51 protein-coding genes and 1 tRNA gene (2 of these 52 only partly in view) are annotated in these 56789 nt (G+C 67.8%); 25 read left to right on the top strand and 27 right to left on the bottom strand.

Annotated elements, in window-relative coordinates; genetic code table 11:
- The 8 genes from dnaN to GBB76_RS18570 form a co-directional block, all read left to right on the top strand.
- Positions 1-442, top strand: partial view of a DNA polymerase III subunit beta gene (gene dnaN / locus GBB76_RS18605; protein ID WP_152304689.1) — the final stretch only. The gene continues 674 nt to the left of window position 1, outside the view; only the last 442 of its 1116 coding nucleotides appear in the window; its start codon lies off the left edge, out of view; it ends in the stop codon at positions 440-442.
- A complete protein-coding gene (gene recF / locus GBB76_RS18600; RefSeq protein ID WP_152304688.1) occupies positions 439-1617 on the top strand; it encodes a DNA replication/repair protein RecF in 1179 nt (392 codons plus the stop codon). Before dnaN ends, recF begins: the two co-directional genes overlap by 4 nt.
- 3 nt (positions 1618-1620) lie before the next feature.
- Positions 1621-2034, top strand: a complete 414-nt coding sequence (locus tag GBB76_RS18595; RefSeq protein WP_152304687.1) for a VOC family protein — start codon at positions 1621-1623, stop codon at positions 2032-2034.
- A 61-nt stretch (positions 2035-2095) separates the two neighbouring features.
- Positions 2096-2710 carry a LysE family translocator gene (locus GBB76_RS18590; RefSeq protein WP_152304686.1) on the top strand — a complete coding sequence of 205 codons (615 nt, stop codon included), beginning with the start codon at positions 2096-2098 and terminating at the stop codon, positions 2708-2710.
- Between the two features lie 56 nt (positions 2711-2766).
- Positions 2767-5208: a DNA topoisomerase (ATP-hydrolyzing) subunit B gene (gene gyrB / locus GBB76_RS18585; protein ID WP_152304685.1), complete on the top strand. Its 2442-nt coding sequence runs from the start codon at positions 2767-2769 to the stop codon at positions 5206-5208.
- Between the two features lie 214 nt (positions 5209-5422).
- Positions 5423-5815, top strand: coding sequence for a DUF6152 family protein (locus tag GBB76_RS18580; RefSeq protein ID WP_246668979.1), 393 nt, complete (start codon positions 5423-5425; stop codon positions 5813-5815).
- Between the two features lie 20 nt (positions 5816-5835).
- Positions 5836-6318 carry a DUF2214 domain-containing protein gene (locus GBB76_RS18575; protein ID WP_152304684.1) on the top strand — a complete coding sequence of 161 codons (483 nt, stop codon included), beginning with the start codon at positions 5836-5838 and terminating at the stop codon, positions 6316-6318.
- A gap of 83 nt (positions 6319-6401) precedes the next feature.
- A complete protein-coding gene (locus GBB76_RS18570; protein ID WP_152304683.1) occupies positions 6402-8093 on the top strand; it encodes a thiamine pyrophosphate-binding protein in 1692 nt (563 codons plus the stop codon).
- Positions 8094-8209: 116 nt separating this feature from the next.
- Here GBB76_RS18570 and GBB76_RS18565 read toward each other — a convergent pair whose 3' ends face one another.
- The 4 genes from GBB76_RS18565 to GBB76_RS18550 form a co-directional block, all read right to left on the bottom strand.
- Entirely contained in the window at positions 8210-8710 is a 501-nt protein-coding gene (locus tag GBB76_RS18565) for a cupin domain-containing protein (RefSeq protein ID WP_152304682.1), read from the bottom strand.
- A 66-nt stretch (positions 8711-8776) separates the two neighbouring features.
- A complete protein-coding gene (locus GBB76_RS18560; RefSeq protein WP_152304681.1) occupies positions 8777-9325 on the bottom strand; it encodes a hypothetical protein in 549 nt (182 codons plus the stop codon).
- 73 nt (positions 9326-9398) lie between these two features.
- Complete coding sequence (locus tag GBB76_RS18555) at positions 9399-11057, bottom strand: lysine--tRNA ligase (protein ID WP_152304680.1); 1659 nt, start codon at positions 11055-11057, stop codon at positions 9399-9401.
- Positions 11058-11163: 106 nt separating this feature from the next.
- Positions 11164-12075 carry a transporter substrate-binding domain-containing protein gene (locus tag GBB76_RS18550; RefSeq protein ID WP_246668978.1) on the bottom strand — a complete coding sequence of 304 codons (912 nt, stop codon included), beginning with the start codon at positions 12073-12075 and terminating at the stop codon, positions 11164-11166.
- Positions 12076-12240: 165 nt separating this feature from the next.
- On the opposite strand from GBB76_RS18550, the gene GBB76_RS18545 reads away from it, so the two are divergent.
- Positions 12241-14208, top strand: a complete 1968-nt coding sequence (locus tag GBB76_RS18545; RefSeq protein ID WP_152304679.1) for a glycosyltransferase — start codon at positions 12241-12243, stop codon at positions 14206-14208.
- Here the strand turns inward: GBB76_RS18545 and GBB76_RS18540 are convergent.
- Positions 14159-14749: an SCO family protein gene (locus tag GBB76_RS18540; protein ID WP_152304678.1), complete on the bottom strand. Its 591-nt coding sequence runs from the start codon at positions 14747-14749 to the stop codon at positions 14159-14161. The genes GBB76_RS18545 and GBB76_RS18540 overlap by 50 nt on opposite strands.
- A gap of 63 nt (positions 14750-14812) precedes the next feature.
- Entirely contained in the window at positions 14813-14968 is a 156-nt protein-coding gene (locus GBB76_RS18800; protein ID WP_202911131.1) for a hypothetical protein, read from the bottom strand.
- Between the two features lie 317 nt (positions 14969-15285).
- Here GBB76_RS18800 and GBB76_RS18535 point away from each other — a divergent pair, with 317 nt between their 5' ends.
- Positions 15286-17334 carry a bifunctional diguanylate cyclase/phosphodiesterase gene (locus GBB76_RS18535; RefSeq protein WP_162375671.1) on the top strand — a complete coding sequence of 683 codons (2049 nt, stop codon included), beginning with the start codon at positions 15286-15288 and terminating at the stop codon, positions 17332-17334.
- A gap of 98 nt (positions 17335-17432) precedes the next feature.
- On the opposite strand, the gene GBB76_RS18530 is transcribed toward GBB76_RS18535, so the two are convergent.
- The 6 genes from GBB76_RS18530 to GBB76_RS18505 all read right to left on the bottom strand — a co-directional run bounded on the left by GBB76_RS18530 (position 17433) and on the right by GBB76_RS18505 (position 24557).
- A tRNA-Gly gene (locus GBB76_RS18530) sits at positions 17433-17506 on the bottom strand.
- A 192-nt stretch (positions 17507-17698) separates the two neighbouring features.
- On the bottom strand, positions 17699-18652 hold the full coding sequence (locus GBB76_RS18525) for an amidohydrolase family protein (protein ID WP_152304676.1): 954 nt from the start codon (positions 18650-18652) through the stop codon (positions 17699-17701).
- A gap of 43 nt (positions 18653-18695) precedes the next feature.
- Positions 18696-19259, bottom strand: coding sequence for a hypothetical protein (locus GBB76_RS18520; RefSeq protein ID WP_152304675.1), 564 nt, complete (start codon positions 19257-19259; stop codon positions 18696-18698).
- A gap of 186 nt (positions 19260-19445) precedes the next feature.
- Positions 19446-22853: a TonB-dependent receptor domain-containing protein gene (locus tag GBB76_RS18515; protein WP_152304674.1), complete on the bottom strand. Its 3408-nt coding sequence runs from the start codon at positions 22851-22853 to the stop codon at positions 19446-19448.
- Between the two features lie 116 nt (positions 22854-22969).
- Complete coding sequence (locus GBB76_RS18510; RefSeq protein ID WP_152304673.1) at positions 22970-23953, bottom strand: FecR family protein; 984 nt, start codon at positions 23951-23953, stop codon at positions 22970-22972.
- Positions 23954-24035: 82 nt separating this feature from the next.
- The gene (locus GBB76_RS18505; RefSeq protein ID WP_246668977.1) at positions 24036-24557 is read right to left on the bottom strand and encodes a sigma-70 family RNA polymerase sigma factor; all 522 of its coding nucleotides are present in this window, start codon (positions 24555-24557) and stop codon (positions 24036-24038) included.
- A gap of 653 nt (positions 24558-25210) precedes the next feature.
- Here GBB76_RS18505 and GBB76_RS18500 point away from each other — a divergent pair.
- From GBB76_RS18500 to GBB76_RS18480, 5 genes are read left to right on the top strand one after another with little or no spacing between them, the layout of a single operon-like run.
- Positions 25211-26530 carry an NtaA/DmoA family FMN-dependent monooxygenase gene (locus GBB76_RS18500; RefSeq protein ID WP_152304671.1) on the top strand — a complete coding sequence of 440 codons (1320 nt, stop codon included), beginning with the start codon at positions 25211-25213 and terminating at the stop codon, positions 26528-26530.
- A gap of 37 nt (positions 26531-26567) precedes the next feature.
- Positions 26568-27410, top strand: coding sequence for a transporter substrate-binding domain-containing protein (locus GBB76_RS18495; protein WP_246668976.1), 843 nt, complete (start codon positions 26568-26570; stop codon positions 27408-27410).
- Between the two features lie 24 nt (positions 27411-27434).
- Positions 27435-28163, top strand: coding sequence for an ABC transporter permease subunit (locus GBB76_RS18490; protein WP_152304670.1), 729 nt, complete (start codon positions 27435-27437; stop codon positions 28161-28163).
- On the top strand, positions 28160-28936 hold the full coding sequence (locus GBB76_RS18485; RefSeq protein ID WP_152304669.1) for an ABC transporter permease: 777 nt from the start codon (positions 28160-28162) through the stop codon (positions 28934-28936). Before GBB76_RS18490 ends, GBB76_RS18485 begins: the two co-directional genes overlap by 4 nt.
- Entirely contained in the window at positions 28933-29715 is a 783-nt protein-coding gene (locus tag GBB76_RS18480) for an amino acid ABC transporter ATP-binding protein (protein WP_305765048.1), read from the top strand. The genes GBB76_RS18485 and GBB76_RS18480 overlap by 4 nt, the downstream gene beginning before the upstream one ends.
- Before the next feature lie 15 nt (positions 29716-29730).
- On the opposite strand, the gene GBB76_RS18475 is transcribed toward GBB76_RS18480, so the two are convergent.
- Genes GBB76_RS18475 through GBB76_RS18465 form a run of 3 tightly spaced genes read right to left on the bottom strand, consistent with a single transcriptional unit; the run spans position 29731 to position 32151 of the window.
- The gene (locus GBB76_RS18475; protein WP_152304668.1) at positions 29731-30246 is read right to left on the bottom strand and encodes a flavin reductase family protein; all 516 of its coding nucleotides are present in this window, start codon (positions 30244-30246) and stop codon (positions 29731-29733) included.
- 35 nt (positions 30247-30281) lie between these two features.
- The gene (locus tag GBB76_RS18470) at positions 30282-30797 is read right to left on the bottom strand and encodes a flavin reductase (protein ID WP_152304667.1); all 516 of its coding nucleotides are present in this window, start codon (positions 30795-30797) and stop codon (positions 30282-30284) included.
- A 40-nt stretch (positions 30798-30837) separates the two neighbouring features.
- Positions 30838-32151: an NtaA/DmoA family FMN-dependent monooxygenase gene (locus tag GBB76_RS18465; protein ID WP_152304666.1), complete on the bottom strand. Its 1314-nt coding sequence runs from the start codon at positions 32149-32151 to the stop codon at positions 30838-30840.
- 288 nt (positions 32152-32439) lie between these two features.
- On the opposite strand from GBB76_RS18465, the gene GBB76_RS18460 reads away from it, so the two are divergent.
- On the top strand, positions 32440-33504 hold the full coding sequence (locus GBB76_RS18460; protein WP_152304665.1) for a LysR family transcriptional regulator: 1065 nt from the start codon (positions 32440-32442) through the stop codon (positions 33502-33504).
- A gap of 110 nt (positions 33505-33614) precedes the next feature.
- On the opposite strand, the gene GBB76_RS18455 is transcribed toward GBB76_RS18460, so the two are convergent.
- From GBB76_RS18455 to GBB76_RS18445, 3 genes are read right to left on the bottom strand one after another with little or no spacing between them, the layout of a single operon-like run.
- Complete coding sequence (locus GBB76_RS18455) at positions 33615-35102, bottom strand: tripartite tricarboxylate transporter permease (protein ID WP_152304664.1); 1488 nt, start codon at positions 35100-35102, stop codon at positions 33615-33617.
- A gap of 34 nt (positions 35103-35136) precedes the next feature.
- A complete protein-coding gene (locus GBB76_RS18450) occupies positions 35137-35634 on the bottom strand; it encodes a tripartite tricarboxylate transporter TctB family protein (RefSeq protein ID WP_152304663.1) in 498 nt (165 codons plus the stop codon).
- A 24-nt stretch (positions 35635-35658) separates the two neighbouring features.
- The gene (locus GBB76_RS18445; RefSeq protein WP_202911130.1) at positions 35659-36732 is read right to left on the bottom strand and encodes an ornithine cyclodeaminase family protein; all 1074 of its coding nucleotides are present in this window, start codon (positions 36730-36732) and stop codon (positions 35659-35661) included.
- Between the two features lie 109 nt (positions 36733-36841).
- On the opposite strand from GBB76_RS18445, the gene GBB76_RS18440 reads away from it, so the two are divergent.
- The 6 genes from GBB76_RS18440 to GBB76_RS18415 all read left to right on the top strand — a co-directional run bounded on the left by GBB76_RS18440 (position 36842) and on the right by GBB76_RS18415 (position 43101).
- Positions 36842-37654: a phosphosulfolactate synthase gene (locus GBB76_RS18440; protein ID WP_152304662.1), complete on the top strand. Its 813-nt coding sequence runs from the start codon at positions 36842-36844 to the stop codon at positions 37652-37654.
- 1 nt (position 37655) lies between these two features.
- Positions 37656-39059: an MmgE/PrpD family protein gene (locus GBB76_RS18435; RefSeq protein WP_152304661.1), complete on the top strand. Its 1404-nt coding sequence runs from the start codon at positions 37656-37658 to the stop codon at positions 39057-39059.
- A 95-nt stretch (positions 39060-39154) separates the two neighbouring features.
- Positions 39155-39919 carry a GntR family transcriptional regulator gene (locus GBB76_RS18430; RefSeq protein WP_152304660.1) on the top strand — a complete coding sequence of 255 codons (765 nt, stop codon included), beginning with the start codon at positions 39155-39157 and terminating at the stop codon, positions 39917-39919.
- Positions 39920-40021: 102 nt separating this feature from the next.
- Positions 40022-40996, top strand: coding sequence for a tripartite tricarboxylate transporter substrate binding protein (locus tag GBB76_RS18425; protein WP_162375668.1), 975 nt, complete (start codon positions 40022-40024; stop codon positions 40994-40996).
- Between the two features lie 496 nt (positions 40997-41492).
- Positions 41493-42584 carry a type III polyketide synthase gene (locus GBB76_RS18420; protein ID WP_371717121.1) on the top strand — a complete coding sequence of 364 codons (1092 nt, stop codon included), beginning with the start codon at positions 41493-41495 and terminating at the stop codon, positions 42582-42584.
- Positions 42585-42597: 13 nt separating this feature from the next.
- On the top strand, positions 42598-43101 hold the full coding sequence (locus tag GBB76_RS18415) for an isoprenylcysteine carboxyl methyltransferase family protein (protein ID WP_152304658.1): 504 nt from the start codon (positions 42598-42600) through the stop codon (positions 43099-43101).
- A 19-nt stretch (positions 43102-43120) separates the two neighbouring features.
- Here the strand turns inward: GBB76_RS18415 and GBB76_RS18410 are convergent, their stop codons facing one another.
- The 8 genes from GBB76_RS18410 to GBB76_RS18375 form a co-directional block, all read right to left on the bottom strand.
- Positions 43121-44011 carry a LysR family transcriptional regulator gene (locus GBB76_RS18410; RefSeq protein ID WP_152304657.1) on the bottom strand — a complete coding sequence of 297 codons (891 nt, stop codon included), beginning with the start codon at positions 44009-44011 and terminating at the stop codon, positions 43121-43123.
- A gap of 44 nt (positions 44012-44055) precedes the next feature.
- On the bottom strand, positions 44056-45822 hold the full coding sequence (locus GBB76_RS18405) for a SulP family inorganic anion transporter (RefSeq protein ID WP_152304656.1): 1767 nt from the start codon (positions 45820-45822) through the stop codon (positions 44056-44058).
- The gene (locus GBB76_RS18400; protein WP_152304655.1) at positions 45819-46757 is read right to left on the bottom strand and encodes a DmsC/YnfH family molybdoenzyme membrane anchor subunit; all 939 of its coding nucleotides are present in this window, start codon (positions 46755-46757) and stop codon (positions 45819-45821) included. The genes GBB76_RS18405 and GBB76_RS18400 overlap by 4 nt, the downstream gene beginning before the upstream one ends.
- Positions 46758-46762: 5 nt before the next feature.
- A complete protein-coding gene (locus GBB76_RS18395; protein WP_152304654.1) occupies positions 46763-47497 on the bottom strand; it encodes a 4Fe-4S dicluster domain-containing protein in 735 nt (244 codons plus the stop codon).
- Complete coding sequence (locus tag GBB76_RS18390; RefSeq protein WP_152304653.1) at positions 47494-50421, bottom strand: molybdopterin oxidoreductase family protein; 2928 nt, start codon at positions 50419-50421, stop codon at positions 47494-47496. Before GBB76_RS18390 ends, GBB76_RS18395 begins: the two co-directional genes overlap by 4 nt.
- A gap of 134 nt (positions 50422-50555) precedes the next feature.
- Positions 50556-51320, bottom strand: a complete 765-nt coding sequence (locus GBB76_RS18385) for an SDR family NAD(P)-dependent oxidoreductase (protein ID WP_152304652.1) — start codon at positions 51318-51320, stop codon at positions 50556-50558.
- Positions 51317-52192: an alpha/beta fold hydrolase gene (locus GBB76_RS18380; RefSeq protein ID WP_162375666.1), complete on the bottom strand. Its 876-nt coding sequence runs from the start codon at positions 52190-52192 to the stop codon at positions 51317-51319. Before GBB76_RS18380 ends, GBB76_RS18385 begins: the two co-directional genes overlap by 4 nt.
- Positions 52189-53019: a MaoC family dehydratase N-terminal domain-containing protein gene (locus GBB76_RS18375; RefSeq protein WP_152304650.1), complete on the bottom strand. Its 831-nt coding sequence runs from the start codon at positions 53017-53019 to the stop codon at positions 52189-52191. The genes GBB76_RS18380 and GBB76_RS18375 overlap by 4 nt, the downstream gene beginning before the upstream one ends.
- Positions 53020-53114: 95 nt before the next feature.
- Here GBB76_RS18375 and GBB76_RS18370 point away from each other — a divergent pair, with 95 nt between their 5' ends.
- Genes GBB76_RS18370 through GBB76_RS18360 form a run of 3 tightly spaced genes read left to right on the top strand, consistent with a single transcriptional unit; the run spans position 53115 to position 55611 of the window.
- Positions 53115-53336: a biotin/lipoyl-binding carrier protein gene (locus tag GBB76_RS18370; RefSeq protein WP_152304649.1), complete on the top strand. Its 222-nt coding sequence runs from the start codon at positions 53115-53117 to the stop codon at positions 53334-53336.
- Positions 53337-53341: 5 nt separating this feature from the next.
- Positions 53342-54703, top strand: a complete 1362-nt coding sequence (locus GBB76_RS18365; RefSeq protein ID WP_152304648.1) for an acetyl/propionyl/methylcrotonyl-CoA carboxylase subunit alpha — start codon at positions 53342-53344, stop codon at positions 54701-54703.
- Between the two features lie 35 nt (positions 54704-54738).
- Positions 54739-55611, top strand: coding sequence for a TrmB family transcriptional regulator (locus GBB76_RS18360; protein ID WP_152304647.1), 873 nt, complete (start codon positions 54739-54741; stop codon positions 55609-55611).
- Positions 55612-55672: 61 nt separating this feature from the next.
- Here GBB76_RS18360 and GBB76_RS18355 read toward each other — a convergent pair whose 3' ends face one another.
- On the bottom strand, positions 55673-56789 hold the 3' portion of the coding sequence (locus GBB76_RS18355) for an acetate--CoA ligase family protein (protein ID WP_152304646.1). 1085 nt of this gene lie beyond the right edge of the window; 1117 of the gene's 2202 nt are visible here — the last part of the coding sequence; its start codon lies off the right edge, out of view — the gene reads right to left on this strand; it ends in the stop codon at positions 55673-55675.

The following is a 56789-nucleotide window of genomic DNA, read 5'->3' as shown; positions in this document are numbered from 1 at the left end:
CGCCAAGATCCGCGTCTCGCTGGACCGCGTGGTGCTGACCTCGAAGCTCATCGACGGCACCTTCCCCGACTATGGCCGCGTCATCCCGCTCGGCAACGACAAGACGCTGATCGTCGACAAGGCGGACTTCGCCGCCGCCGTCGACCGCGTCTCGACGGTGGCGAGCGAGCGCGGGCGGGCGGTTAAACTCTCCATCGCCGACGGCAAGCTCACCCTGTCCGTCACCAACCCGGATTCGGGCAGCGCGACCGAGGAGATCGAGGTCGAGTACGCCGCCGAGCCGATCGATATCGGCTTCAACAGCCGCTACCTGCTCGATATCACCTCGCAGATCGAAGGCGGCACCGCCGAACTGAAGCTCGCCGATCCCGGTTCGCCCACGCTGGTGCAGGACCCGGACAAGCGCGGCGCGCTCTATGTGCTGATGCCGATGCGCGTGTGACCCCGCGCACCGCTCCCGCCGCCCGCATCATCCGGCTCCGCCTCACGGAGTTCCGCAGCTACCACGCCGCCGAGATCCGGGCCGGCGAGGGTCCGGTCGTGCTGATGGGGCCGAATGGCGCCGGCAAGACCAATCTGCTCGAAGCCATCTCGCTGCTGGCCCCCGGGCGCGGCCTGCGCCGCGCCGGTCTCGACCAGTTCGCCGCGCGCCGTCCCGACGGCACGCAGGCCGCCGGCTGGGCCGTCTCCGCGCTCGTCGAGGGCGCCTATGGCGAGGTGTCGCTCGGCACCGGCATCGAGGCCGATGGCGGGGAGGCGCGCTCGCGGCGCTGCCGCATCGACGGCGAGCCGGTAGGCTCGGCCGCCGCCTTCGCCGACCATGTGCGCGTGGTCTGGCTGACCCCTGATATGGACGGGCTGTTCATCGGCCCGCCCTCGGAACGGCGGCGCTTTCTCGACCGCCTCGTACTGGCGGTCGATGCCGAGCACGGCGCGCGGGTCAACGCGCTGGAGCGGGCGCTGCGCTCCCGCAACCGGCTGCTGGAGGAGCCCGGCACCGATCCCCGCTATCTCGATGCCGTGGAACAGGAACTGGCTGCGCTGGCCATCGCGGTGGCGGCGGCGCGGCTGGAGTCCGTGCGCCGCCTCGCCGCCGGCATCGCCAAGGCCCGCGAGGCCGAGCGCGACGACGCCTCGCCCTTTCCCTGGGCAAGCGTGGCGTTGGAGGGTGAGATCGAGCGCGCGCTCGGCCGCGAGCCGGCGACCGTGGTCGAGGACCAGTACCGCCTCGCCCTGCGCACCGCGCGACCGCGCGACCGCGCCGCCGGCCGCACGCTGGAGGGCCCGCACCTCACCGACCTGACGGTCGGCCACGGCCCGAAGGCGATCCCCGCCGCGCAGGGCTCCACCGGCGAGCAGAAGGCGCTGCTGATCGGGCTGGCGCTCGCCCATGCCCGCCTCGTCGGCGAGATGGCCGGGCGCGCGCCGGTGATGCTGCTCGACGATGTGGTGGCCTATCTCGATCCGGTGCGCCGCGCCGCCCTGTTCGAGGCGCTCGACGCGCTGGGCGGGCAGGTCTGGATGACCGGAGCCGATCCTTCCGCCTTCGCCGCGCTCGGCGCGCGGGCGGAGCGTTTCGCCGTCACGCCGGGCCATGTCGTGCCGCTCAAGGAGTAGCCCATGCTCGATCACGTCTCGATCACCGTCTCCGACTTCGGCCGTGCCCTGCCCTTCTACGACGCGATCATGGCGGCGCTCGGCGTGCCCTGCGTGCGGCGCGGGGAGGATCGCGTCGGCTACGGCATCCGCAACCGGCCGGGGGATGACGGCCACAGCTACCTCACCGTGCTCGCCTCGCGTGGGGTCGTGGCGGCCGACAACCGGCACTGGTGCTTTCGCGCGCCCGACCGCGCCGCGGTCGCGGCCTTCCATGCCGCCGCCCTCGCCCATGGCGGGCAGGATGACGGCCCGCCCGGGTTGCGGCCGGACTACCACGCCTCGTACTACGCCGCCTTCGTGCGCGACCCGGACGGCAACCGCATCGAGGCGGTCTGCCACCGCGCCTATCCCGGCGACACGCCTGCTTTGCCTTGAAAGAGACGGCCGGAAGACGTATGTGCTGTGTCCCGCGCGCGTGCGCGCACGTGATGGCAGCATGGCTATCCTGGACCTCATCGTTTTCGCCGCCGCCCTCGCTCTGGCCGCCGCCTCGCCGGGGCCGAGCGTGATCGCGCTCGTCGCCCGCACGCTGGTGCGCGGCAGGGACGGCGCGGCGCCGCTGGTCGCCGGCATCGTGCTCGGCGACATGGTGTGGCTCGCCGCCGCCGCGCTGGGCCTTGCCGCCCTTGCCGCCGCGCTCGGCTCACTGTTCGTGATCGTGCGTCTCGCGGCCGCCGCCTATCTCGTCTACCTCGCCTGGAAGTTGTGGACCGCATCGGGCCGCATCGGCGAGGCGGTACAGATTCGCGAGACGGATTCACGCCTGGGCCTCTTCCTCACCGGGCTCGGCATGACGCTCGGCAACCCGAAGGCCATGGCCTTCTACCTCGCCCTGCTGCCGACCATCGTCGACCTCGACCACCTGTCGATGCTCGGCTTCGCGGAACTGTGCGGCATCATCGCCGCCGTCCTCACTCTGGTCATGGGCGGCTATGTGGTGCTGGCGCACCGCGCACGGCACCTTGTCGGCAGCGTCGCCGGGGTGCGCCTGATCAACCGCGCCTGCGGCACCGCCATGGCCGGCGCGGCGGTTCTGGTGGCCACGAAATAACCGCGTGATTGCGGTATAAACTCAAGTCAATTCAAACGATTCGAAGAGCTGTATCCATGGCCGAACCCGACAACGCCGCCGCCGCTGCCGCTGCCAACGGCGAGGACTATGGCGCGCAGTCGATCCAGGTGCTGCGCGGGCTGGACGCCGTGCGCAAGCGCCCGGGCATGTATATCGGTGACACCGACGACGGCTCCGGCCTGCACCACATGGTCTACGAGGTGGTCGACAACGCCATCGACGAGGCGCTCGCCGGCTATGCCGACGAGGTGACGGTGACGCTGAACGCCGACGGCTCGGTGACGGTGACGGATAACGGGCGCGGCATTCCGACCGACATCCACGCGGAGGAAGGCGTCTCGGCGGCGCAGGTCATCATGACCCAGCTTCACGCTGGCGGTAAGTTCAACCAGAACTCCTACAAGGTCTCCGGCGGCCTGCACGGCGTCGGCGTCTCGGTGGTGAACGCGCTTTCCACCTGGCTCGACCTGACGATCTGGCGCAGCGGCTACGAATACACGATGCGCTTCCGCCACGGCGACGCGGAGGCCGATCTCCGCAAGGTCGGCCCGGCGCCGGAAGGCCGTCGCGGCACCATGGTGACGTTCCTGCCGAGCACCGGCACCTTCACCAAGGTCGAATTCGACTACGCCACGCTGGAACATCGCCTGCGCGAACTCGCCTTCCTCAATTCCGGCGTGCGCATCGTGCTGACCGACGCGCGCCACGCCGAGGTGAAGCGCGAGGAGCTGATGTATGAGGGCGGCGTCGAGGCCTTCGTGCAGTATCTCGACCGCAACAAGCAGGCGCTGCTGCCCCGGCCCGTGGTGATCCGCGCCGAGCGCGACGGCATCACCGTCGAGTGCGCGCTGTCATGGAACGATGGCTACCACGAGAACGTGCTCTGCTTTACCAACAACATTCCCCAGCGCGACCGCGGCACCCACTTCACCGGCTTTGCCGCCGCGCTGACGCGCCAGGTGATCGGCTATTCCGAGCGCACCGGCATCGCCAAGAAGGAGAAGGTCGACCCCACCGGCGAGGATTGCCGCGAGGGCCTGACCGCCGTTCTCTCGGTGAAGGTGCCGGACCCGAAATTCTCCTCGCAGACCAAGGACAAGCTGGTCTCCTCCGAGGTGCGCCCGGTGGTCGAGGCGCTGGTCAACGACGCGCTCGGCACCTGGCTTGAGGAGCACCCGGCCGAAGGCAAGTCGCTCGTTACCAAGGTGGTCGAGGCCGCCGCCGCCCGCGAGGCGGCGCGCAAGGCGCGCGAGCTCACCCGCCGCAAGAACCCGCTGGACGTCGCCTCCCTGCCCGGCAAGCTCGCCGACTGCCAGGAGCGCGACCCGGCCAAGTCCGAGATCTTCATCGTCGAGGGCGACTCGGCCGGCGGCTCGGCCAAGATGGGGCGCAACCGCGCCTTCCAGGCGATCCTGCCGCTGCGCGGCAAGATCCTCAATGTCGAGCGCGCCCGCTTCGACAAGATGCTGTCCTCCGAGCAGATCGGCACGCTGATCACCGCGCTCGGCACCGGCATCGGTCGCGACGATTTCAACGCCGACAAGCTGCGCTACCACAAGATCATCATCATGACGGACGCGGATGTGGACGGCTCCCACATCCGCACCCTTCTGCTGACCTTCTTCTTCCGCCAGATGCCGGAATTGCTGGAGCGCGGGCATGTGTATATCGCCCAACCGCCGCTCTACAAGGTCACCCGCGGCAAGTCCGAGCAGTATCTGAAGGACGAGCGTTCGCTGGAGGACTACCTGATCCAGCAGGGGCTCGACGACGCCTCGCTGCACCTCGCCTCGGGCGAAGTGCGGGTCGCCGCCGACCTTCACCACGTGCTGGAAAGCGCGCGCTCCTTCCGCAACGTGATGAACGGCCTGCACCCGCGCTACAACCGCGCGGCGGTCGAGCAGGCGGCCATTGCCGGCGGCTTCACGCCGGGTCTGCTGATCGAGGAGGAGCGCGCCGCCGAGACCGCCGCCCTCATCGCCCGGCGGCTCGACCTGATCGCCGAGGACACCGAGCGCGGCTGGATCGGCGAAGCGGATTCCGCCGGCTTCCGCTTCACCCGCACCGTGCGCGGCGTGAAGGAAGTCGCCGTGCTCGACGCCACCTTCGTCGGCTCGGCCGAGGCGCGCCGCCTCGACGCCCTCGCCGCCGACCTGCAGGAAGTCCATGCCGACCCGTCCACGCTGCGCCGCAAGGGCGCCGAGACGCTCGTCTACGGCCCGATGGACCTGTTCGACGCCGTGACCGATGCCGGCCGCAAGGGCATTTCGCTCCAGCGCTACAAGGGCCTCGGCGAGATGAACGCCGAACAGCTCTGGGAGACCACGCTCGACGTCAACGCCCGCTCGCTGCTGCAGGTGAAGGTGAAGGAGGTCGCCGACGCCGACGACCTGTTCAGCCGCCTGATGGGCGACGTGGTGGAACCGCGCCGCGAGTTCATCCAAGACAACGCGCTGCGCGCCAGCGTCGACGTCTGAGACGCGTTCACGCATGAGTCATCCCGGACGGTCGCAGACCGATCCGGGATCGCGTGCCGGAAAGAAGACGATCCGGCCTCTCCGCTGTGCAGCGGCCGGGATGCCGGACAGGGTTGTGCCTCCCCGCTGGCGAAAATGTGAGGCGATGGCGGGTCGTTCTGCCATGAAGGCACGCCATAGTCTGAGGGATCTCCGCAATGTCAGGAGCTGCCCTATGGCCACCACCTTTCGAGCCTGCCGCCTTCTCGCCGCCAGCCTCGCCGTACCGCTCGCCTTCGCCGTGCCTGCTTTCGCCCATCACGGCTGGAGCTGGGCCGAGAGCGAACAGATGACGCTGGAAGGCACCATCAAGACCATCTCGATGGCCCCGCCCCATCCCTCGCTCGAAGTGACCGGGCGCGATGGCACGCTCTGGCAGATTGACCTCGGCAATCCGCGCCAGACCGCCAGTTCCGGCTTCACCGGCGAGAGCGCGAAGCCGGGCGACGCCATCACCGTTCTTGGCAACCGCAACAGCGACATCTCCAAGGCCCACATGAAAGCCGTGCGCATCACCATCGCCGGCCGGAACTACGACATGTATCCCGAGCGCATCGGCTCCAACTGACGCGACTGAGCGAGGCGGGCATGGACGATCCGTCGGGCCTCCTCGCCGCGCTCGCCGACTGGCCCGGCGCCCGTGCGCTGCGGCAATCCTGGATCGCCTATCTCTCGGTGAACGCCGCCCACATTCTCGGCGTGGGACTGCTGCTCGGCGCCATCCTCGTGCTGGATCTGCGCCTGCTCGGCGGCCTGCGCGCCGTGCCGCTCGCCGTGCTCGGCCCCTTGAATGCCCGCGTGGCGGCCGTCGGCGCCGGGCTGGCGATCGTCACCGGGCTCTGGTTGTTCAGCGTGCAGCCGGCCGAATACGCGCAGAACCCGGCCTTCCAGATCAAGCTCGGCCTTCTGGCGGCGGCACTGGCCAATGTCGTCGTCCAGCACGCCAACCCGGCTTATGCGCGCGCGATCGAGGGCAACCCGGCCAGCGGCGGCGTGCGCCTTTCGGCGGCGGCCTCCGCCCTCCTCTGGCTCGCCGTTCTGGTGGCCGGACGCTCGATCGGCTTCGTCTGATGGCGAGGGCAAGCCCACTCGCGTTCGCGCTGCGCCGGGACTAAAGTCCCGGCCTTTCCAGCTTCGAGTCCCGTGCCATCGCCATGACCAGCCCCGCCTCCCCTGCCGCCCGTACCGGCGCCCGCCTTCTCGTCGATGCCCTTCTCGCCAACGGCGTCACCCGTGCCTTCGGCGTTCCGGGCGAGAGCTATCTCGACGTGCTCGACGCGCTGGCCGACACCGATGTCGAGTTCGTCGTCTGCCGGCAGGAAAGCGGCGCGGCGATGATGGCGGAGGCCTCGGGCAAGCTCACCGGCAGGCCGGGCATCTGCTTTGTCACGCGCGGTCCCGGCTCGACCAATGCGAGCGCGGGCGTGCACATCGCCCAGCAGGATTCGACCCCGATGATCCTGTTCGTCGGCCAGATCGCGCGCTCAATGCGCGGGCGCGAGGCGTTTCAGGAGGTCGACTACCGCGCCGTGTTCGGCACGCTGGCCAAATGGGCGGTGGAGATCGACGAGGCGGCACGCATCCCGGAGATCGTGGCGCGCGCCTTCCGCGTCGCCACGCAGGGCCGGCCCGGCCCGGTGGTCATCGCCCTGCCCGAGGACGTGCTGAGCGAGATCGCGGGCGTGCCGGACGCGCCGGCGGTGGAGCCGGTCGAGACCTGGCCCGGCCTCACCGACATGATGCGCCTTCAGCGCCTTTTGTGGGCGGCGAAGCGTCCGGTGATGATCCTCGGCGGCGCGCGCTGGAACGAGAAGTCGGTCGCCTCCGTCGTGCGCTTCGCCGAACGCTTCGACCTGCCGGTGGCGGTGAGCTTCCGCCGCCAGATGCTGTTTCCCGCCGACCATGACAGCTTCGCCGGCGACATCGGCTTCTCGGTCAACCCGGCGCTGATCGCCCGGCTCAAGCAGGCCGATCTGGTGATCCTCGCCGGCGGGCGGCTCGGCGAGGTGCCCTCGCAGGGCTACAGCCTGTTCGGCATTCCCGATCCGGGCGTGCCCTTCGTGCATGTCCATGCCGACCCCGAGGAACTGGGCCGGGTCTACCAGCCGACGCTGGCCATCAACGCCTCGTCGAGCGCCTTCGCCGCGGCTCTGGAGGGCGTGCAGCCGCCTAACGCCATCGCGTGGGCCGACTGGCGCGCGGACGCGCGAGCCGACTACCTCGCCTGGACCGAAGAGCCGCCGGCCAATGCCGGACCGGTGCAGATGGCGACGCTGGTGCGCTATCTGCGCCATCTCCCGAAGGACGCCGTCATCTGCAACGGGGCCGGCAATTTCGCCATCTGGGTGCACCGATTCCACCGCTTCCGCGCCTATGGCACGCAGCTCGCCCCGACTTCCGGCTCCATGGGCTACGGCCTGCCGGCGGCCGTGGCGGCAAAACTCGCCCATCCGGGCCGCGCGGTGTTGGCGGTGTGCGGCGACGGCGACTTCCTGATGACCGGCCAGGAATTCGCCACCGCCCTGCAATATGACGCGCCCATCGTCGCGGTGGTGGTCGACAACGGCATGTACGGCACCATCCGCATGCATCAGGAGCGCGAATACCCCACCCGCGTCTTCGGCACGGCGCTGAGGAACCCGGACTTCGCCGCCTATGCCCGCGCCTTCGGCGGCTTCGGCGTGACGGTGGAGACCGACGACGCCTTCGCCCCCGCGCTCGATGCCGCCTTCGCCTCCGGGCTGCCGGCCATCGTGCATGTGAAGCTCGACCCGGAAGCGATCACGCCGACCACCTCGCTCAGCGCCCTGCGCGCGAAGTCGCTGGCGGCGCGCTCGGTGGGATGAAGCTTCGCCGTCCTCCCGGCCGCAGGCGATGCCGGAGAGCCGGGATCGTGTGACGAAAGACCGGAACGATCCCGGATCGGTCCTGCCGGACCGTCCGGGATGACGCCCTGGACAGGTTATTCCGGCGCCCGGTGGATCGGATCGACCCAGTAGACTTCCTCCGGCTTCTCGGCCGGCTCGACATCGGTGATGTTCACCACCACCGCCTCATTGTCGGAGCGCACCAGCACGCAGTCGAGCGGGTGATCGGGGTCGGCGTTGATCTCCTGATGCGGCACATAGGGCGGCACGAAGATGAAATCGCCCGCCTCCGCCTCGGCGACATATTCCAGCCGGTCGCCCCATCGCATGCGGGCGCGCCCACGCACCACGTAGATGACGCTTTCCAGCGCCCCGTGATGGTGCACGCCGGTCTTGGCGTTGGGCTGGATGGAGACGGTGCCGGCCCAGATCTTCTGCGCGCCGACGCGGGCGTGGTTGATCGCCGCCTGCCGGAACATGCCCGGCGTCTGCGCGGTGTTGGGGTCGAGCCGGTCGCCCTTGATGACGCGCACGCCATTGTGCTTCCAGTGGTCGTCCAGCGCCGGGTCGTGCCGGTGGCCGTGGTCCTTGCTCATTGGCGTCCTCCCATTTTCCGCCAGCCTAGGACGGCGCCGGGCGCGGCGAAAGCCGGGATGAGGACTTCAGGCCTTCTCGAAGGGTACGACGCTGACCGCCGCCTGCGCGAGGCGCCGGTAGAGCCGGCGCTCCTTCACCAGCGGCCACCAGTCGAACAGGAAGATCTCCATCGGCCGCCAGTTCGCCACCCAGCCGAAGATAATGAGGCCTTCCATCACCACCTCGGCCAGCCGGGAGTCGGGAAACAGCTTCACCAGCGTCTGGCCGACGACGAGGCAGAGCCCCAGCACGAGCAGGCCGACCACGAGCGCCTTGCGCCCGACGCTGAACAGGCGGGACAGCTCGACGCCGCGCCGCTCCGCCTGGCCGTGGAAATGCTGCTGGAAGATGCCCGGCAGGCCCTGCGCCAGCGGCCCGGCCGCCTGCACCTCCGGCAAATGAATGGAAATGGCGAGCGGCACCTCCGCAGGCACCCCTTCGGCATGCTCGACGATGTATTCGTCGACATCGCCGTCCAGCCCGCGCTCGCGGAACGGGAACGGATCGAGCATGTCGAGAAGCTGCTGAGGATCGTCGACCCTGAGGTCGATCTGTCCCTTGCGTCGCCGGGGCATCAAGGCGCCTCTGGATCGTTGGAGGGCCGTGCCGCCCCCCGGTGGAGCGGCACGGCCGATTATCCCGGGGGGCTCAGGCCGCCCCGCGCGCGAGATCGCCCGAGAGCGCCCGGGCGATGAGCGCGCGCGTCTCCGGTATGCCGTAGGCGGCGACGAAGGAGCCGAAGCGCGGCCCTTCCTTCTCGCCGAGCAGCAGCTCGTAGAGCGCGCTGAACCAGGCGAAGGTGACGCCCGGCCCGCCGGTGGGGCTCTTGCGCTTGTGGTCCTGATAGCGCGGCTCGGCGCGGCCGACGTCGAGCACGGCGTTCTGGATCGCGTCGCGGTCTTCGCCATCCACTTCGGCCAGCGCGGCGTCGAGACGGGCCAGCGCCTGCGCCTCCACCTCGTCCGGCAGGCGGAACACGCGGCGCGGCTTCACCCGGTCGACGAAGTAGCGCACGGCATAGCCGGCGAGCTGGTCGAGGGTCGGATGGGTCTGCGGCGAGGTGCCGGGCGCGTAGCGCTCGATGAAGCGCCACAGCACGCCCTTTTCCTCGGCGTTGGAGGCCGAGGCGAGCTTGAGCATCAGGCCGAAGCTGAGCGGCAGCTCCTCCACCGGCGGGTTGCCGGAATGGATGTGCCACACCGGGTTGCCGAGCCGGTTCTTCCAGTCCTGCGAGGGATAGCGCGCGAGGAAGCCGAAATACTCGTCCACCGCCTTCGGGATGACGTCGAAATGCAGCTTCTTGGCCGAGCGCGGCGACTGGAACATGTAGAGCGCCAGGCTCTCCGGGCTGGCATAGGTCAGCCACTCGTCGATGGTCAGGCCGTTGCCCTTGGACTTCGAAATCTTCTGGCCGTTTTCGTCGAGGAACAGCTCGTAGACGAAATGCTCGGGCGCGGTGCCGCCGATGATCTCGCAGATGCGGTCATAGATCGGCGCGTTGGTCTGGTGGTCCTTGCCGAACATCTCGAAATCGACGTCGAGCGCCGCCCAGCGGGCGCCGAAATCCGGCTTCCACTGGAGCTTCACATGACCGCCGGTGACGGGGACGGTCTTGTCCACCCCGTCCTCGTCGGTGAAGGTGACGGTGCCGGCCTTGGCGTCCACATTCTTGAGCGGGACATAGAGCACGCGGCCCGAGACCGGCGAGATCGGCAGGAACGGCGAATAGGTCGCCTGCCGCTCTTCGCCGAGCGTCGGCAGCATCACTTCCATGATGGCCTCGTATTTCTCCGCCGCCTTCAGCAGCACGGCGTCGAGCTTGCCGGAGAAATAATACTCGGTCGCGCTGGCGAACTCGTAGTCGAAGCCGAACGTGTCGAGGAAGCGGCGCAGCATCGCGTTATTATGGTCGCCGAAGCTCGGGAAGCCGCCGCCGAACGGGTTCGGCACCTTGGTCAGCGGCATCTGCAGATAGGGGCGCAGCGCGACCGGATCCGGCACGTTCTCCGGAATCTTGCGCATGCCGTCCATGTCGTCGGAGAAGCACAGAAGGCGCGTCGGGATCTTGCCCTCGGTCAGCACATGGAAGGCGTGGCGCACCATGGTCGTGCGCGCCACCTCGCCGAACGTGCCGATATGGGGCAGGCCCGAGGGGCCGTAGCCGGTCTCGAACAGGACTTCGGACTTCGGTTTCCGCTTCAGGCGCTCGACGATCTTGCGCGCTTCCTCGAACGGCCAGGCGCCGGCGTTCTCCGCGAGCTCCCGCAATTCGGCTGCAACATCCTCGACCTGAGCGGTCGCCGTCATGATAGGCCCTCCTGGGCTTTCGTCCGGGGAAACGATCGCGCGCGCCGCCGTCGTCCCCGACCGCCGCGCGCCTGCCGGCATGCTCTAGGTAGTGCGCGCCCGCGCGTCAATAAACGCTGATGGGAAACCAGCGCAGATAGAGGTCGGTATAGACCCCCTCCTCCCAGAGCTGGGCGAGGGCGTAATTGAGCGACTGGCGCAGCGCGTCGTTGCCGCGCTTCACCGCAATGCCCATGCCCTCGCCGAAATAGAGGCTCTCGGTGAAGGGGCCGCCGACGAAGGCGCAGCAATTCTCGGAGCTGGAGCCGTTGAGCCAGAGGGCGAGTTGCACGCCGTCGCCGAAGATCAGGTCGACCTCGCCCTTGCGCAGCGCCGCGCGGGCGGCGTCCGGATCGGGGAAGGCACGCACAGCGATCTCGCCGAAGAAATCGTGCAGATAGGCCTCGTGCGCCGTGCCGCCGATCACCCCGACGGTCTTGGAGGCGAGCGCATCCGGCGTCACCTTCAACTCTCCCTCTCCACGCCGGGCGACGAAGCGGGCGGGCGAGCGGAAATAGCGGTCGGAAAAGTCCAGCGTCTCGCGCGTCGCCGGGGTAATGGCGATGCCGGCGATGGCGGCGTCGGCCTTGCCGCTCGCCAGCGCCTCGGCCAACGCCTCGAAGGGCATGATCTCAAGCGTGCAGCGTATCGCCAGCTCGGTGCAGATCGCCCGCGCGATATCGACATTGAAGCCGGCGGGGCGGCCATCCTCGCCGCGGAAGCTGAACGGGGGGTAGTCCTCGGTGCTGACGAAGCGAATCTGCGTCGGCAGCCGCGTGACGTCCGGCCGGTCCGGACGGCGCTTGGGGTCCCAGAAGCCGGGTACCACGACCGAGGCGGTGGAGGCAGCGGGCGCGGGCGCAGGCGGCGGCGAAGGCGGCGCGGACACCGCCGGCGAGGAGGACGGGGCAGAGGCCGGCGGCGGCGCAGGCTGTGCCGAAGCGCCCGGCGGCAGGCCGGCCAGCATGGCCAGCAGCATGAGAGCCGAGCCCGTCCGTCGCAGGCCTGTCACCGGGGATTTACTATCCGGAAATAAATACCGCACACTGGTCTCGCGCATGGTTCGAGTCGGACCGCGCCGCAAGGGCTTCGCCCGTTCGACCTTCTACCGTCTCGATGCCGTCTAGGCGAGGGGTGACGCCGCATGAAAGCCGCGCCGCGGGAGACGGAATTCGTCCGGGCAGCCGCCCCTTCAAGGCCTTCCACCACTTCCTCCGCTCCGTCACCCGCCCACCTTCCCCTTGAGGCGGCCGGCGTCGCCGACCAGCTGAGCGCCGCCGACATCGTCTATGCCGGGCGCCAGGCGCGCCGCCACGGGGTCGGGATGGACGAGACGCTGATCGCGAACGGCATGGTTTCGCCGGACGACCTCGCGCGCGGGGCGGCGCGCACGCTCTCCATTCCCTTCGAGCCGCTCGACGACGGCACCGCCATCACTCTCTCGCGCCCGCATTTCAAGGACATCGCCGCCCTGCTGCGCACGGGCCTGATGCGTCGCTTCGACGGCGGGATCGTGACTGCGGCGCGCGGCCCGCAGCTGCGCCAGCTCGCCGCCGTCCTCGCCCAGCAACCGCGATTGCGCCGGCAGGTGAGCCTGACGACGCCGGAGCGGCTCAGCGCCTTCGTGCGCCGCCGCTTCGCCCAGCAGATCGGCTGGAACGCCGTCAACGCGCTCGGGCAGCGCGAGCCCGGCCTGTCCGCCGCCTCGCTGCACGCGTCGCGCTACGTCTTCGCGCTGCTCGCGGTCGCCTCCGCCGCCCTCCTCCTCACGCTCAACATCGTCTCGGTGCCCGGGACCCTTGCGCTGGTGTCCCTACTGGCTCTCCTGCTGCTCGGCGGCGCCGCGATCAAGCTCACCGCCTGCACGCTGCCGGCGGCATCCGCCCCGCCGCCCCTGCGTAAGGACGACGAACTGCCCTATTACAGCCTGATCGTGCCGCTCTACCGCGAGGCGTCGGTGGTGCCGCAGCTGATCCGCGCGATCGATGCCATCGACTACCCCCGCGAGAAACTCCAGATCCTGCTGGCGGTGGAGCCCGACGACCACGCCACCGTCGCCGCCCTCGCGACCCATGCCGTGCGGCCGGGCTTCGAGGTGATCGTCTCCCCCGCCATCGGCCCGCGCACCAAGCCCAAGGCGATGAACGCCGCCCTGCCCTTCGCGCGCGGCGCCATTGTCGGCATCTACGATGCGGAGGACGTGCCGGACCCGCTGCAGCTGCGGCGCGCCTGCGCGCTCTTCCTCGGCCCCAGGGGCGCGCGGATCGGCTGCGTGCAGGCGTGCCTCGCCATCGACAATCTGGCCGACAGCTGGATCACACGGCAATTCGCCGCCGAATATGCCGCCCATTTCGACGTCGTCCTGCCGATGCTCGGCGCCTACCGGCTGCCGTTGCCGCTGGGGGGAACCTCCAACCATTTCCGCCGCGCCGCGATCGAGGCCATCGGCGCGTGGGATCCCCACAACGTCACCGAGGACGCGGAGATCGGCGTGCGCCTCGCCGGGGCCGGCTGGCGCACGGCGGTCATCGCCTCGGCCACCGACGAGGAGGCCCCGCGCCGGATCGGCGGCTGGATGCGCCAGCGCACGCGCTGGTACAAGGGCTGGATGCAGACGCTTCTGGTGCATGGGAGGCGGCCGGCGCGGCTGGCCGGCGGTGCCGGGTGGACGGGTACGCTGGCGCTGCTGTTCATGCTTGGAAGCGGGCTGGCGGCTGCGCTGCTGCACCCTTTTCTCGTCCTGTCCGTGCTGATCGACCTGTTCGTGCAGCATGGCACCGACGCCTCTGCGGCCGTCGCGGCCCTCGACGCGGTCGGTCTGAGCGTGATGCTCATCGGCTATGGCAGCGCCGCGCTGACAACCGTGATCGGTATGCGGCGGCGCCGGGTTCCGGGCCTGTGGGGCGTTCTGGCGCTGATGCCCCTCTACTGGCTGATGATGTCGGCGGCGGCCTGGCGGGCGGTGCTGCACCTGGTCATCGCACCCCATCGCTGGGAAAAGACCGAGCACGGGCTGGCGCGAACCTCGCGTCGCCGGGCGCTCTTGCTGCGAAAGGCGGCGCCTAGAGGTAGCGGCGCAGCTCGGCGGCAGCCTCGTCCGGCGGACGCTTGAGGTTGAACGGCGCGATGAAGCCGCCATCCTTGCCCATCAGATAGATGATGGCGGTGTGGTCCATCGTGTAGTCGCCGCCCTGCGTCGGCACCTTCTTGGCATAGACGCGGTAGGCCTTGATGACGTCGGCGATCTGCTCCGGCGTGCCGGTCAGCCCCTGTATGCTGGGATGGAAGCTGCCGAGATAGGACTTCATCACCTCGGCGGTGTCGCGCTCGGGATCGACGGTGATGAACAGCCCGTTGATCTTGCGCGCGTCCGGCCCCAGCGCCTCGAAGGTCTGGGACATCTCGAACAGGGCGGTCGGGCAGATATCCGGGCAATGGGTGAAGCCGAAGAAGACCAGCGTCGGCTCCCCGCGGAAGCTGTCCTGCGTGACCTTCTGCCCATCCTGGTCGACCAGTTCGAACGGACCGCCGATGGCCGCCTGCGAGGAAACCGCTGTCGGGCCCTTCGGCAGCAGCGCCAGCGCGCTCGCGACGATGATGACGGCGCCGACCACGAAGGCGGCGAGCAGCAGCAGGATACGACGGGTGGGCATGAAGACCTTGGCTCTGTCTCGGGCTTTAACGCAACCGGGGGCGGGGCACCCCACGCGTCGGCGTCAGAAGCAATAGGCAATTCCGGCCGTCAGCATGTCGAAGAAAACGGCGGCACCGTGACGCGCCCACAGTCCAATCGCCGCAGCGAGAAGCAGCACGGCAGCGCCGGCGGCCATCCAACGCGCGGCGGCGCCGGGCCTTAACGAGCCAACCGCCATCGAAATCTCCCTCGCATTCCCCTCACCTGCCCGCGCCATCAAATGCACATTATACAGCACACCATCCAATTTCTGCCGTCACATTAAGCTGTTTGGCCGGGTTGCGCACCTCCCGAAATAGTATTGTAATAGGGGTTGGATCTCAATCTACCGTTGAGGTTTGGGGGCATTACGCAGGCTGTTCGCCACTAGGGCGTTCGGGATGCTATGGCCGGATGGACGGACCATTCGGGATGATGGGCGCAGAACATTCGAACGTATCGCACTCCGATTCACCTGCGGCGGATCGGGAGGGGCTCTTGGCAGGGGACCGGCGCATGGCCGGCTTCCTCGATTCCATGCTTGACGCTCTTGCCGTCTTCGATGCGCAGGATCGGCTGGTCTTTCACAACAGGCGCTTCGTCGAGCTGTTCCCGTTCCTGGAGCCGCTGGGCGACCTGCAGGGACTGACCTTCTATGCCCTCGCCTCCGTCCCCAGCGGCGAATGGCGCTGGGTCAACGACCCGGAGATATACCTCAAGGACCGGCTGCGCCGCCATGCCGAGGCGGATGGCGCGCCGTTCCTGATTCCGCTGGAAAACGGCGGCTGGGTGCAGGCCCGCGAGCACCGCACTCCTGATTCATGGATCGTCGCCACCTGGTCCGACGTCTCCCGGCTCAAGGAGACCGAAGCCCGCTTGCAGGATGCCATCGACAGCGTCGCCGCCGGCCTGATCCTGCTCGACAGCGAGGGGCGGATCACCCTGACGAACAGCGGCATGCGGCAGATTCTCGCCACGCCCGACGCCACGCTGGAGCCGGGGCGCCCGCTGTCCGACCTGCTGGACGAGGCCGTGGCGAACGGAATCTTTGCCGGCGGAGCGGCCTCCCAGCTTGCTGCCCTCGCCACGCCGGGTCCGGCCGGCGAGGTTCCGATGGAGATTCCGCTGCATGACGGGAGATGGATCCTCGCCAGCCACCGTCCCCTCGGCAATGGCGGGGTGGTCGGCATCTGGACCGACCTGACCGCCCAGAAGAAGCGCGAGGCCGAACTCGTCGCCATGCGCGAGCAGTTGCGCCTGCATACCGAGGCGCTGGCCGATTTCGCCCGCCTGATCGCGCAGCAGGCCCGCAACGACATGCTGACCGCGCTGCCCAACCGCTTCGCGCTGGAGGAGAGGCTCGACCATCTTCTGCGCGACGGCGAGACCACACTCATATGGGTGGGTGTGATCGATATCGACCATTTCAGCGGCATCAACGACGCCCTCGGCCACGCCACGGCCGATGAGTTGCTGCGCGAGACCGGCCGCTTCCTGCGCGGCCTGCTGCGCACCGACGACACGCTCGCGCGCGTCGGCGCCGACGAGTTCGCCATCGTGCTCACCGGCCTCGACGAGAGCGAGGTGACGAGCATCGCCAACCGCCTCAACAGCGCCGTCCAGTCACACGTGTTCCATGTGGGCGGTTCCCGTCTCTCGGTCACGGTCAGCGTCGGCCTGACCATGGCGCAGGACAAGCTGCGCACGCCCTCCAGCCTGCTCGCGGCGGCCGACACTGCCTGCCGCGTGGCCAAGGAGAGCGGACGCGACCGCGTGCAGCTCTACGATGTCGGCGACCCGAAGATGCGCACCTCGCACCAGAGGGTGAGCTGGGCCGAGCGCATCCGCCTCGGGCTGGAACTCGACCGCTTCCGCCTGCACCTTCAGGCGATCGTCGACCGGGACGGCAATGTCTGCGGCTACGAGGCGCTGATCCGCCTCAAGGACTCCGACAATGTCTGCCACAGCCCCGGGCAGTTCCTGCCGGCGGCGCGGCGGCTCGGTCTGATGTGCCGCATCGACAGCTGGGTCTGCCACCAGTGCGTGGACTTCGCGATGCGCCTGCTGGCGGCCGGCAACGACCAGTACGTCTCGATGAATCTCGGCGTCCAGACCCTGTCCAACACCACTTTCCAGCGCAAGCTGCTCGACCTGATCGCCGCCAATCCGGGGGTCGAGAAGACGCTGCGTATCGAGATCACCGAGACCGACGACATCCACGACGCCCATCAGGCCGCCTCCTTCATCGTCGAGCTGCGCGCCTGCGGCCTGCACGTCTATCTCGACGATTTCGGCAATGGCTATAATTCCTTCGAGGTGCTGAAGCAGTTGCCGGTCGATGGCATCAAGATCGACTGGACGGTCACGCGCGACCTGCTCAGCGACCCGATCGACGAAGCACAGATCAGGGCGGCGGTCTCCATCACCGACTCGCTGGGGCTGGAGCTTATCGTCGAGGGCGTCGAGGAAGAGCGCCAGCTGATTCGTCTGCGCGAACTCGGGGCCACACTGTTCCAGGGCTTCTATTTCCATCGCCCGGTGAATGCCGAGACGCTGCTCGGCTGAATGCGGCCGCGTCCGCTAGCCGCGCGCGGGGTCGACCCGCACATTCGCGCGAAACGCGCGGCGGGACGGAAACCATGGAAAGCGATGTCAGGAGGAACTGGAGCGGGCGAAGGGAATCGAACCCTCGTATGCAGCTTGGGAAGCTGCCGTTCTACCATTGAACTACGCCCGCTCGGGTGGGCGCACCATAAGGGCGGCAACGAGGCGCTTCAAGGGGGTGGCCGCCGGGTTTCACAGGGTCCGAGATCGAAGCCGGCGTCGCGAGATGATGCCGGAAACCGCCGGTGCGCTTCGCGACAGGGGCGCCGTCAAACAGTTCGAGGCCCTGCGGCGCGCGCATCTGCGGATCGCGCATTGGGCACGGCTACAGCCTCAGCAGACGCTCGGCGTTGCCGTGGCAGACCTTCGCGCGCGTTTCCTCGCTGATCGGGGCCGTCTCAATGAAACGGGAGGCTACCTCCGGGTCCTCATAGGGATAGTCGACCGAGAACATGACATTGTCGTCGCCGAGGGCCTGAAGCGCCGCCACGAGCGGCGCCGCGTCGCACACACCCGAGGTCGTGACGGCAATGTTGCGTCGGATGATCGCCGATGGACGGGCATCGGGCGCAAGCGTCTCTCCGAGATCGAACTCCCTTCTGCTGTCGAGGCGCCAGAGGAGGAAGGGAAGCGTCTCGCCCATATGGCCGAGAATGACCTTTGCTCCGGGAAAGCGCGTGAAGGTGCCGCCGAAGACAAGCCGCAACGCGTGTGCCGCGGTTTCCGCCGTCCAGGCCCAGATAGGGCCGCCAAGTTCCGGACGGTTGGCGAACATGGCGGGGCTGTCGGCCATGCTGCCGGGATGCAGATAGACCGGCACATCCAGTTCCTGCACGCGCTCCCAGAAGGGCGCGTACTGGTCTTCATCAAGGTAATGCCCGTTGGTCTGGCCATTGACGAGTGCGCCCCGGAACCCGAGTTCTCTCACGGCGCGCTCGAGTTCGGCGGCGGCGGCCCCGGCGTCCTGCATGGCCAGATGAGCGAAGCCGGCGTAGCGGCTCGGCCGCTTCTGCACCTCCCGCGCGAGGAAGTCGTTGGCGCTTCGCGCGAGCCGGATCGCCTCCGCCGTATCGCGCACGCCCTGAACCCCGGGCGTGGTGACCGAAAGCACCATCAGGTCGATCCCGGCCCGATCCATCATCTCGAGCCGCAACTCGTCGAAATCGGCCAGACGACGCTCGATATCCGCGAAGAGCGTGTCGCTCTGCGTCGGCCGAGCGACGTATTTTCCGGCAAGCTCAGGCGTCGTGAAGTGCTCTTCGAGTGCGATCTTACGCATGGTCACTTCCCGGTTCGTATGATGGCTTGTCGCGACAGGGCCTTTACTTGGGCACGGGGCAGGCCTCGGCCGGCGACTTCGCTATCTTGAGCTGCTCCATCATGAATTCGCCGTTGCTTCTGGAATCGGCCAGCAGAGCCCCCGACCAGTAGGCGTTCTTGCAGGTCGCCGTGTCGCAATTGCCGCCGGCCGTCTGCCACGCGCCCGTGCGCACCACATCGCAGGCGCAGATCGCCTTGTCGGGATTGGCGGGATCGACCGTGCAGATCTTGTTGAGGCATTGCGACCAGGGTGTTCCGCTTTCACACTTCAGCCCCTTCTTGCCGCCCTCGAACTGGGTAAGCGCGAACTGCGAGTAGACTGTGCGAACGCCGTTGGCGTCCGTGCTCGGCTTGACCGTGTCGCATTCCACGGTTGCGAGGTTCGGCCCCTCCTGAACGTCGCAAACGCAGATCGAGACGTCCGGATTGCCGGGCTGCGGGACGCAGGGCGCCGAGGTGCAGAGCGCGAATTGCTGGTTGCAGAGATAGTTCTTTGCCGTCGCCTCCTGCACGAAGCCGGGAGCGGCCGCCAGGCCCGAGAGGACCAGTGCAAAGCACAACATCATACAGCGCATCGGAAAACTGCCTCTCCATTGGACCTTGGATTGTCGGCAGGATGCAAAATTAAAAGCGGCCCGCCAAGTCGGCCGGCCAAGCCGCCCGCCAGAATATCGACGCGGCCTCCAGCGAGACCCCGGCCGCGCCGATATCCCCGGAGCCCTCGCCCCAACGAACCTCATGTGCCGCAGGTTTCAGAAACGGTAGTTGACGCCGATCTTGATGGCCTGGAACGAGGCCGAGTTCGAGGCCTCGCGACCGTCGGCGATGGTGGAGGTGCCGACATAGTTCTTTGTCTCGTAGACCGGCCTCTCCACGATCTCGCAGTACCTTCCGCCCCGTGTGGCGCAGAGGGTCTCGCTGCGGACACCCGAGACGGTGCCGGTCTGAGTCCGGGTCGAATAGGAGCGGGTGACGCCGGAACGGGCCTTGCCGAAATTGAAGCTCTCCGCCCCGAAACCGGCAAAGGCGTACTCGGCCTTGACCGACCACCGGTCGTTGATGGCGTATTCCGCGCCGCCTCCGACCGTGAAGCCGGTGCGGGTCCGCGCGGAGGTCTCCGAGAAGCTCAGCGCGGTCCGGTTTCCGCCCGGATTGGTCGCGTCGGCGAAATTCGAGACGTATTGCGTGCGCTCCTCGGTCTCGCGCAGGAAGGCGACGCCGGCGGTGCCGTAGACGAGCAACTGGTCGGTGACGGCGTAGCCCGCCTTCGCGCGGACGGTCGCCAGCCAGTCGAAGGAATAGTCCGTCTGCGCCTCCGTCATGCGGTTGGTGATCAGGGTCGCGCTCTCGGTGGCGCCGAGAACGGCGGAGCTGCCCATGCCGGCATGCAGCAGGTCCGCCTCGACGCCGACCACGACGCCATTGGAAAACTGGTAATTATAGCCGGCCTGACCGCCCCAGACGCCGCCCTGGAATGTCTCGTTGGCCGACTCGCTGAAGGCCCGCGGCGCGTAGCTGCCATCCGCCAGCGTCGTGGTGCCGTCGATAGAGCCGAAGCCGTAGCCGATGGAGCCGCCGGCATAGAGGCCGGTCCAGCGCTCGCCATTGGCGCGCAGCCCGATGGGCAGCGGCGTGATCGGCTCGTCGCTGCCGAAGGTGCCGGTGAGCGTCGCCATGAAGGTGCGGCCGGGAGCGGGCATGTCCGTGTTGTTGAGCGCGTCGACATAATAGGTGTCGAGCAGGTTCTGCACGCTGATGTCGAGGGTGAGATGGCTGTTCAGCTTCCACTGCGCGAAAGCGTCGACCACCGTGTAGGGCTCCCACACCTTGGTCACCCAGGCGAAGAAGCCGCTATCGGCCTCCACCTCCGCCAGCCGCTCGCTCATATAGGTGACGCGCCCGCCCAGCGTCAGCCGCTCGTCGAAGAAGCGCGCGCCCGCCGTGACCGAGGCGGTGAAGCGCGGCGGAATCTGGTTGGTGAGAAAGTCGGCGGACAGCGTGTAGTCGGTGCAGTTGCCGTCCATCTCGCAGGATTCGAAATCGGTGTAGTAGTTGATCCCGAAATCGGTGAAGAACCGGCCGGCGTCGTAGCGGCCGGAGAATTCGACACCCCTGAAGCGAACGAAGTCGTAGTTGAACAGGCCCATAGAGCCGGTGAATTCGCGGCCGATGTAATTATCCGTGGTGTTGTCGAAATAGGCGAGCTTCAGCCGCAGCTTGTCGCCCGGCAGCAGCACGTCGTCGCGCAGAAAGTTGGTGCCGAATTCCCAGTTGCTCGCCTCCTCCGCCTGCAGCGCGGCGTTGAAGATCTGGTCGCTGCGGGTCTGGCTGACCTCGCGCACGCTCGGCGGGCGGATGCCGGCCTGATACTGACCATAGATCTGCCAGCCCTCGACCGGGGTCACCACCACGCTGGCGCTGGGGCTGAAGCCTTCGCCGGAATAGCTCGTGAAGGGGTCGCCCGGCGTGCCGTAGGTGGTGATGCCGTTGAAGGAGGTGCTGTAGGTCAGGTACTCCACCCCGGCGCCGAGTTCGAGCCAGTCGGTGGGCTCCCACTTCACCCGGGCGAAGATCGAGCCGATCTCGCGCTCGCCATTGGCCGGGATGGCCCAGAGGGAGACGCTGGACAGGTCGTAGGCTTCGGTCGGCCGGGCATTCTCATAGACGTAGCTGCCGCCATAACTCACGGCGAGGGGCATGCCGGCGACGGCGAAATGCGAAGTGTTGCTGGCCTTCACACCGACATTCTGGGACTGCTGCTTGAGCTCGGGCGTCTTGCCGAGCGAGGCGAAGATATTGGTCTCGTCGGTGTTCGAGGCATAAGCGTCGAACTTGAAGTCGACGAGATCATTGTCGGTCGGCGTGTAGTTGTAGCGCAGCGTCGCCTGGTTGATCTCGACCGAGCTGAGGGGGATCTGCGAGGTGGTCTCGTTGCCGGCGGTGATGAAGGAGGGTGACACCTCGCCGAACTCGTTGCCGTAATAGAGATAGCCGATCTGGAAGAGCTGCTCGTCGGTGGGCCGGACAGTCGCCTTGAGCAGCGCCGAGGTGACATCCTCCGAGGTGTTGTAGACGAGCTGGCCATGGCCGTAATTCGAGAGCGGGACCGTCTCGCCGAGATAGTCGGTCGTGGTGAGCGAGCCCTGCGTACCGGCGAAATAATTGCCCGTCTTGCGCCGGACGAAGGCGCCGATGACGTCGACATTGTCCTCCCGCGCGGCGACGGCGAAGCTGCCATTGGTGAGTTCGCCGGCGTCGCTGCCGCCGTAGACCGCCGCTGTCTCGCCGATCACCGGAGCGACCGAATTGCTGGCGAGCCCTCCGCGCACCCGCACGCCCCAGGTCTGGCCGGAGCCGAGAATATCCTCGACGTTCAGCGTCTCCATGGCGATGGTGCCGCCGATGGCGCCGGCCACCGCCCCGTCCGGCCCCTTGGTGATGGTGATGCCGGAAATGAGGTCGGGGTCGACATAGGTGCGGCTGTCGATGCCGGAATAGCCGCGATAGGAGGAGGTCGACTGCTGCGAGCCGTCAATGGTGGTGGCGACGCGGTTCTGGCCCTGAAGGCCGCGTATGTTGGGGTCGATCGAGGCACCGTTATTGCCGCCGCCCGATATAACGCCGGGCGTTCCCTGGAAGAGCGCCCCGGCCGTCTGCGGCGGGAAGCGTTCGATCTCCTCGCCGGAGATGAAATTGGTCGAGCCCGGCGTCTCGAAGGGGCGGTCGGCGGCCGAGCCTTGGCCGGTGACGTCGATCGCATCGAGCGCAATGGCACCGTCGCCATCGATGCCCTGCAGGGCCGCGCCGCCCGCCGCGGCATCTTCCCCCGGCACCATGATCGTCACGGCGTTGGCGCCGACAAATCGCCAGTTGATGCCCGTCCCCGCCAGCATGATCCGCAGGGCCTCTTCCGGGGCATAGGTGCCGTTCACCGGCCGCGACATGATCTTGTAGGCCCGGCTGCCGGAATACAGGACCTGCAGGCCGGCCCGCACTGAAAGGTCGGCGAGGGCGCGCGGGACCGGCATCGAGGCGATGGACAGGGCGACGCTGGAGCTGCCGCTTTGCGCCAGGCTTCGCGACGTCGCGACGGGAAGCACCGCGAAGGCGGTTCCGGCCAGAAGGCAAAGCGCAAGCGTGCGCAGGCGTCGGGTGGACATCATCCTCATCGTCGGTCCCACTTGTTCTGCCGGAACCGCGAGGGGCGGCGTCGGCGAGATCCTCAGTGGGTAAGACGAAGGCCGGGGGCGGCTCCCCCAGTCCGCCCCTCAAAAAACTACCTCAGCACGATCAGCGCGTTGGTCAGGCGAAACGAGGACACACCGACCGTCGCCTCGATCATGTCGATGGCGGCTGCCGGGTCACGCGTGTCGAACACGCCGGTAACGGGGAGAGCCCGCGCACGCGCGCTCAGAATCATGATGCGGCCGCGCTGATAGCGGTTGAGTTCCTCGATCACCTGCCCGAGCGGCGCCCGAAAGAAGACCATCTTTCCGCCACGCCAGGCTGTCGCGACATCCGCCTCGAAGGGCCGCACCGGCCCGAGGCCATCCGGGGTCATGGCGCCTTCCTCACCGGGCGTCAGGCGGAGCGAAACGTCGGAATGGGCAGAGGCGGTAAGACTGACGCTGCCCTGAACCAGGCCGACCTCCGTCACATCGCCGCGCACGCGCACATTGAAGCGCGTGCCGGTGACCCGCACGTCGCCGTCGCCGGTCCGCACCACGAAGGGGCGCTGCGGATCGTGGGCGATCTGGAAGAAGGCCTCGCCGCGGAAAAGCCGGACGCTGCGCTCCCGACCATCGAGGTCGACGGCAATGGCGGTGTCGGTGTTCAGCTCGACCATCGAACCGTCCGCCAGCTCGACCGCCTGTCGCTCGCCGATGGACGCTATGTGGTCCGCGCGCAGATCGTCGAGCCCGCCGCGCCGCACCCACTCCGCGCCCGCCAGCGAGAGGCAGAGCAGCACGCCGGCCACAATGCCGCGCACCAGCCTCCGGCGCGGGGCCGCGCCTTCCACCAATGCCTCGATCGCGGCTTCATCGCGCCGGGCGCCGGGCGCCGGGCCCATGGCCGCCCACAGCCGGTCGGCCTGTTCATAGGCGTCGAAATGGGCCGGGTCGGAGGCGAGCCAGTCCTGAAACGCTTCGTGCGTCTGCGCGTCGGCGTCCGGCTCGCGCAGGCGCGCATGCCACCGGCTCGCCGCGTCAAAGGCGGCATCGCGGGGGATGACGCCGGGTTTCGGCCGTTGAGCAGTCATGAATCAGCAGTCCGAAGTCGAACGGGCGGACGGTAGGTCGCCCACCGATATAGACGAACCCGGAGCGGCCTGTCCCCCGGTCTCAGATCGCGCGCCCGGCCGCACGCAGCACCTCGCGGCATTGCACCATGGCGCGCGCGATGTGCTTCTCGACGGTCTTCTCGGACAGACCGAGGCGGGCGGCGATCTCCTTCATGGTCAGCCCGTGCTCGCGCGACAGCCGGAAGACGGCGCGGCACTTCGGCGGCAGTTCGTCGATGGTGCGACGCAGGAGCGCCAGTTCCTGCACGCCCTGCAACACCTCGTCCTGCAACGGCACCGGACAGGCGACCTCGCAGTCGGAAATGCACCGTCCACAGATGTACCGCTCACGCTTCCGCTCGCGCCGGAGATGGTCGAGCGCCATGTTGGTGGCGCATCGCGCCAGATAGGCCTGCTTGTTCTCGGCATCCGCGAAGGCATTGCCGCGCAGCAAGCCGACGAACAGGTCCTGAACGAGATCTTCCGCCGTCGTCGGGCTGCCCACCAGACGGCGTATCCCGCGCATCAAGCGTTCATGCTCGGTGCGAAACAGGTGGCCAAGGTCGGAGGCGAGAGCCAGCACCGGCAATCCTATGACTCCAGCTGACGGCGCCCGATGCACCGCCCGTCCCCTCTCTACAAAATGTCGTATTACCTAGCAATATCAATGATTTAAATAGATTCTAGAGTAGAGCCTTCCGGACCGCCCGACCCGGTTTCGTGCGGATCGAAAGAACCGGTTTGTCGATTGAATCTACGCGGCTTTCGCCCGATCGGACGGCATCGGCGGTGCACGAGCCTGTTCCTCTTCCAGATGTGGGGAGAATCCGTCGAACGCGGTGACGCCCGATGCACCGCGCAGACTCGCAGCTCGTGCCTGTGTCGCGCACGGGGCGTCCGGCGTCGGGCGTGCAAGGCGCCGGGCGCCTGTCGCACCCGCATGCGCTGCCAGAGCATCCCTGCCGACGATATGAGCCGACAGGAGGCCCTGCGGACGATGGGGCGAGACGGCCCGGAAGCACAGGCGACGCTTCGTCGACGACGACGGGCGCCCCGGTGCCCCGCCTTTCGATGACCATGCTCGCGACGTTCTGTCTGTTTTTTCGGCACGCCCAACCGAGAGGCAAACAAAGCAAGCTTCGTGTCTTGCCGATGTATCCGCCGCGACGCGCCACTCTAACCTTCCCGCTCAGTGTCGGCCGCCCGGTCGCGGTCGTTTCGAGCAGAAGGTGTGTCATGCCGGCCAACCCGTTCCATCTCGCATGGTTTCTCCAGGGCTCCAGCATCCAGGCCTGGAACGAGCCCTGGACGGGGAACATCGCGCAGGAATGGATGACGGCCGACATGTTCATCGACCTCGTGCGGTCGATGGAGCGGGCGTGCTTCGACTACATCCTCATCGAGGATTCCATCTATATCGGCCAGAACTGGCAGAATTCGCGCGACATCTTCCTCAAGGGTGGCATCTGCGTGCCCCGGCAGGAGCCCTCAGTGGTCGCCACGCTGATGGCGGCCTCGACCAAGCGGCTCGGCATCGTGCCGACGCTTTCGACCTTCGCCTATCACCCCTACCTGACCGCCCGCATCGTCTCCTCGCTCGACCAGATATCGAGCGGGCGTGCCGGCTGGAACATGGTGACGGGCTCGTCGGATTTTTCGGCGCAGAATTTCGGCCAGGACGCGCTGCCCCCGCATGACGAGCGCTACCTCATGGCCGAGGAATATATCGACATCGTCAAGGGCCTGTGGGGCTCCTGGGAGCCGGGCGCGATCCTCGACGATCGCGAGAACGGCATCCTTATCGACCCCGAGAAGGTCCACACCATCGACTACAAGGGCAAGTACTACGCCTCGCGCGGCCCGCTGAACTCGGGCCCCTGCCCGCAGGGCCAGCCGGTGATCGCGCAGGCCGGCGGCTCCAAGAGCGGGCGCCGGATCGCCGCCACCCACGCCGACACCATCGTCGCCGCCCCTAACGGCGTCGCCGCGATGAAGCAGTACCGCGACGACATACGCAGCCAGATGGCGGCGATGGGCCGCGATCCCGATAGCTGCAAGGTGCTGTTCCTGCTCTCCCCGGTCGTCGCAGAGACGGAGGAGCAGGCGAAATGGTTCGGCGAGCAGCGCCGCGTGCAGGCCGCCGCCAATCTCGACTCCCGCATGGCCCGCTTCGGCTGGAGCACCAATCTCGACCTGTCCGAGCTCGACCTCGACACGCCGGTGAGCGAGTTGACCCTGACCACCAACGGCCACCAGTCCAGCCTCTCGCAGTTCCTCACCCGCGCCGGCGACAAGCCGCTGCGCCAGGCCATGGTCGACCATGTGAGCGGCGGCTACTGCGTCGATGTCGTCGGTACGCCCGACAGCGTCGCCAGCCAGATGGACGAGATCATGCAGGAGGTGGGCGGCGACGGCTTCCTGCTGGTGCTGCCCGACGTCTCGCGCCGCTCGGTCGCCACCATCATGGACGGGCTGGTCCCGGTATTGCAGCGGCGCGGCCTGACCCGGCGCGCCTACACCCATGAGCAGCTGCGCGACAACCTGCTCGAATTCTGACACCGCACGACTTCCTCGAACCAATGGAACGACGCCGATGACCACCCTCACTCTGCGCCATCGTCTCCGCCGAACCAGTGCCGTCCTCGTCATGCTGACGCTCGGCGCCGGGCTGTCTCCGGCCTCCGCCGAGAAGCTCAAGCTGGGCAATGAGGGGGTTTACCCGCCCTTCTCGATGGTCGATTCCGCCGGCAAGCTCACCGGCATGGAGCCCGAGCTGGCGCGCGAAATGTGCAAGCGCATCGGCGCCGACTGCGAAATCGTAGTCATGGACTTCAAGGCGCTGATCCCGTCCATGCTGCAAGGCAAGTTCGACGGCATCGTCACCCAGATCTCGCCCACGCCCGAGCGCGTCGAGAAGGCGCTCTTCGCCATGCCGATCGTCTATAACCCCGCCACCTTCGTCGTGAAGAAGGGCAGCAACTACACGCTCACCAAGGAAGGCGTCACCGGCAAGGGCCTGCGCATCGCCCTGCAGCGCGGCGCCTCCATGGTGCCCTACATCCACAAGCACTTCGGCAAGGACACCTTCGTCGAGGTCTATTACGACAATCCCGACCAGATGAAGCTCGACCTGCTGGCCGGTCGCCTCGACCTCGTCTTCGACTCCAAGATCAACTGGACGCTGGAGCTGATCGCCAAGCCCGAGGGCAAGGATTACGAGCTGGCCGGCGGCGACCACTGGCTCGGCGACCCCGCGATCCCCGAGGCCGAGCGCGGCTACAGCTGGATCTTCCCCAAGAAGAGCGAAGAGCTGGTCAAGCGCGTCAACGCGGCGCTGGGCGAGATGATCAAGGACTGCACCTACACGAAGATCCGCAAGCAGTATGTGCCGGTGGCCACGCTGAGCAGCGAAGCCGCCTGCGACAAGACCAACTGACGACGACGCATGGGGATAGGCGCGATGACGAACCTCTCGCCCGCTGAAATCGCAGGCTATCTGCGCCAGCTGGGCGAGGGCGCGCTCGTCACGCTGGAGCTGTTCCTCACCAGCTTCGCGGCCGCCTTCGTGCTCGGCGTGCTGATCGGGGTCGTCACCCTGTCGAAGAGCCGGATCATCCGGGCCGCCTGGCGCGTCTACGCCTCCATCTTCATGGGCGTGCCCTCGCTGCTGGTGATCTTCCTCATCTACTACGGCGGCAGCGCGATGCTGTCCGCCGTGCTGGGCGAGCTTGGCGCCGGGGTCGACATCTCGCCCTTCGGCGCCGGCGTCGCCGCCTTCGCCGCCGTCTACGCGGCCTACATCGCCGAACTGGTGCGCGGGGCCATCGACAACCTGCCGAAAGGCCAGTTCGAGGGCGCCCGCGCGCTCGCCATTCCCCCGCTGGTGATGTGGGGCAAGGTCATCCTGCCGCAGGCGATGCGGCTCGCCCTGCCCGGCCTTGTCAATGTGTGGAGCTTCATGCTCAAGGAGACGCCCCTCGTCTCGCTCGCCGGGCTTCAGGACCTCGTCGCCAGCGCCAAGATCGCGGCCGGGGCCACCAAGGAACCCTTCCTGTTCTTCATCGCCACCGCGCTGGTGTTCATCGCCTTCAGCGCCCTGACGCTCAGGCTCGCGACGATGCTGGAGATCCGGCTGGATCGCGGGGTGCGGCGCTCCGACTCCCGCGCCTCGGCGGGGGCGCAGGCATGAGCGCGCTTCCCGTCGATCTCGACCTGGCGTGGCGGAGCCTGCCCGAGCTGCTGGCCGGGCTCCGGGTGACGGTCCTCATCACCGTGCTGCCCCTTATGTTCGGGCTCGCCCTCGCCTTCCCGATCTGCTTCGCCCGCATGTCCGAGCGCCGGTGGCTGGCCCTGCCGGCCGAAATCTTCGTGGTCTTCTTTCGCGGAGCCCCGCTGCTCATCCTGCTCTATGTCGTCTATTACGGCTTCGGGCAGATTGCCCTGCTGCGCGAGGGGCCGCTCTGGCTGCTGTTCGGCTCGCCCTTCGGCTGCGTCATCGTCGCGCTGACGCTGAACCATGCCGCCTATATGACCGAGGTGCTGCGCGGCAGCCTGCTGGCCGTGCCGTCCGGCATCGTCGAGGCCAGCGAGGCGCTCGGCATCAGCCGCCGGCATATCTTCATCTGGGTGAAGATGCCGCTGGCCATCCGCTACGGGCTGAAGGCCTACCAGAACGAGGTGGTGAGCTTCGTGAAGGGCACGGCCATCGTCTCCGTCGTGACCATCACCGACCTCACCGCCGTCGCCAACGGCATCTTCGAGCAGACCTACGATCCCTTCACGCCGATCCTGTGCGCGGCGGCGCTCTACTGGGCGTTCATCAACCTGCTGCGCATCGGCTTCGAACTCTGGGGCCGCTGGCTCGCCCGCCACCAGCGCGAGGAGGAATCGCCCCTAGCCGCCGAGGCGCCGGGCCGCTTCGGCCTGCGCCGTCTCTCACGCCTCGCAAAGGCCATGCTGTGAAACCGTCCGCCGAAACGCCCGGCCCCCTGCCCGCGCCGGAAGCGGACGAGCCGGCCATCGGCCTTTACGGCGTGGTTAAGCTCTATGGCCGCCACCGCGCCCTCGACGGCGTCGACCTCGAGGTGCGGCGCGGTGAGAAGATCGTGATCTGCGGGCCCTCGGGCTCGGGCAAGTCGACGCTGATCCGCTGCATCAACGCGCTGGAACGTCGCGATGGCGGCCGCATAAGGGTGAACGGCATCGACCTCACCGCCGAGGAAGGCACCGTGCAGGACATCCGGCAGGAGGTCGGCATGGTGTTCCAGCACTTCAACCTGTTTCCGCACCTGACCGCGCTGGAAAACTGCATGCTCGCCCCGCGCCTCAATCGCGGGCTGGGCAAGGAGCAGGCGGAGCGGCTCGCCATGCGGCATCTGGAGCGGGTGCATCTGGCCGACCACGCCGGGAAGTACCCCGCGCGCCTGTCGGGCGGGCAGCAGCAGCGCGTCGCCATCGCCCGCGCGCTGTGCATGGAGCCGCGCATCCTGCTGTTCGACGAGCCGACCTCGGCGCTCGATCCGGAGATGGTCAACGAGGTGCTGGGGGTGATCGAGGAACTGGCCGCGACCGGCGTCACCATGGTCTGCGTCACCCATGAGATGGGCTTCGCGCGCCGCGTCGCCGATCGCTGCGTGTTCATGGACCGGGGCGCGATCGTCGAGCAGGGCCCGGCGCAGGAGTTCTTCGCCAACCCGCGCAGCGAGCGGCTGCGCGGCTTCCTCGCGCAGATCCTGCGCTGACCGGAACCCCGCGGCTCAGCCCTCCGCGAGCCCGGCAATCGTCTTGCCGCGGAAGAACACCAGCGGCTCGCCGCTCCCCGCCGCGCGCGCCCCGACCACCGTCCCGATGACGATGGAGATGCTGCCGCGCTCGACCACCTGATCGACCGCGCAGTCGAACACGCCGAGCGCACCGAGGAACACCGGCGCGCCGGTGGCCAGCGCGCCCCATTCGCCCGCGACGAAGCGGTCCGCACCGGACAGCCCCGTCCTGCCGGAGAAGGCGTCGGCGACATGGGCCGCGCCGGCGGGGAGGAAGTTCACCGCGAAATGGCGCCGGGCGAGAATGGCGCCGAGCGCGCTCGTCTTCGCGTCCACCGACACCAGCAGCGTCGGCGGATCGGCCGCGACATGGGCCGCCGACAGGCCGAGGAAGCCGGCCGGGCCGTCCTCGCCCTGCGCGGTGACGACGGTCATTCCCGTGGCCCTCTCGCTGAGAACGCGCCAGAAGGTCTTCGCGTCGACGGGACTTTGAGCCTCCAGGGCCGTCATGATGGTCCTCCTCCAGATCGCAGGGTCGGCACGTGTCAGGTCAGATGGTGGAAACGCCGGCCGAAATAGACCAACCCCTCGCTGCTGCCGCCTTCATGGAGGCCCAGCACCTCGCAGAACATCACGTCATGGGTCCCGACCGTCGCCATCCGCGTGACCCGGCAGTCGAAGGCGACGGTCGCCTCCGCGAGGACCGGCGCGCCGGTGACGAGTTCCATCCACGGGGCGCCGTCGAAGCGCTCGCCCATGGTCTTGACGCCGCCGGCAAACGCCATGGACAGCGCCTCGTGATGCGGCCCGGCCAGCGTGTTGACGCACAGCACGCGGCTGGTGGCGATGGCCTTGTGCGACTGGTTGGAGCGATTGACGCAAACCAGCAGGGTCGGCGGGCTGTCGGTCACCGAGCACACGGCCGAGGCGGTGAAGCCGCACCGGCCGTCCTCGCCGATGCTGGTGATGATGTTCACCGCCGCCGGCAGCTTGGCCATGCCGGCGCGGTAGATGTCTCGGCTGACGGCGTCTTCCGCGCCGCCCGGTGCGGTTACGCTCATCGGTCCTCCAGCGTTGCGGGGAAGCTCACGGTCCACAGCCTCAGAATTCGCGCAGCGTCTGCCGCAGCGTCGCGCCGGGGGTGTAGCGGGTGCGGGCGAGCCCGCGCCGCTGCAGCGCCGGCACCAGCCCCTCGCAGATCTCGTTGATGTACTGGCGGCTGATATTGGTGGTGAACGGCCGGGTGATCAGGAAGCCGTCGCCACCGACCTCGGCCATGACCTCGCCCATGCGCTCGGCGACCTGATCGGGCGTGCCGACGAGACCGTCGAGGCCGCGCGAGAGCTGGTCGGCGCAGAGCTGGCGCAGCGTCTTGCCCGACCCCGACTGCTGGAACGCATCGAGCGAACCCTGCTCGCCATTGGTGGTGAGGTGGGGCAGCGGCGCGTCGAGATCGAAGGTCGAGAAATCGATGTCGGTTATCGCGGCGACCAGCGCCAGCGTCTTCTCGTAATAGTCCGGCGCCTCGATGATCCGCGCTGCCTTGGCCTTCGCCTCCGCCTCGGTCTCGCCGAGAATGGGGGCGACCACGAAGAGCACCTTGATGTCGTCGGGGTTGCGCCCTCCCGCCTCGGCGCGGGCGCGCACATCGTCGCGATAGGCTTTCAGCCCGGCGACGCCCATCGAGGGCGCGATGATGCTGTCCGCCGTCATGGCGGCGAACTCGCGCCCGCGCGGCGAGCCGCCCGCCTGCACGAAGGCCGGCCGCCCCTGCGGAGAGGGGGCGCAGTTCAGCGGGCCACGGCTGCTGTAATAGGTGCCCTTGAAGTTGATGGGCTTGATCCTGGTGTGGTCGGCATAGGTGCCGGTGGCGGGATCGCGGACCACGGCCCCGGGCTCCCAGCTCGCCCAGAGCTGCTTGACCAGCTCGACATATTCGTCGGCCATGTCGTAGCGGAGCTGGCGCGGCGGCAGCTTCTCCATGCCGAAATTCTGCGCCGCGAGATCCTCGCCGGTGGTCACGATGTTCCAGCCGAAGCGGCCACGGCAGATATTGTCCAGCGTGGAGCACAGCCGGGCCAGCATGAAGGGCGGATAGGCCATGGTGGAGAAGGTGGCGACCACGCCCAGATGCGACGTGTTCGCCCCGATGAGCGCCGCCAGCGGCGAAGGGTCCGCCTTGGGGCCCATGATGTTGTGCTTGAGGTACATCTCGGTGTTGCCGCCATAGGCTTCCGAGATCATCAGCGTGTCCTCCAGCATGATGTAGTCGAAGCAGGCGCGCTCCATCGCCTTCGCCATGTCGATGTAGAAGCCGCCATCCCACGGATCGCCACCGCCGCCGGTGAAGGGCCGGGTCCATTCATCGACCGCAAAATTGGTGAACCATCCGAGATGGAACGGTTTTGCGCTCATGAAAGTCCCCTTGGGCCGACGGCGGAATGCCTTGAAACCTATGCTCGCGCCCTCCCACGCCGCCATCGCCAAAACCCCAAGCGATGTTCTGGTGGGCGCGGCCTCCGCATTGGGCAATCCTGTCGCGAACGACTAATGGATAGGCACTATTCCCTAGGTGATTAAACGATAGACATCTCCGATCCCTCGAAGCGTCAAGGACTTGGGATGGATCCTGGTGCGGCGCACAATTTGCTACGACGCCTGTCGAGGGGGCGCGCGTGCAATCGACGTCAGAAAGGGCCGGCCATGTCGAACCTCAGCCAGATCTACGATGTGGACCTGAAGCTGCTGCGTTATTTCTGCACGATCGTCGAGGAGCGCAGCTTCACCGCCGCGCAGGCGGCGCTCAATCTCTCGCAGTCCACCCTGAGCGAGAGTCTCAAGACGCTGGAAATTCGCCTCGGCACGCGGCTGTGCCGGCGCGGGCCGAAGGGCTTCAAGCTGTTCCGCGAGGGCGAGGAGGTCTACCGGGCCGCCAAGGAACTGTTCGCCTCGATCGAGGCGTTCAAGCAGAAGGCGTCGAACGTCAACCAGAGCGTCGCCTACGAACTCTGCGTCGGCATTCAGGACGGCATCGTCGAGAACCCCTCGGCGCGCATTCACGAGGCGATCCGCCGCTTCTCGCAATACTACCCCAATGTGCGGTTCCGCATGGAGGTCATGCTGGGTTTCCAGCTCACGGGCCGGGTCGCGGACGGCATGGTGCATGTCGGCATCGGCCTGGTGAACGAGCAGTACCCCCAGCTCATCTACCAGCATCTGTTCGACGAGCAGGGCTATATGTGCTGCGGCGACAGGCACCCCCTGTTCACCGTTCCGGATGACGAACTGACCATGGCGGACATCGAGGCCGCCTCCTACTGCAACCGCGGCCATCTCGAATATTACCATCCCGAACGCACGCGCTCGGGCACCTTCTCCGGCGACATCGGGCTCGGGATTCAGTCGCAGCTCGCCCTGATCCTTTCAGGCCGGAACATCGGCTACGTGCTGGACCATACGGCGGAGCCGCTGTTCGCGGCCGGCGCTCTGCGAGCGCTGCGCCCGGACCTCATGCGCATCGTCAACCCGATCACCGCCATGGTCGGCCCCGGCGCGGCGGACTTCAGGCTGGCCCGCCGTTTTGTCGACTGCCTGATCGACGTTCACATGGAACTGGGCGAAAGCCGGCTGCTGCCGCGCCCGGATTTCGCCACGAGCTGCGGCATGCTGGTCGAGCACAACGGAGTGTGCAACGTGCTGGCCGCCGTGAAGGCAGGCGGGGCAAGGGCCGTGAAAAGCACCCACGATGGAACCATGACGGCGGCGTAAGGCAGCATCCCGCCCTTTCGTCGTTGGGCTTGCCGTCTACGCCGCGCGCCTGAACGAGCGCCCGATCGGCGCCAAAGCACGGCTCGAACGCCTGCGCGGCGGCCCGTTCCTCATCCCGTCTTGCCGCCGTGCCGCATCTCGCGGAGGAAGGACGTCACCAGCATCAGCACGGCGAGCGCCAGCAGTACCGCGCTGACCGGATCGCGCACGAAGATGGAGAGGTCGCCGCCGCCCATCATCAGCGAGCGCCGGTAATTGGACTCGATCATCGGCCCCAGCACCGCGCCGAGCACCATCGGCAGCAGCGGGAAGCCGAGCGTGCGCAGGGTGAAGCCGAGCATGCCGATTCCCAGCACCAGCCCGAGGTCGAAGGTGCTGTTGTTCACCGAATAGACGCCGGACATGATGAGGATGAAGATGCCGCCCTGCAGAAAGGGCTTGGGCTGGTTCACCAGCCAGATGATCGGCGACAGCAGGACCACACCCAGCGCCAGCATCGCGAAATTGGCGATGAACAGGCCGCCGAACAGCCCGTAGACGACTTCCGGGTGACGGGCGAACAGCAGCGGCCCCGGCTGGAGGCCGTGGATCAGCAGCGCGCCCAGCAGCACGGCGGTCGAGTTGGAGCCGGGAATACCGAAGCTCAGCGTCGGGATCAGCGCCGTCGAGGCGACGACGTTGTTGGCGGTCTCCGGGGCGATCACGCCCTCTTCCGAGCCGTGGCCGAACTTCTCCGGCTCCTTCGACCAGCGCTTGGCCTCGTTATAGGACATGAAGGAGGCAACAGAGCCGCCCCCTCCCGGCATCAAACCTTCGATCAGGCCCAGCACCCAGGCGATGACCTGCGGCACGCGCAGGCGCCACAGCGTCTTGAGGCTCGGCAGCACGAGGCGGGTCGAGCGGCGCGCCTCGGGATTGGTCGCCATGTCCGGCTGCCCGGCCTGGATCATCTGCTCGCTCAGGGCGAACAGGCCCATCATGATCAGAATGATGCTGATGCCTTCCAGAAGGTCGGCCTGCCCGTAGATGAAGCGGCCGACGCCGGAGATCGGATCGGTGCCGATGGTCGCGAGCATCAGGCCGAGAATGCCGGCGATCACGCCCTTGACCATGGCGCCGGACGATACCGACGCCACCACGCTGATGCCGAGAATGCCGAGCGCGGCATAGGCGGGCGGGGTGAACAGCAGCGCCAGCTGGGCCACCGTCTCGGTCGCGGTCGCGAGCACGACGAGGCCGACAAGCCCGCCAATGGTGCCGCCGACCAGCGACAGACCGAGCGCCTCGCCGCTGCGCCCCTGCCGGTGCATCTCGTAGCCGTCGAACACCGTGGCGGCCGCCGAACCGGAAGCCGGCGTGCGGATCAGGATCGCCGGGATCGAGCCGCCATATTCGGCGCCGACATAGACCGAGGCCAGCAGCACCATCGCCGTCGAGGGGTTGAGATCGAAGGTGAAGGGCAGCAGCAGCGCCATGGCGATCGAGGTGCTGATGCCCGGCAGCGAGCCCCCGAGCATACCCCACAGGCACCCCGCAAAGGCGGCGACGATGATGGATGGGGAAGCCATCGCTTCCACCATGTAGAGGAAATTCTGCATGCTTCACTCCGAAGCGCGTCTGTCGGCGGACTTCTCAGCGCGCGAGAAGGTCCATCCAGATGCCGGAAGGCACCGGCACGCCGAGCAGCGTGTGGAACAGAAGGAAGAAGATGGCGGCGCCGATGAGTGCAAAGGCCAGCAGCCGCAGCGAGGGCCGCCGCCCGTAATACATCCCGATCGTCAGCAGAACGGCCGCCACCGCGACTGGATAGCCAAGCCACGGCAGCGCCAGCACGAAGCCGGCGGCGATGCTCCAGAAGCCGAGCGCCCGCAGGAACTCCGTGCGGCTGGGAAGGTCATCGCGCTCCTGCTGCCGCTTCTCGGGCTGCGCCAAAAGCGACTGGACGATCAGCAGGCACGACATCACCGCGAGCGCGCCGCCGAGCAGCTTGGGCAGCCCGTCCGAGCCGACGGAGCCGCCCAGCGAGCTGCGGGGAAGGGCGTCGGCCTGTGTCCAGTAAACAATCGAGAAGGCGAGGAGGACGAGACCCGTCCACAGCCCGACGCCCGAATTAGCCAGCCGGCTTCGCATGGTTCGGCTCCTCTTGCTGCCCGCTCAGGGGTGCACTGTCTCGGTGAACCATTCGCCAGGCAATGCGTGCCCGGCCCCGGCGGCGAGCGCCTTGGCGTAGAGCACGGCGCCGGTGGCCGCGAACTGGTAGCCGACCCCGTGATAGTTGAGGAAACAGGTGATCTCGTCCGGGCTGGCGCGGCCCGGCACCTTGCCGGCGACGAGTTCGGCCAGCGAGGGCGAGCGCGTCAGTGCCAGCAGTTCGGGATCGCCGACGATCTCCTTGGTGCCCTCCCGGTACTCGACGCCGCGGGCGATCACGAGATGATCGCTGCCCATATTGTCCGGGTCGTGAATGATCACGCGGTCGACCGCCTTGAGCACCTCGGGCGGCAGCTCGCGGTCACGGATCGAGCCGACATGCATGCCGGGCTCCAGCCATTCGCGGCGCAGCACCGGCTGGAGGCTGTTGGTCGCGCACAGCACGATATCGGCGCCGGCAACGGCGGCTTCCGCCGTCTGTGCCGGCACGACGCGGATGCCCAGAAGCGCCGTCATCTCCTGCGCGAAACGGGCGCGGCTTTCGGGATTGGGGCTGAAGCAGCGGATTTCCTCGATGGGACGGGCGGCGGCAACCGCCATCGCCTGCGCCCCGGCCTGCCAGCCGGTACCGATGATGGCGGCGATGCGCGCATCCTCCCGCGCCATGTGGCGCACGGCCAGCCCGCTCGCGCCACCGACCCGGAAGCGCTGGACCACGCCGTCGGGGAAGATCGCCAGCGGCTCGCCGGTCTCGGTGCTGAAGAGCAGGACCAGCCCGACCCAGCGATTGCCCGGCGCGGCGGGGACCTTCACCTTGCGCCGGCGACCGTCGGTTTCGGGAAAGGTGAGAATGTCGGAGTTCAGCCGGAGCGAGCCGACCTTCAGGCTCGGCACGACGCCGCCGACCAGCTTCAGGCAGTACACCGCATCCTCGCGCGCCGTACGCGTCAGCATGTCGGACCGGCGCCCATTCAGCGCGGTGCCTTCGGCCGCGTCGCGATAGGCGGTCGCGAGCGCGTCCATGCACTCGCCCATCGACAGAAGACGCTCCGCGTCCTCGTTGGACAGAACCAGCAAACCACTTCCTCCCAGCGGTGAACGCCATCGGCGCTCCCATCGCGTCTCTTGCACGACTGTTCTATCTTATATAAGACATGAGTGACGACACAAGTCCTCGGGGAGAGAAATGCCGAATAAGAAAAATCCGCCGCCCCCGGCGGAATCCGATCCCTTCGCCTTCTCCTTCGTGCGCATGGCCCCGCGCCCGGCGCGACCGCGCGAGAGCGGGCTGACCATCGTCGCGGACCGCGGCATGGGGCTCGGGCGCGCCACCGACCTCATCGAGTCGGCGGGCGACCATATCGACTTCTTCAAGTTCGGCATGGGCACCTACCGGCTGATGCGGCCGGAGTTCATCCGCCGCAAGGTCGCCCTGCTGAAGGAGGCCGGGATCTCGGTCTTCTTCGCCGGCGACATCACCGAGGCGGCCTTCATGCAGGGCGTCTCGCGGCGTTTCTACGCCGAGGTCAAGGCGTTCGGCGCCGATGCCGTCGAGGTTTCCAGCGCCCAGGTCGCCATGTCGCTCGACGACAAGTGCCGGCTGATCGGCATGGCGCGCGACGCCGGCCTCAAGGTCGTTGCCGAGGCCGGCCAGAAGGGCGCCGAGGACTGGACCAAGAGCATTTCCTACATCGCCCGGCAGATCGAGGCCTATCAGAAGGCCGGCGCCTGGAAGGTGCTGGTGCAGGCCGACGGCATCAGCGAGGACGTCGAGGACAGCCGCTGGGACGTCATCCTCAACATCGCCGCCCGCTTCGACATCAAGGACCTGATCTTCCAGGCCAAGGATGGCGCCGCCCAGAAATGGTACGTCAGCACCCTTGGCAACAGCGTCAATCTCGATGTCGACGACCATCAGGTGATCGAACTCGAACTGGCCCGCCGGGGTATCCGCGGGCGTCACATTTTCGGCCTCGTCGGCAGCCTGGAGAACAACTGACATGTCGCACAACGCAGCAACCGACGACGCCGTCGGTTTCCAGGGTACCGCGCTCGCCGAGAGCATCTCCGCCGTCCTCACCCGCCTCTCGCTCAAGGACATGGGTGCGAAGGCGGTGGAAATGGCGACCAACGACCTGATCGACATGACCGGCCTGTGCGTCGCCGCGCGCAACACCGACTACATCGCCTCGCTGATGGCGGGCTGGGACGGCGAAGGCGAATGCACCGCCATCGGCCATGCCCGCCCGCTCGACGCGGCCGGCGCCGCGCTCATCAACGGCACCGCGACCCATGGCGAGGATTTCGACGACACGCTCGAAGGCGCGCCCATCCGGGTCGGCGCCATGGTGCTGCCGGCGGTACTGGCCGCCACCGAGCGCTTCCACCGTTCCGGCGAGGACGCCCTGCGCGGCATGATCGCCGGCATGGAGATGGTGTGCCGCTTCAACCATGTGGTGCCGGGCGCCATCCACAAGGCCGGCTTCCATCCGGTGGGGATTATCGGGGCGCTCGGTGCGACCGCCGGCGCGGGCGTCGCGCTCGGCCTCGACGCGCGCCAGCTCACCCTCGCCTTCGGCATTTCCGGCAGCTTCGCCTCCGGCATTGGCGAGTTCCTGACCGAGGGCGCCTGGACCAAGCGCATTCATCCGGGTTGGGCCGCCCAGTCCGGCTACCGCGCCGCGCTGCTCGGCCGTTCCGGCTATTTCGGGCCGCGCACCGTCTTCGAGGGCGCCCGCAACATCTTCAAGGTGTTCGGCCGCGACGCCAAGCCGAATTACGAGCCGCTGCTCAAGGGGCTCGGCGAGGAATGGCTGATGGAGAAGATCGCCTTCAAGCCCTATGCCTGCGGAACGATGATCCATCCCTTCATCGACTGCATGATCCGCTTCCGCGAGGAAGGCATCGCGCCCGAGCGCATCGTCTCCATCGAGTGCGAGACCGGCGAAGGGCTGGTCGACCGGCTGTGGGAGCCGCTGGCGGTGAAGCACCGCCCGCCTTCCGGCTATGCCGCGAAGTTCAGCATGCCCTTCTGCATGGCGGTCGGCTATTTCGACGGCGATGCCGGGCTGGAGCAGTTCACCGACGCCAAGGCGAAGGACGAGCGCATTCTCGCTCTCGCGGGCAAGATCCGCTACGTCATCGATCCCAACAACGAGTACCCGCGCAATTACAGCGGCCACATCAAGGTCACGCTGGACGATGGCCGCGTCGTCGAATACCGCCAGCCGCATTTCCGTGGTGGCGCCCGCGAGCCGCTGACCCGCGACGAACTCGTCGCCAAGGCGCGCGGCAACGTCGCCTATGGCGGGCTCCCGCCGCAATTCGCCGACGATCTCCTGCGCTTCTGCCTCGACCTGCCGGAATGCCCCGACATGGGCATGCTCGGCCGGTTCCGGGTCTGACGCCTGCGCGCCCATGCGCGTCCGCAAGATCGAAGGAGGATGCTATGACACCACCGTCACGCCGAATCTGACGACATGGAAATTGCGGACGTCGCATGAACCAGCCTGCCTCGCCCACCCGCCAGCCACCCGGTCTCCTGCCGGAGTCGATGCCGCTCTATGCGCAGATCAGGAATCTGCTCATCGCGCGCGTCATCAAGGGCGAGTGGGGACCGGGCGAGCTGCTTCCGAGCGAGATGCGGCTGGCGGCCGAGTACAGCGTGCATCAGGGCACGGTCCGCAAGGCGCTCGACGAGATGGCGGCGCAGAACATCCTGGTGCGGCAGCAGGGCAAGGGCACCTTCGTCAATGCCTCGTCGATGCGGCACAGCACCTATCATTTCTTCCGCGTTCTGCCGAAGGCCGGCGAGACGATGGAACCGCCGGCCACCGCCTTCGTTTCGATCGAGACGGCGGCCGCCACCGATGAGGAACATGCGCGGCTGAAGATGCCGGCCGACCAGCGCGAAGTGGTGCGCTCGGTGCGGCTGCGCAGCTTCGGCGGCGTGCCCAAGATCGTCGAGCGGGTGGCCCAGCCGTCCTATCTGTTCCCGGGGCTGGCGGACCTCTACCGCGAGCTTCTGCCGGAGACGACCTATGGCATCATCGAACGCCGCTACCGCGTGCTGGTGGTCAAGGTCATGGAGCGGCTGACGGCTATCCCCGCTTCCGGCAAGGACAGCGCGCTGCTGAATGTTGCGGCCGGTACGCCGGTTCTGGAGGTCGACCGTATCGCCGAGGCTATCGACGGCCAGTATGTCGAGTGGCGCGTGAGCCGCTGCCTGACCGACGCTCACGAATATGTCGTCGAACTGACCTGACGTTCGAGGCCGGACGAGTTGATCCGCGCGCTAATCTACGTCTTATATAAGATATAAATCGCGGCAAACGCGATGCACTCACAAAAGCCAAGGGAGAGACGCATGCCTTCGAAGATCGCATTGGGGTTCGCCGCAGCCCTCGCCGTGCTTGCCGCGGGAAGCGCCACCGCGCAGACCAACAAGTACGACTACCCCGTCACGACCGTCACGCTCACGACCCATTCGAAGCCCGGCTCGGGCTCCGACCTCTTCCTGCGCAAGCTCAGCAAGGCGCTGAGCGAGGAGATGGGCATCAATTTCGTCGTCGACTACTGGGCCGGCGGCAGCGGTGCCAAGGCCATGGCGCAGCTTGCCAAGGCGAAGCCGGACGGCTCCGTCTTCTACGCGACGACACCGACGCACGTCACGACGTCGCTGCTAAGCGCGCCGCCCGTCACCTACAAGGATATCGACTACGCGGTGAACGTGTTCTTCGACCCGGAGATCATCTACGCGCTGTCCAGCAGCCCCTTCAACACGATGAAGGACGCCGTGGAATGGTCGAAGGCCAATCCCGGCAAGGCCCGCTGGGGCGGTTCCACCGCCGGCTCGCTGGAGCGCCAGATCCTCGAGCGGATCAACAGCGCCAGCGACGCCAAGGCGACGGTCATCCCGCAGGATGATGGCGCCGCGCTGCTGATCAACGTGCTCGGCGGCAGCGTCGATCTCGGCGTCGGCGAGTTGCAGGAACTCAACAGCTACATCGAGGCCGGCAAGGTGAAGGTGCTCGGCGTCTATTACCCCGACCGCCTCGCGGCGCTGCCGAACGCGGCGACGATCCAGGAGCAGGGTCTCGACAAGGACGTGATCCGCAAGTTCCGTGGCCTCGCGGCGCCCAAGGGCGTGCCGCCCGCGACCATCGCCAAGCTGGAGAAGGCCGTGCAGGCCATCCTCGCCAATCCTGAATTCCAGAAGGAATACAAGGCGGACGCTCTGGTGGCCGGCTATATGAGCCAGGCCGACTACCGGGTGTTCATGGCGAACTTCGTCAAGGAGCAGGAAGGCTTCCTGAAGCAGTTCGGCGTCACGCAGAACTGAGCGCGAAACCGTTTCCCGGCGGCTCCGACAGGACCGCCGGGCAAAGGGCCCCGGAAAACGCCAACCCGACGGCGTAGCCGGTCCGCATGTCGGGCGCGGCATCGTCGGGAACCAGAAGCAAATCGCGGATTGGCGCCGGCTGCCGACAAGGTAGCCGGCCGCAGGCGTTTCAACGCACCGCACCGCATCGCGGAACGCGCAACATGGCGCAAGAATGGCCGATGACGTCAAGTATCGGCATACATTCGTATGACAATTTCAAATCAATATTCAATTTATCAAAGATAATATCGCACTATCTTGTCTGAAGGCAGTGCACATTATCGATAAATTACCCCGCGTAAAAATCACACCTCTCACGTCATTGCCGAGTTTATTATTAGAACAGGCAATTATCTCTCCTAGAGATGCGTCGACCATCAATCAATCCGATTGAGTGGCGTGTACAGAGATCAACATCATGTTCGCAATAAGAGAGACGCCATCTTCTGCACCCGTGCCGCAGAGAGTCCGGCCGCAGCGCGAAACGCCCGGCGAGACCCCGTCCCCCGGGCTGCTTTCACTGGCTACGGCGGTTCCCGAGCATGTGCTCCATCAACCGGACGTCGCCGCGACCATGCATCGGTTCTTCTCCGAGATCTTCAGCCGATCCGAAACCATGGCCGGCATCTTCGCCAGCACCGGCATTCGCAAACGCCATGCGGCCCGGCCGCTCGACTGGTATCTCGAGCCTCGCGGCTGGTCGGAGCGTACGGCGGTCTACATGGAGGCCGGCGGAGATCTTTTCGTCGAGGTCGCGAACCGGGCGCTCACCCTCGCCGGCTGTTCGGCCGGGGATGTCGACAGCGTCGTCTTCGTCTCCAGCAGCGGGATCGCGACGCCGAGCCTCGACGCCGTTGTCCACTCCCGCATGGGTTTCCGCGCCGATATCGAGCGCGTGCCGGTGTTCGGCCTTGGCTGTGCCGGCGGCGTCACCGGGCTCGCCATCGCCTCCCGGCTCGCGCAGGCGCGCCCGGGATCGACGGTGCTGATGGTGACGGTCGAACTGAGCTCGCTCGCCTTTCGTCTCGACCGGCCCGACAAGGCGCATCTGATCTCCACCGCCCTCTTCGGCGACGGCGCCGCCGCCTGCGTGCTGCGCACCGGCGAGCGGGGGATCGCCCTCGTCGAGGGAGCCGGCGAGCACCTGTGGCCCGATACGCTGGGCATCATGGGCTGGAGCATCGATCCCGTCGGCTTCGGGGTCATTCTGGAACCCAATGTCCCCTCTTTCGCGGCGACCAACCTGAAGCCCGCCGTGACCGGCATTCTCGGCCGCATGGGTCTCGCTCCGGAGGATGTCGGCCGTTTCGTCTGCCATCCCGGCGGCACCAAGGTCGTCGCCGCGATCGAGCGCGCCTTCGGCCTCGACCAGGGCTCGCTCGACCATGAGCGCGGCGTGCTGGCCGATTTCGGCAACATGTCGGCGCCGACGGTGCTGTTCATCCTTGAGCGGGCGATCGCCCACGGCCTGCCGGAGCGTGCCGCGCTGGTGACGATGGGGCCGGGGTTCACCGCCTCCTGCCTCTCCCTCGCGCAGGCGGCCTGAGCGGAGACGGGCGATGGAGGTCATCCTCATTCTCGGCCTCGTCACGGCGCAGCGCCTCGGCGAACTCGTGCTGTCGGCGCACAACACCGCGCGCCTGCTTGCGGAGGGCGCGCGGGAAGCCGCCTTCGAGCATTACCGCTACATGGTGGCGCTGCACGCGCTCTGGCTCGCCGGCCTGTGGTGGCTGGCGCCGGGGCGGCCGGTGAGCCTTGCGCTGCTGGTCGCCTATATCCTGCTGCAGGGCCTGCGGTTCTGGGTGCTCGCATCTCTGGGTAGGCGCTGGACCACCCGCATCATCGTGCTGCCGCAGGCCCCTCTGGTCCGGCGAGGCCCCTACCGCTTCCTGTCGCACCCGAACTATGTCGTGGTCGCCGGCGAGATCGCCGTGCTGCCGCTGATGTTCGGGCTCGTCGGCTATGCCGTCGTCTTCTCCGTGCTGAACGCGATCCTGCTCTACGTGCGCATCCGCGCCGAGAATGCCGCGCTCGGCATCGGCGCAACCCCGCTGCCGGAATGAGGTCGGCGGGCGCCCCCGGCTAGGTCCGGTGCGTGTGGACGATCAGGTCGATGAGCGCCGCCGCCACGCGGCTGGGCGCGCGGCTGCGATGATGCAGCAGGTGGAATTCACGTTCCGGTAGCCGGAAGCGCACCTGCCGCAACAGCCCGGCTTCCAGGCTCGGCGCGGCCACGGAGGCGGACAGCGCCGTTGCGCCCATTCCTGCCTCCACCGCCGCGCGCACCGCCTCGTTGGAGGGCAGCTCCATGACGATACGCAGCCCGGCACCGGCCCGGCAATGGGGGCGCATGGCCTCCTCGAACACCGAGCGCGTGCCCGACCCCGGCTCGCGCAGCACCCATTCGCTTTCCAGCAATTCGGCGGGCGCGATCTCGTCGCGGTCGGCCCAGGGATGGCTCGGGTGCACGAGCACGATGAGCTGGTCACGCGCTACCGGAATGTCGGTGAAGTGGTCATTGTCGACGGCGGCCTCGACGAAGCCAAGTTCCGCCGTTCCGCTCTCGACAGCCGCCGCAACCTGGGTGGTGTTGCCCACCGTGAGGCGGATCTCGATGCCCGGATGGGCGCGGCGGAAGTCCACGAGATAGCGCGGCAGCCAATAGCTGGCGATGGTGTGGCTCGCCTGCACCGACAAGGTGCCGCGCACCAGCGTACCGAACTCGGCGAGGGTCAGCTCGGCCCGTTCGGCGCGGGCGAGAACCGCACGGGCCTCGGCCAGAAAGGCGGTCCCCGCCTCCGTCAGCTCGATATTGCGGCCGATGCGGTTGAACAGCCGGGTGTTGTGCTGTCCTTCGAGCGCGGCGATGGCGTGGCTCGCCGCCGATTGGGCGAGATTGAGCGCACGCGCCGCCTGGGTGACGTGCTGCCGTTCGGCCACGGCCACGAAGATGCGAAGTTGGTCGAGAGTCATGTCGCCGTCTGATCTTTGCGCGCGATCATAGCGCGCCGACCGATCTATGCGGAAGATATATGCGCGGTCTCATCCCCGCCGGAACCGTCCTGCCGCCGGCATTCGCGAAACAGTCGCACCGTGCAGGTCGCGCAGATGTCGCGATCGAGATGCTGATAGATGACGGAAATGGCGGTGGTTTTGGACTCGAAGACGTGTCCCGCGCCCAGCCGCTCGTCGAATCCGGTCCGTCTCCACATCTCCCGCACCGATCCCCGGGGGCGGTGGAAATAGAGATCCCCGCCCCCCGCCCGCCGCATCGCCAGTTCGTGCTCCAGCACCTCGGCGCCGGCCAGGTCGATGAAGTTCATGCTCTTGACCATGGCCAGCATGTGCTTCTGGCCTGACCCGGCGCGCAGGGCCTGCAGGCGGCGCATCACATTGCCGGCGGCGCCGAAATAGATCGAACCCTCGATACGCACGAGCCTGAGCTGCGGGCACTCGGCGGGCGAGCCCGGCAACTCCTCGATGGGGACGAAGGTGTGCGCCGGCGAGCGCGGATCGGGCAGCAGGGTACGCACGGCCGGGTGGGCCGTGCGCCGAAGATAGACGGCCAGCGACAGGCCGCCACCGATCAGGATCGCGTCCTGGAAGGGCAGGACGAGGATGCCGGCCAGCGTGACCAGCGCCACCACGAACTCCGCCCGGCTCACCCGCAACAGATGCTCGAAGCGGCGCAGGTCGATGAGGCCGTAGGCGATGTAGATCAGCAGCGCCGCGATCGCCGGCATGGGCAGGCGCTCCAGCACCGGCCGGGTCGCGAAGACCAGCCCCACCAGGAACACCGCCGAGAGCACCGCCGCCATCGGCGTGCGCGCGCCCGCCAGATAGTTCGGCAGCGACCGGTTCAGCGAGCCGCAGGACACATAGGAGGAGAAGAAGCAGCCGACGACATTCGACAGTCCCTGGCCGATGAACTCACGGTCGACGTCGACATGGTCCCCCGACCGGCGCGCCAGCGCCTTGGCGATCGACACCGACTGGCCGAGGGCCACGATGGACAGCGCCCCGGCGATCGACACCAGTTCCGGCAGCCGGTCGATCGGAATCAGCGGCAGCGAGAGCGGCGGCAGTACCGAGGGAAGCGCACCGACCCGCGCGACTTCGGGCATGCCGGGCAGGGTCACGATCAGTTCGCTGGCACCATAGCCGGCGAGGATGCCGATCAGCATGAAAGGCAGCTTGCCCGAGATCCGCCTCCCGACGAGGGTGACGGCGAGCGTCAGGGCGGCGATGGCCAGTGCGCTCGGATTGGTCGCACCGATGCCGTGCGCGATGGCGGAGATCGTGCCCGCGACCCCGTGCCGTTCGCTGAGCGAGAGGCCCAGCGCGTCGGGAAGCGCGTAGAGGCCGATCAGGATCGCGGCGCCGCTGATGAAGCCGGTGAGCACGGCGGGAGCGATGAAGTCCGTCACCCAGCCCAGCCGGAAGGCACCGAGCGTCAGCTGCATGACGCCGACAAGGCCGGTCACCGCCAGCGCGAGCGCAATGAATTCCGGACTCCCCGGAGCCGCCAGCGGCGCGAGGGCGGCGAGCAGCGCCAGCGAATTCGCGTTGGTCGGGCCGGACACCACGTGCCGGCTCGAACCGAACAGGGCGGCGATGATGCAGGGCACGATCGCCGTGTAGATCCCGTATTCGGGCGGGAGCCCCGCCAGCATGGCGAAGGCGATGCTCTGGGGCAGCGACAATACCGCTCCCAGAAGCCCGGCAAGCGCATCGGCCGGCAATGTCTTTGGCGACAGCAGCGACGCCAGGTGAGCTCGGATCATGACCGCCCGTAATAGAGCATCACCGTGTGCCGGGCATCGGCGAAAAACAGCCAGCGTTCGACCAGCAGCCCGGCGAGCTGCGCGGCCGCCGCGATCAGCGAGGCGACGACCGCCACGCCCGCATGCGGGAGCAAAGCGAGCGCCAGCAGTATCGACGGCAGCAGAAAGGCCAGAAGCTGCGCGACGAGGCGCAGCCGGTCCCGATGCTTGCGGGCGACGCGGAACCCCATCTCCTTCAGAAGATAGTTTTCCTCCGTATGCGGCCATTCGACGGTACGCACCGAGCCACACTCAAGTCCGGTGGCCGAGTTCACCGTGGCCGGAAGCCCGGCCGCGTCGTCATGGCGCCAGGTGGCGCGCTTCCACCCCCACCCGGCGAGGGTGACGGCGATGGCGGCAAGGCTCCAGCCGCTGCCCGCCTGACCGAAGAATTGCAGCACGGCGTTCAGCAGGGTCAGCCCGCTCATGGCGGCGAAGAGAAGATAGGCCGGCAGCGTGAAGCGGCTGTGCCATTGGGCGACCGGCTTGAGCGAGCCGTAGATCATCGCCGTGCAGCCGATGGTGACAACCGCGCTCGCCGCCGCAAGGCCGCCGATGACGCTCACCCATCCATCGGTGCGGCCGAGCACCACCCAGCCGAAGCCGAGCAGGACGGCGGGCACGAAGGTGGCGACGGCGCACACGCCCTCCCGCGACAGCCAGGAGGTTCGCCATTGCGAGAAGGCGCGCCAGGCGCGTTCCGGCCGCCCGAGATGCCCGGTCGAGGAGAGCAGGCCGGCGCCGATGAGCGCCATCGCCAGCCCGATGCCGACGAGGCCGAGCCCGATATCGGGTGGCGCCACGCCAGACAGCGCCATCAGGCCGAGCAGCGCCAGCAGGCCGTAGCCCGCTCCGGTGGCGGTGGTAAAGAAGATGACGGAATAAGCGGGGTGCATGTGATCTATCGCGACAGAAGGCGGTCGACCCAGCCGAGGAAGCCGCCTTCCGCGGCCGCATTCTCAAGCGGGCGGGCGGCGATCGACGGCGCGCGGTCGGTGCGGGCGCGGGGCGGCAGGTAGCGGTTGACGGGCGCGTAGCCGAGTTCGGGCATCAGCGCGACGCCGCCGCGGTCCTCGACCAGTCGCGAGACCGGCGAGGCGGGATCGGCAAGGTCGCCGAAATGGCGGGCCCCGGTGGGGCACGCGGCGACGCAGGCGGGCACGCGATCTTCCTCGCGCAGGTTCTCGTTGTAGATGCGGTCGACGCAAAGCGTGCATTTCTTCATCACGCCGACATCGACGTCGAACTCGCGCGCGCCATAGGGGCAGGCCCAGCTGCACAGCTTGCAGCCGATGCATTTGTCCTCGTCGACCAGCACGATGCCGTCGGAGACGCGCTTGTAGGAGGCGCCGGTCGGGCAGACGCTGACACAGGCCGGCTCCGCGCAATGCAGGCAGGAACGCGGGAAGTGCACCGTCCGGCTTCCCTGCGCGGTCTCGTGCTCATAGGTGTGCACGCGGTTGAACCAGACCCCGTCGGCGCCCCCGCCATAGGGTTGCAGGTCGGTCAGCGGAGCCATGTGGCCGCCTGTGTTCCACTCCTTGCAGGAGGTCACGCAGGCCTGGCAGCCGACGCAAGTGTCGAGATCGATGACGAGGCCGAGGCTCTTCTCGGTCGTCGCGGGAATACAGGTCATCGCGCGAACACCTTCCTGAACTGGCGGCCGAAGCTGCTCTTCTCCGGTGCCGGCGGCATTCCCGGCGGTAGCGGCAGCGCGGCGAAGCGCGGCTCGGTCTGGGCGGCCTCGCCCTCGGCGCACCGGGTGATGCGCACGCGCAGGTCGAACCACGCGGCCTGTCCGGTGACAGGATCGGAATTGGAGTAGCGCTTGCCGCTGGCATCGGCGGGCAGCAGATCGCCGATGGCGTGGTTGAGCAGGAAGCCCCGATTGCTCTCGGCGGCATCATCCTTCAACGCCCAGGAGCCACGGCGCTTGCCGATGGCGTTCCAGGTCCACACCGTGTTGCGCTCGACGCCCTCGACCAGACGGACCTGACCCTTGACGCGCCCGTTGACGCTTTCGATCCAGACCCAGTCGTCATCGGCGAGGCCAAGCTCGGCGCCGAGGTCGCGGTGGACGAAGAGCCGGTTCTGGCTGGTGATCTGGCGCAGCCACGCGTTCTGCGAGCCCCAGGAATGGTACATGTGCATGGGCCGCTGGGTCAGTGCGTGCAGCGGGTAGCGCGCCGTGTCGATCAGCGTTTCCTCGAAGGGCGGATACCAGTAGGGCAGCGGGTCCATATGCGCCTCGATGCGCGCCCGCTCGCTCTCGGGCGGCTGCACCGCGCCGTGCCCGCGCGCGGCGAGGCGGAAGCGCTGCAACGGCTCGGAATAGAGCTGGAAAACCACCGGCTCGACCTTGGGGACGAACCCCATCGTCTGGGCGAACGCCAGGTAGGAGCGGTTGGCCATCTTGTAATAGCGCTGGTCGACATCGAGCGTGTGGTGCCAGAAGCCGCCATTGGCGATGTAGCGGTCGAGCTGGGACGGGTTGCTGGCGCCGCGCCCGAACGTGTCCCCCGCGCTGCCGCGCCAGCCGGCGAGCGGGCCGATGCCGGGCGTGCGCTCATGGTTGACGATGTAGTCGGCATAGTCGCGATAGGCCGGCGAGCCGTCCTCCTTGACGAAGCCGGGAAGCCCCAGCCGGGCCCCAAGCTCGATCAGCACGCTCTGGAAAGGGCGCACGTCGCGGTCGGGCTGCACGACCGGATGGCGGATGGCATCGCCCGGCCCGTCGGCATGGCTGATCGGGCGGTCGAGCAGGCTGATGCAGTCGTGCCGCTCCAGATAGGTCGTATCCGGCAGGACGAGGTCGGCGAACGGCACGGTCTCGGAGAAATAGGCGTCCGAATAGATGATGAAGGGGATGCGGTAATTCCCCTCGCCATCCGTGTCGGTCAGCATGGTCATGGTCTCGGCGGTATTCATCGACGAGTTCCAGGCCATGTTGGCCATGTACATCATCAGCGTGTCGATGGGGTACGGGTCGCCCTTCCATGCGTTGCGGATGACGGTGTGCATCATGCCGTGGGAAGCGAGCGGGGCCTCCCAGGAATAGGCCTTGTCGATGCGAATGGGGCGGCCCGCCTCGTCGACCAGCAGGTCTTCGGGCGCGGTGACGAAGCCGAGCGGCATGCCGGCCAGCGGCGTCATCGGCTTGCCGCCATCCTTGCCGGCCGGCTTCGGCCCGGGAGGCGCCGATTTGGGGAAGGGAGGCTTGAACCGCCAGCCGCCCGGCACATCCACCGTACCGAGCAGCACCTGCAAGAGATGAATGGCGCGGCAGGTCTGGAAGCCGTTGGAATGGGCAGAAATGCCGCGCATCGCATGCATCGCCACCGGCCGGCCGCGCATGGTGGCGTGGTGGCGGCCGGCGGTGTCGGTCCAGGGAACCGGCAGTTCGAACGCCTCCTCGAAGGCGACATGGGCCAGTTCGGCCGCGATGCGGCATATGTCCTGCGCCGGCAGGCCGCAGCGCTCGGCCACAGCCTCGGGCGCATAGGACGGGTCGAGATAGCGCTCGGCGAGAAGCTGGAAGACCGGAACGCAGGGCGTGCCGTCGATCTCGAACGCGCCGGTGAGCGCCGGTACCAATTGCGGATCGTCGAGCGGCACCGGGACGCCTCGCTCCCGGTCCCAGGCGAGCGGCCGGCCCTGCTCGTCGCGCAGGAACAGGCCGTCCTGCGCATCGCCGGGCTTCTTGACGACGAGGACCGGCGCGTTGGTGAAACGCACGAGATAGTCGATGTCCACGCGTCCCGCGCGCAGCAGCTCGTGGATAATCGCGAGGACGAACAGGCCGTCGGTGCCGGGCCGGATGCCGACCCATTCATCGGCAATGGCGTTGTAGCCGGTACGGCAGGGATTGACCGAGACGAACTTGGCGCCGCGCGCCTTCAGCCGGCCCAGCCCGATCTTGATGGGATTGGAATCATGATCCTCGGCGACGCCGAACAGCATGAAATATTTGGCGTTCTCCCAATCCGGCTCGCCGAACTCCCAGAAGGCGCCGCCCACCGTGTAGAGCCCGGCGGTGGCCATGTTCACCGAGCAGAAGCCGCCATGGGCGGCGAAATTCGGGGTACCGAACTTGGACGCCCACCAGCCCGTCAGCGACTGCGACTGGTCGCGGCCGGTGAAAAAGGCGAGCTTCTTGGGATCGGTGCGGCGAATATGGCCGAGGCGCTCGGTCGCGATGGACAGCGCCTCCTCCCATTCGATCTCGCGGAACTGGCCGGAGCCGCGCGGGCCGGTGCGCAGCAGCGGCTTGCGCAGCCGCGCCGGGCTGTAATGCTGCATGATGCCGGCGCTGCCCTTGCCGCACAGCACGCCGCGATTGACCGGATGGTCCTTGTTTCCGTTGATGTAGCGGATCTCGCCGTCGCGCACATGCACCTCGATGCCGCAACGGCAGGCGCACATGTAGCAGGTGGTCTTGGCGACGCTGTCGCCGATGACCGGCGACGTCTCGACGCCGTCGCCTTCATCGGGCGCATGGGGAGAGCGGAGAGATTGCTGGGAGGGGGCGGAGTTGGCGCCGCGAACAGGGTGCTGGCTCATGGGAGAACTGTGAGCCCCAGTCTTTCATTGGTCTAATATGTGATTTAGATCGCATTGATCGCGATTTTAGATCGGTCGATAGGCATAGGCAGTCTGCCGTCGATTCATCCCCGCCCCCGCACGCTGCGCGCGGTCTACTGGCCCATGTGCCAACCGCCGTTCAGATGGATGGTCTGCCCGGTGATGAAGCGCCCCGAAGGCCCGGTCAGGAAACGCACGAGACCGGCAAGTTCCGCCGGTTCGCCGGGCCGGCCGAGCGGGATCGGGCGCTGGCGGAAATGCTCGGGAAGCTCGCCCTTGCGCTCGGTGTCCATCTGCGCCGGCGAGATGCAGTTGACGGTGATGCGCTCGGCGGCGAGATCGGCGGCAAGCGCGCGGGTCAGCCCCACGACGCCGGCCTTGGCGGCGGAGACATGGGCGCGATGGCGCACCCCGACATGGGCGGCAACCCCGCCAATATGGACGATGCTCGCCGCCTCGCTGCGCCGGAGCAGGGGCAGCGCCGCCTGATCGCAGAGGAAGGCGCTGTCGAGGATGCTGCCGAGTATGCGGCGCCAGTCGGCATAGGAGATGGTGTCGAACGGTCCGTCGGCGCGTTCCGCCGCATTGTGGACGAGGATGTCGAGCCCGCCGAAGCGGGTCTCCACCTCGTCGAACAGCCCCCGCACCGCGTCGGGATCGGTCAGGTCGGCGAAATGGGCGAAGGCGGCCTCCGATCCGCCACCATTGGCGGCGCGGCAGAGCTCGACGGTCTGATTGGCGGCCTCCACCGAGGAGCGGGCATGCACCACAACCCGGGCACCGCCCTGCGCCAGCGCTACGGCGATGGCGCGGCCGATATTGCGCGCCGCGCCCGTCACCAGGGCGACGCGGCCTGCCAGTTCGCGAGTGTCCGTCATGTGTTCCATCCCTTTTGTCCCGCCGGCTGATCCGGCTTCATGGCGTCGATCAGGAAGGCGGCGAGTTCCGCCGGTCGCTCCTGCATGATCCAGTGGCCGCATCCCGGCAGTTCCGCCGTCATGGCGCTGCGGGCGGCGGCCTCCACCGCGCGGCGGCGATCGGCGAGACGCCCGCCGACGGTGGGGTCCTGCGTGCCCCAGATCGCGGCGACCCGCGCATCGAGTTCCGGCAGAAGGGCGAGCGCCGTCCGGCTTCGCGAGAAATCGCGGCTGACGAGGCCGGGGCGCCGGCTCGTGTTGCGCTGCTGGATCTCCACCGCCAGCGCATCGACGCGGGTGGCGTCGGCAATCATGAAGGCGCGCAGATTGTGCGCGGCGACCTCCCGGCGCTCGTCCTCGCTCATGTCCGGGCGGCGGCCGCGCAGGTCGACCGGATCGCGCTCCGCCCCCAGCCCTCCGCCGGCGACCAGCGCCAGCGTGCCGACGCGCCCGTCGAGCCGCTTCGCAAGATGCGTGGCGACCAGCCCGCCGAAGGAGAAGCCCGCAAGGTCGAGGCGGGACCCGGAAGGCAACAGCGCATCCAGCCCCGCTGCGAGCTGCTCGGCCAGCCGTCCGGGAGTCGTGCCGACCGGAATCGGCGCCGAGCCGCCGAAGCCGGGCATGTCCGGGATCATCAGCTGGAAATGCGGCTCCAGAAGCGCGACCACCGGCAGCCAGTGCAGCCAGCTGCCGAAGCCGCCATGCAGCAGAACCAGAGGTGGGCCGTGACCGAAGCGGCGCCACACGATCTCCTCGCCGGCGGTTCCGGTGAGGCTGCGTGTTGCGCGTGCGTCGGCGATGTCGATGAAAGCGGCGGCTTCCGGCGGCGTCACGGCTGTACGCGCCCCTCCACGATGATCGCGCCGTCGGCACCACGCGCCCAGAGACGGAACCCCTCGCCGTCCGGCGCGCCCTCGAGATGGATCGCCATGCCGGCGAAGGTCGGCCGCATCGCCCGGAAGCTGAACCCGCCGATGCGCGTGGCGGGCTTCTCCCGCATGAAGGCGTCGAGCAGCAGCGTCGCGGTCAACTGGCCGTGGACGACCAGCCCGGGATAGCCCTCCACCTGCCGCGCATACGGGTCGTCATAATGAATCCGGTGGGCGTTGAAGGTGACGGCGGAATAGCGGAACAGCATACGCGTGTCCGGCGTGACGGCATGCGACCAGAGCGCGCCCTCGGGCGCCGGCTGGGGCGGCGGCGGCGGCTCGTCCGGCGCGGGGGCGTCGCGGTAGACCAGCGTCTGCTTCTCGGAGAGCAGCAGCATGCCGCCCGCCAGATAGGCGTGCTCGACGGTGACGAAGGCCAGCGCGCCGGTCCGCCCCTGCTTGATGTTCGCGCCGGCGATGCGCGAGCGCTTCTCCACCAGATCGCCGACGCACAGCGGGCGATGATAGGTCATCTCGCTCGCCGCCCACATGCGCCGGGGCAGCTCGATCGGCGGCAGGAAGCCACCGCGCTCGGGGTGCCCGTCCTCGCCGAGGCGCGACTGCGGGGCCAGCGGCTGGAAATAGAGCCAGTGCGCGGTCGGCGGCAGCGCGGCGCCCTCTTCTGCCGGTCGCGGGTCGTCGAGCGCCGCGCGAAGCCCGGAGAGCGGCCAGCCATCCAGCCGCGCCGTGGCGGTCTCGGTCCGGCCGATCCACGCGTCGAGTCCCTGCATTTTGCCCTCCGATTTATCGTAGTTGTCATTGCAACAACTATTGGCGCACCTTAGAATGGGCGTCAATGCCGAACACGGTGCCAAGGAGGAAAGCAATGGTGAAGATCGACGTCAAAACGGAGATCACCGGCAATGTCTGGAAGATCGAGAAGGCCGTCGGCGACACGGTGGGCGAGGACGACACCATCCTGATCCTGGAATCGATGAAGATGGAAATTCCGGTCATGGCGCCGGAAGAAGGCACCATCGTCGAAATCCTCGTCGCGGAAGGCGACACGGTGACTGAAGGCACCGTCGTCGCCCGTATCGAGGTCTGACCGCGATGAGGAAGGTTCTTGTCGCCAACCGGGGCGAGATCGCCTGCCGCATCTTTCGCTCGTGCCGGGCGCTCGGCCTGTCCAGCGTGGCCGTCTATTCCGAGGCGGACGCGTCGAGCGCGCATATGCAGGCCGCCGACGAGGCGGTCGCCATCGGGCCGGCGGCGGCGCGCGAGAGCTATCTGCGCGTCGACAAGGTGCTGGAAGCGGCACGCGCAACGGGCGCGGACGCGATCCACCCGGGCTATGGGTTTCTTTCCGAGAACAGCGGCTTCGCGCAGAGCGTCATCGATGCCGGCCTGACCTGGATCGGTCCGGCCCCGCTGACGATTCAGCAGATGGGCGACAAGCAGCGCGCCCGGCAGATCGCTGAGGATGCCGGCGTCCCCGTGGTTCCCGGCAGCCGCCGCTTCGAGCCCGGCGATCTCGACGGGCTGGCCGCAGCGGCGGAGGCCGTGGGCTATCCCTTGCTGGTGAAGGCCGCCGGCGGCGGCGGTGGCATCGGCATGCGCCGCGTCGATGGTCCCGAGAAGCTCGAGGACGTGGTCGTCGCCACGCAGTCGATGGCGCAGAAGTCCTTCGGCAACGGGGCGGTGTTTCTCGAACGCTTCGTGCCCAAGGCGCGGCATATCGAAATACAGGTGTTCGGGTTCGGCGACGGCCGGGCGATCCATCTTTTCGAGCGCGACTGCTCGCTGCAGCGCCGCTTCCAGAAGGTGATCGAGGAAGCGCGCGCGCCGGGCCTGCCGCCCGAGGTCGCCCGGCGCATGGCGGAGGCGGCGGTGACGCTGTGCCAGACGACCCGCTACAGCGGCGCCGGCACCGTCGAGTTCATCGTCGACGCTCTCAGCTTCGAGTTCTTCTTCCTGGAGATGAACACCCGCATTCAGGTCGAGCATCCGGTGACCGAGATGATCACCGGGAGCGATCTCGTCTCGATGCAGATCGAACTCGCCCGGGGGACGCTGCCCGCCCTCGCGCAAGAGAGCATCGTCGCCAACGGCCATGCCATCGAGTGCCGCCTCTATGCGGAGGATCCGGCCAAGATGTTCATGCCGTCGCCGGGGCCGCTCACCGTATTCCGGCCGCCGACGGACATGGTGCATGTGCGCATCGACAGCGGCTATCGCGAGGGCGACGCGGTGACGCCGTTCTACGATCCGATGATCGCCAAGGTGGTCGCCTGGGGCGACACCCGCGCGGCCGCCCGGCAGCGGGCGACGGAGGCGCTGCGGGCGTTTCGCATTGACGGAATCCGCAACAACCTTCATTTCCTGCTGGCCTGTCTGGCGGATGAGGACTTCGTGGCCGGCGACGTGCATACGGGCTTCATCGACGCCCACCGTTCGCGGCTTCTCGCCGCCTGAGGCGGGTGGACGGCTCGTATCAATGGAGAGGGCAGTTGGCAGGCAAGCTGGCGATAGCGGCAAACGACACGGATGATTTCCTCGCCGATCTGAGGCGTCTTGGATTTACGGAATCCGAGGGGAAGATCTACGTCCAGCTGCTGCGCATGCCGCCGTCGACCGCCTACGAAATCTCCAAGGGAGCGAACGTCCCCCGCCCCAACACCTACCACTCGCTGGAGGCACTGGCGCAGCGCGGCGCCGTGCTCCCGGTCAGCGAGAACCCGGTGCGCTACGTGGCATCGCCGCCGCGCGACTTCCTGGCGGCGCTGTCGAACCAGACCCGCACGCTCTGCACGGATCTGGCCGAGCGCCTGGAGGCGTTGTCGCCCTCGGCCGACGACCAGTATGTCTGGACACTGCACGGCGAGGTCAGCGTCCACAGCAAGATCGATGCCCTGATAGAGGGAAGCCGCACCTCGATCTGGATCAAGGCGAGCGACTCGGTGCTGCGCCGCCACACCGAGGTTCTGCGCAAGGCGGCCGAGCGCGGGATCGACATCTTCATCGTGATGTTCGGGCCGAATGCGGACGAGTTCCGCTTCGGCCCCACCTGCCGCGTCTACATCCACGAGGGCAACGGCGTGCGCATGGGCACGACGGACAACCTGTTCACGCTGTCCATCGACCATGTCGAGACGCTGACGGCGGCGGTGGAGGCGGAAGTCGTCGCCTCCCACACGCGCAACCGGCCGATCGTCAATCTCGCGGAATCGCTGGTTCGCCACGACTATTACATGGCCGAGATCTTCGCCCGCTTCGGCGCGCAGATCGACGAGGCGTTCGGCCCCTATCTCCGGGATCTGCGGCTCGCCTGCTTTTCGCCGGAACAGGCCGCATCCTTCAAGAAGCGCACCGGGCTCGCCTGAGGCCGGCGCCGGCAGCCCGGCGCCCGAGGGCGCCGGGCCGTATGGGCCAGAGCGCGGGCGGTCAGCCCGTCACCGCCCTCAGGCGCCGTTCCAGATGCCCGACCCCGGCCAGCGCCTTCGCCGCCGCCGGAATCTCGTCGAACACCGGCACGCCGATGGCGCGCGCCTTCTCGCGGTAATGACGGCGGCGGTCGTCGAGCGCGGCAGAGCCGTCCGTGCGCAAAGCGAGGGCGAGATGCGCCCCGCCCGGCCATTTCGCCCGCGTGTGCTCGATGACGGTGAACAGGTTGTCGATCGGATCGACCGAGCCGCGCCCGACGAAGGCGGACAGGTTGAGGTGCATCAGCACCGCGTCGGGATGCGCCTGCCCGTAGACGATATCCAGAATCTCGCCGGCGACGAAGCCGTCCTTCTCCTGGAGGGTACGCACCGGCGTGTCGATGGGATTGGCCACGCTCGTGCCCGGCGGCAGCTTCATCGCCTCCAGCCGCTCGCGAACCTCCGGTGGATAGGGCGCGACGTCGAGCTCGACGGCAGCGAAGGCATCGGTGCCGAGCACGCTCGACCCGCCGCCATTGCCGAACAGGGTGACGGCGCGGGTCGGCCGCTCGGGATGAAGATCGAAATGCTGGAGCGCGAGCAGCAGGTCGATGAACTCGTCGACGGTGGAGACCAGCACCGCCGGCGTCTGTTCCTGCAGGGCGCTCCAGCCCTTCTCGTCACCGGCCAGCGCGCCGGTATGCGAGGCGGCGGCAAGGCGTCCCAGATTCGACCGCCCGCCCTTGAGGATGACGATCGGCTTGCGGGCCTGCTTCAGCATCTCGAAGAAGGCGCGGCCCTGCTTCACGTCTTCCAGATAGAGCCCGATGGCGCGGGTCTGGGGATCGTCGAGATAATAGGCCACGAGTTCGTGCGGCTTCACGTCGGCGCTGTTGCCGATGGTCACGGCGCCGCTGAAGCGCAGCCCGCGCCATTCGCCGCGCTTGATGATGTCGGTGGTCAGTCCGCCCGACTGCGACACGATGCCGATGGTGCCGACTTCCCTGGGCGCGTCGGAGGGGAAGGTAAGCCCCCCGCGCGGCGAATAGGTGCCCAGGCAGTTAGGGCCCAGCACCCGCACGCCGCCCTTGCGGGCGCCCTCGACGAGAGCCTCCTGCAGGGCCTTGCCCTCCTCGACC

The sequence above is a fragment of the Ancylobacter sp. TS-1 genome, assembly GCF_009223885.1.
In the GTDB taxonomy this organism is placed as follows: domain Bacteria; phylum Pseudomonadota; class Alphaproteobacteria; order Rhizobiales; family Xanthobacteraceae; genus Ancylobacter.
The sequence above is the reverse complement of the archived record's forward strand: the minus strand, read 5'-3'. Positions and strand labels throughout refer to the sequence as shown.

Coding starts and splice junctions, on each gene's coding strand:
- GBB76_RS18595 (WP_152304687.1), top strand. CDS start 1,621: ATGCTCGATCACGTCTCGATCACCGTCTCCGACTTCGGCCGTGCCCTG.
- GBB76_RS18590 (WP_152304686.1), top strand. CDS start 2,096: ATGGCTATCCTGGACCTCATCGTTTTCGCCGCCGCCCTCGCTCTGGCC.
- gyrB (WP_152304685.1), top strand. CDS start 2,767: ATGGCCGAACCCGACAACGCCGCCGCCGCTGCCGCTGCCAACGGCGAG.
- GBB76_RS18580 (WP_246668979.1), top strand. CDS start 5,423: ATGGCCACCACCTTTCGAGCCTGCCGCCTTCTCGCCGCCAGCCTCGCC.
- GBB76_RS18575 (WP_152304684.1), top strand. CDS start 5,836: ATGGACGATCCGTCGGGCCTCCTCGCCGCGCTCGCCGACTGGCCCGGC.
- GBB76_RS18570 (WP_152304683.1), top strand. CDS start 6,402: ATGACCAGCCCCGCCTCCCCTGCCGCCCGTACCGGCGCCCGCCTTCTC.
- GBB76_RS18565 (WP_152304682.1), bottom strand. CDS start 8,710: ATGAGCAAGGACCACGGCCACCGGCACGACCCGGCGCTGGACGACCAC.
- GBB76_RS18560 (WP_152304681.1), bottom strand. CDS start 9,325: ATGCCCCGGCGACGCAAGGGACAGATCGACCTCAGGGTCGACGATCCT.
- GBB76_RS18555 (WP_152304680.1), bottom strand. CDS start 11,057: ATGACGGCGACCGCTCAGGTCGAGGATGTTGCAGCCGAATTGCGGGAG.
- GBB76_RS18550 (WP_246668978.1), bottom strand. CDS start 12,075: ATGCTGCTGGCCATGCTGGCCGGCCTGCCGCCGGGCGCTTCGGCACAG.
- GBB76_RS18545 (WP_152304679.1), top strand. CDS start 12,241: ATGAAAGCCGCGCCGCGGGAGACGGAATTCGTCCGGGCAGCCGCCCCT.
- GBB76_RS18540 (WP_152304678.1), bottom strand. CDS start 14,749: ATGCCCACCCGTCGTATCCTGCTGCTGCTCGCCGCCTTCGTGGTCGGC.
- GBB76_RS18800 (WP_202911131.1), bottom strand. CDS start 14,968: ATGGCGGTTGGCTCGTTAAGGCCCGGCGCCGCCGCGCGTTGGATGGCC.
- GBB76_RS18535 (WP_162375671.1), top strand. CDS start 15,286: ATGGCCGGCTTCCTCGATTCCATGCTTGACGCTCTTGCCGTCTTCGAT.
- GBB76_RS18525 (WP_152304676.1), bottom strand. CDS start 18,652: ATGCGTAAGATCGCACTCGAAGAGCACTTCACGACGCCTGAGCTTGCC.
- GBB76_RS18520 (WP_152304675.1), bottom strand. CDS start 19,259: ATGATGTTGTGCTTTGCACTGGTCCTCTCGGGCCTGGCGGCCGCTCCC.
- GBB76_RS18515 (WP_152304674.1), bottom strand. CDS start 22,853: ATGTCCACCCGACGCCTGCGCACGCTTGCGCTTTGCCTTCTGGCCGGA.
- GBB76_RS18510 (WP_152304673.1), bottom strand. CDS start 23,953: ATGACTGCTCAACGGCCGAAACCCGGCGTCATCCCCCGCGATGCCGCC.
- GBB76_RS18500 (WP_152304671.1), top strand. CDS start 25,211: ATGCCGGCCAACCCGTTCCATCTCGCATGGTTTCTCCAGGGCTCCAGC.
- GBB76_RS18495 (WP_246668976.1), top strand. CDS start 26,568: ATGACCACCCTCACTCTGCGCCATCGTCTCCGCCGAACCAGTGCCGTC.
- GBB76_RS18490 (WP_152304670.1), top strand. CDS start 27,435: ATGACGAACCTCTCGCCCGCTGAAATCGCAGGCTATCTGCGCCAGCTG.
- GBB76_RS18485 (WP_152304669.1), top strand. CDS start 28,160: ATGAGCGCGCTTCCCGTCGATCTCGACCTGGCGTGGCGGAGCCTGCCC.
- GBB76_RS18475 (WP_152304668.1), bottom strand. CDS start 30,246: ATGACGGCCCTGGAGGCTCAAAGTCCCGTCGACGCGAAGACCTTCTGG.
- GBB76_RS18470 (WP_152304667.1), bottom strand. CDS start 30,797: ATGAGCGTAACCGCACCGGGCGGCGCGGAAGACGCCGTCAGCCGAGAC.
- GBB76_RS18465 (WP_152304666.1), bottom strand. CDS start 32,151: ATGAGCGCAAAACCGTTCCATCTCGGATGGTTCACCAATTTTGCGGTC.
- GBB76_RS18460 (WP_152304665.1), top strand. CDS start 32,440: ATGTCGAACCTCAGCCAGATCTACGATGTGGACCTGAAGCTGCTGCGT.
- GBB76_RS18455 (WP_152304664.1), bottom strand. CDS start 35,102: ATGCAGAATTTCCTCTACATGGTGGAAGCGATGGCTTCCCCATCCATC.
- GBB76_RS18450 (WP_152304663.1), bottom strand. CDS start 35,634: ATGCGAAGCCGGCTGGCTAATTCGGGCGTCGGGCTGTGGACGGGTCTC.
- GBB76_RS18440 (WP_152304662.1), top strand. CDS start 36,842: ATGCCGAATAAGAAAAATCCGCCGCCCCCGGCGGAATCCGATCCCTTC.
- GBB76_RS18435 (WP_152304661.1), top strand. CDS start 37,656: ATGTCGCACAACGCAGCAACCGACGACGCCGTCGGTTTCCAGGGTACC.
- GBB76_RS18430 (WP_152304660.1), top strand. CDS start 39,155: ATGAACCAGCCTGCCTCGCCCACCCGCCAGCCACCCGGTCTCCTGCCG.
- GBB76_RS18425 (WP_162375668.1), top strand. CDS start 40,022: ATGCCTTCGAAGATCGCATTGGGGTTCGCCGCAGCCCTCGCCGTGCTT.
- GBB76_RS18415 (WP_152304658.1), top strand. CDS start 42,598: ATGGAGGTCATCCTCATTCTCGGCCTCGTCACGGCGCAGCGCCTCGGC.
- GBB76_RS18410 (WP_152304657.1), bottom strand. CDS start 44,011: ATGACTCTCGACCAACTTCGCATCTTCGTGGCCGTGGCCGAACGGCAG.
- GBB76_RS18405 (WP_152304656.1), bottom strand. CDS start 45,822: ATGATCCGAGCTCACCTGGCGTCGCTGCTGTCGCCAAAGACATTGCCG.
- GBB76_RS18400 (WP_152304655.1), bottom strand. CDS start 46,757: ATGCACCCCGCTTATTCCGTCATCTTCTTTACCACCGCCACCGGAGCG.
- GBB76_RS18395 (WP_152304654.1), bottom strand. CDS start 47,497: ATGACCTGTATTCCCGCGACGACCGAGAAGAGCCTCGGCCTCGTCATC.
- GBB76_RS18390 (WP_152304653.1), bottom strand. CDS start 50,421: ATGAGCCAGCACCCTGTTCGCGGCGCCAACTCCGCCCCCTCCCAGCAA.
- GBB76_RS18385 (WP_152304652.1), bottom strand. CDS start 51,320: ATGACGGACACTCGCGAACTGGCAGGCCGCGTCGCCCTGGTGACGGGC.
- GBB76_RS18375 (WP_152304650.1), bottom strand. CDS start 53,019: ATGCAGGGACTCGACGCGTGGATCGGCCGGACCGAGACCGCCACGGCG.
- GBB76_RS18370 (WP_152304649.1), top strand. CDS start 53,115: ATGGTGAAGATCGACGTCAAAACGGAGATCACCGGCAATGTCTGGAAG.
- GBB76_RS18365 (WP_152304648.1), top strand. CDS start 53,342: ATGAGGAAGGTTCTTGTCGCCAACCGGGGCGAGATCGCCTGCCGCATC.